The 57,421-nt window shown below is 47.4% G+C and carries 58 protein-coding genes and 2 pseudogenes (2 of these 60 running past the window's edge); 28 read left to right on the top strand and 32 right to left on the bottom strand.

Features of this window, described 5'->3' with window-relative positions:
* On the top strand, positions 1–954 hold the 3' portion of the coding sequence (locus Q365_RS0110890; RefSeq protein WP_028023375.1) for an NRAMP family divalent metal transporter. The gene continues 267 nt to the left of window position 1, outside the view; 954 of the gene's 1,221 nt are visible here — the last part of the coding sequence; the start codon falls outside the window, past its left edge; the stop codon is at positions 952–954.
* A 156-nt stretch (positions 955–1,110) separates the two neighbouring features.
* Here the strand turns inward: Q365_RS0110890 and Q365_RS0110885 are convergent, their stop codons facing one another.
* The 8 genes from Q365_RS0110885 to Q365_RS0110850 all read right to left on the bottom strand — a co-directional run bounded on the left by Q365_RS0110885 (position 1,111) and on the right by Q365_RS0110850 (position 8,361).
* Positions 1,111–2,121, bottom strand: a complete 1,011-nt coding sequence (locus Q365_RS0110885) for an aldo/keto reductase (RefSeq protein ID WP_028023374.1) — start codon at positions 2,119–2,121, stop codon at positions 1,111–1,113.
* A gap of 36 nt (positions 2,122–2,157) precedes the next feature.
* On the bottom strand, positions 2,158–3,102 hold the full coding sequence (locus Q365_RS0110880) for a Gfo/Idh/MocA family oxidoreductase (protein ID WP_028023373.1): 945 nt from the start codon (positions 3,100–3,102) through the stop codon (positions 2,158–2,160).
* 16 nt (positions 3,103–3,118) lie between these two features.
* The gene (locus tag Q365_RS0110875) at positions 3,119–4,030 is read right to left on the bottom strand and encodes a class III extradiol dioxygenase subunit beta (protein ID WP_028023372.1); all 912 of its coding nucleotides are present in this window, start codon (positions 4,028–4,030) and stop codon (positions 3,119–3,121) included.
* A complete protein-coding gene (ligA, locus tag Q365_RS0110870; RefSeq protein ID WP_028023371.1) occupies positions 4,023–4,535 on the bottom strand; it encodes a protocatechuate 4,5-dioxygenase subunit alpha in 513 nt (170 codons plus the stop codon). Before ligA ends, Q365_RS0110875 begins: the two co-directional genes overlap by 8 nt.
* 35 nt (positions 4,536–4,570) lie before the next feature.
* Positions 4,571–5,620 (bottom strand): amidohydrolase family protein, encoded by a 1,050-nt coding sequence (locus tag Q365_RS0110865; RefSeq protein WP_028023370.1) that lies wholly within the window; start codon positions 5,618–5,620, stop codon positions 4,571–4,573.
* Complete coding sequence (locus tag Q365_RS0110860) at positions 5,617–6,327, bottom strand: 4-carboxy-4-hydroxy-2-oxoadipate aldolase/oxaloacetate decarboxylase (RefSeq protein ID WP_028023369.1); 711 nt, start codon at positions 6,325–6,327, stop codon at positions 5,617–5,619. The genes Q365_RS0110865 and Q365_RS0110860 overlap by 4 nt, the downstream gene beginning before the upstream one ends.
* A 10-nt stretch (positions 6,328–6,337) precedes the next feature.
* Entirely contained in the window at positions 6,338–7,210 is an 873-nt protein-coding gene (locus tag Q365_RS0110855) for an amidohydrolase family protein (RefSeq protein ID WP_028023368.1), read from the bottom strand.
* A 74-nt stretch (positions 7,211–7,284) separates the two neighbouring features.
* On the bottom strand, positions 7,285–8,361 hold the full coding sequence (locus Q365_RS0110850; protein ID WP_028023367.1) for a 4-oxalomesaconate tautomerase: 1,077 nt from the start codon (positions 8,359–8,361) through the stop codon (positions 7,285–7,287).
* A 123-nt stretch (positions 8,362–8,484) separates the two neighbouring features.
* Between Q365_RS0110850 and Q365_RS0110845 the strand changes: the two genes are divergently transcribed.
* Positions 8,485–9,375 carry a helix-turn-helix domain-containing protein gene (locus tag Q365_RS0110845; RefSeq protein ID WP_028023366.1) on the top strand — a complete coding sequence of 297 codons (891 nt, stop codon included), beginning with the start codon at positions 8,485–8,487 and terminating at the stop codon, positions 9,373–9,375.
* Between the two features lie 114 nt (positions 9,376–9,489).
* On the opposite strand, the gene Q365_RS0110840 is transcribed toward Q365_RS0110845, so the two are convergent.
* Entirely contained in the window at positions 9,490–9,960 is a 471-nt protein-coding gene (locus Q365_RS0110840) for a phosphatase PAP2 family protein (protein WP_028023365.1), read from the bottom strand.
* A 503-nt stretch (positions 9,961–10,463) separates the two neighbouring features.
* On the opposite strand from Q365_RS0110840, the gene Q365_RS0110835 reads away from it, so the two are divergent.
* From Q365_RS0110835 to Q365_RS0110810, 6 genes are all read left to right on the top strand, one after another.
* The gene (locus Q365_RS0110835; protein ID WP_028023364.1) at positions 10,464–11,477 is read left to right on the top strand and encodes an adenosine deaminase; all 1,014 of its coding nucleotides are present in this window, start codon (positions 10,464–10,466) and stop codon (positions 11,475–11,477) included.
* Positions 11,478–11,573: 96 nt separating this feature from the next.
* Positions 11,574–13,373, top strand: coding sequence for an amidohydrolase (locus Q365_RS0110830; protein WP_028023363.1), 1,800 nt, complete (start codon positions 11,574–11,576; stop codon positions 13,371–13,373).
* A 277-nt stretch (positions 13,374–13,650) separates the two neighbouring features.
* On the top strand, positions 13,651–14,889 hold the full coding sequence (locus tag Q365_RS0110825; protein ID WP_028023362.1) for a glycosyltransferase family 87 protein: 1,239 nt from the start codon (positions 13,651–13,653) through the stop codon (positions 14,887–14,889).
* A gap of 388 nt (positions 14,890–15,277) precedes the next feature.
* Positions 15,278–16,504 (top strand): sodium/glutamate symporter, encoded by a 1,227-nt coding sequence (gltS, locus tag Q365_RS0110820; RefSeq protein WP_028023361.1) that lies wholly within the window; start codon positions 15,278–15,280, stop codon positions 16,502–16,504.
* Positions 16,505–17,156: 652 nt separating this feature from the next.
* Positions 17,157–18,422: an ATP-binding protein gene (locus Q365_RS0110815; protein ID WP_028023360.1), complete on the top strand. Its 1,266-nt coding sequence runs from the start codon at positions 17,157–17,159 to the stop codon at positions 18,420–18,422.
* A complete protein-coding gene (locus Q365_RS0110810; protein WP_028023359.1) occupies positions 18,419–19,258 on the top strand; it encodes a DUF4435 domain-containing protein in 840 nt (279 codons plus the stop codon). Before Q365_RS0110815 ends, Q365_RS0110810 begins: the two co-directional genes overlap by 4 nt.
* 536 nt (positions 19,259–19,794) lie before the next feature.
* On the opposite strand, the gene Q365_RS0110805 is transcribed toward Q365_RS0110810, so the two are convergent.
* Genes Q365_RS0110805 through Q365_RS0110790 form a run of 4 tightly spaced genes read right to left on the bottom strand, consistent with a single transcriptional unit; the run spans position 19,795 to position 22,646 of the window.
* Positions 19,795–20,523: an amino acid ABC transporter ATP-binding protein gene (locus Q365_RS0110805; RefSeq protein WP_028023358.1), complete on the bottom strand. Its 729-nt coding sequence runs from the start codon at positions 20,521–20,523 to the stop codon at positions 19,795–19,797.
* Entirely contained in the window at positions 20,510–21,160 is a 651-nt protein-coding gene (locus tag Q365_RS0110800; protein WP_028023357.1) for an amino acid ABC transporter permease, read from the bottom strand. The genes Q365_RS0110805 and Q365_RS0110800 overlap by 14 nt, the downstream gene beginning before the upstream one ends.
* A 12-nt stretch (positions 21,161–21,172) precedes the next feature.
* Positions 21,173–21,841: an amino acid ABC transporter permease gene (locus Q365_RS0110795; RefSeq protein WP_028023356.1), complete on the bottom strand. Its 669-nt coding sequence runs from the start codon at positions 21,839–21,841 to the stop codon at positions 21,173–21,175.
* 13 nt (positions 21,842–21,854) lie between these two features.
* Positions 21,855–22,646, bottom strand: a complete 792-nt coding sequence (locus tag Q365_RS0110790) for a transporter substrate-binding domain-containing protein (RefSeq protein ID WP_035024797.1) — start codon at positions 22,644–22,646, stop codon at positions 21,855–21,857.
* Positions 22,647–22,950: 304 nt separating this feature from the next.
* Here Q365_RS0110790 and Q365_RS25650 point away from each other — a divergent pair, with 304 nt between their 5' ends.
* Positions 22,951–23,388: an RICIN domain-containing protein gene (locus Q365_RS25650; protein ID WP_211254251.1), complete on the top strand. Its 438-nt coding sequence runs from the start codon at positions 22,951–22,953 to the stop codon at positions 23,386–23,388.
* Positions 23,389–23,645: 257 nt separating this feature from the next.
* Here Q365_RS25650 and Q365_RS0110780 read toward each other — a convergent pair whose 3' ends face one another.
* The 3 genes from Q365_RS0110780 to Q365_RS0110770 all read right to left on the bottom strand — a co-directional run bounded on the left by Q365_RS0110780 (position 23,646) and on the right by Q365_RS0110770 (position 27,200).
* Positions 23,646–24,773 (bottom strand): GGDEF domain-containing protein, encoded by a 1,128-nt coding sequence (locus Q365_RS0110780; RefSeq protein ID WP_028023354.1) that lies wholly within the window; start codon positions 24,771–24,773, stop codon positions 23,646–23,648.
* A 392-nt stretch (positions 24,774–25,165) separates the two neighbouring features.
* Positions 25,166–26,194, bottom strand: coding sequence for a methionine synthase (locus Q365_RS0110775; protein WP_211254254.1), 1,029 nt, complete (start codon positions 26,192–26,194; stop codon positions 25,166–25,168).
* Between the two features lie 28 nt (positions 26,195–26,222).
* Positions 26,223–27,200, bottom strand: coding sequence for a DUF1852 domain-containing protein (locus Q365_RS0110770; protein ID WP_028023352.1), 978 nt, complete (start codon positions 27,198–27,200; stop codon positions 26,223–26,225).
* 355 nt (positions 27,201–27,555) lie between these two features.
* Between Q365_RS0110770 and Q365_RS0110765 the strand changes: the two genes are divergently transcribed.
* On the top strand, positions 27,556–28,368 hold the full coding sequence (locus tag Q365_RS0110765; protein ID WP_028023351.1) for a sulfite exporter TauE/SafE family protein: 813 nt from the start codon (positions 27,556–27,558) through the stop codon (positions 28,366–28,368).
* A gap of 173 nt (positions 28,369–28,541) precedes the next feature.
* Here the strand turns inward: Q365_RS0110765 and Q365_RS0110760 are convergent, their stop codons facing one another.
* Positions 28,542–28,955: a GNAT family N-acetyltransferase gene (locus tag Q365_RS0110760; RefSeq protein ID WP_028023350.1), complete on the bottom strand. Its 414-nt coding sequence runs from the start codon at positions 28,953–28,955 to the stop codon at positions 28,542–28,544.
* A gap of 577 nt (positions 28,956–29,532) precedes the next feature.
* Between Q365_RS0110760 and Q365_RS0110755 the strand changes: the two genes are divergently transcribed.
* Positions 29,533–30,534, top strand: a complete 1,002-nt coding sequence (locus Q365_RS0110755) for a patatin-like phospholipase family protein (RefSeq protein ID WP_028023349.1) — start codon at positions 29,533–29,535, stop codon at positions 30,532–30,534.
* 367 nt (positions 30,535–30,901) lie between these two features.
* Complete coding sequence (locus Q365_RS0110750; RefSeq protein WP_028023348.1) at positions 30,902–32,905, top strand: PhoX family protein; 2,004 nt, start codon at positions 30,902–30,904, stop codon at positions 32,903–32,905.
* Positions 32,906–32,999: 94 nt separating this feature from the next.
* Here Q365_RS0110750 and Q365_RS0110745 read toward each other — a convergent pair whose 3' ends face one another.
* Entirely contained in the window at positions 33,000–33,902 is a 903-nt protein-coding gene (locus tag Q365_RS0110745; protein WP_028023347.1) for a LysR family transcriptional regulator, read from the bottom strand.
* 102 nt (positions 33,903–34,004) lie between these two features.
* On the opposite strand from Q365_RS0110745, the gene Q365_RS25645 reads away from it, so the two are divergent.
* A complete protein-coding gene (locus tag Q365_RS25645; RefSeq protein WP_051563782.1) occupies positions 34,005–34,922 on the top strand; it encodes a DMT family transporter in 918 nt (305 codons plus the stop codon).
* Between the two features lie 239 nt (positions 34,923–35,161).
* Here the strand turns inward: Q365_RS25645 and Q365_RS26675 are convergent, their stop codons facing one another.
* Complete coding sequence (locus tag Q365_RS26675; RefSeq protein ID WP_155859003.1) at positions 35,162–35,323, bottom strand: hypothetical protein; 162 nt, start codon at positions 35,321–35,323, stop codon at positions 35,162–35,164.
* A gap of 478 nt (positions 35,324–35,801) precedes the next feature.
* Between Q365_RS26675 and Q365_RS0110725 the strand changes: the two genes are divergently transcribed.
* From Q365_RS0110725 to Q365_RS0110700, 6 genes are all read left to right on the top strand, one after another.
* Complete coding sequence (locus Q365_RS0110725; RefSeq protein ID WP_028023346.1) at positions 35,802–36,188, top strand: DUF2170 family protein; 387 nt, start codon at positions 35,802–35,804, stop codon at positions 36,186–36,188.
* Between the two features lie 12 nt (positions 36,189–36,200).
* Positions 36,201–36,890 (top strand): PspA/IM30 family protein, encoded by a 690-nt coding sequence (locus Q365_RS0110720; protein ID WP_028023345.1) that lies wholly within the window; start codon positions 36,201–36,203, stop codon positions 36,888–36,890.
* A gap of 158 nt (positions 36,891–37,048) precedes the next feature.
* Entirely contained in the window at positions 37,049–37,684 is a 636-nt protein-coding gene (locus Q365_RS0110715; protein WP_028023344.1) for a YjfK family protein, read from the top strand.
* 36 nt (positions 37,685–37,720) lie between these two features.
* A complete protein-coding gene (locus Q365_RS0110710) occupies positions 37,721–38,137 on the top strand; it encodes a DUF350 domain-containing protein (RefSeq protein WP_028023343.1) in 417 nt (138 codons plus the stop codon).
* 11 nt (positions 38,138–38,148) lie between these two features.
* Positions 38,149–38,748, top strand: coding sequence for a DUF1190 domain-containing protein (locus Q365_RS0110705; protein ID WP_028023342.1), 600 nt, complete (start codon positions 38,149–38,151; stop codon positions 38,746–38,748).
* A gap of 179 nt (positions 38,749–38,927) precedes the next feature.
* Entirely contained in the window at positions 38,928–40,094 is a 1,167-nt protein-coding gene (locus Q365_RS0110700) for a glutathionylspermidine synthase family protein (protein WP_028023341.1), read from the top strand.
* Between the two features lie 148 nt (positions 40,095–40,242).
* Here Q365_RS0110700 and Q365_RS0110695 read toward each other — a convergent pair whose 3' ends face one another.
* Entirely contained in the window at positions 40,243–40,764 is a 522-nt protein-coding gene (locus tag Q365_RS0110695; RefSeq protein ID WP_028023340.1) for a hypothetical protein, read from the bottom strand.
* 245 nt (positions 40,765–41,009) lie between these two features.
* On the opposite strand from Q365_RS0110695, the gene Q365_RS0110690 reads away from it, so the two are divergent.
* Both Q365_RS0110690 and Q365_RS0110685 read left to right on the top strand, forming a co-directional pair.
* Positions 41,010–42,041 (top strand): FUSC family protein, encoded by a 1,032-nt coding sequence (locus tag Q365_RS0110690; RefSeq protein WP_028023339.1) that lies wholly within the window; start codon positions 41,010–41,012, stop codon positions 42,039–42,041.
* Between the two features lie 150 nt (positions 42,042–42,191).
* Positions 42,192–42,758, top strand: coding sequence for a hypothetical protein (locus Q365_RS0110685; protein WP_028023338.1), 567 nt, complete (start codon positions 42,192–42,194; stop codon positions 42,756–42,758).
* 199 nt (positions 42,759–42,957) lie between these two features.
* Here the strand turns inward: Q365_RS0110685 and Q365_RS0110680 are convergent, their stop codons facing one another.
* The 3 genes from Q365_RS0110680 to Q365_RS0110670 form a co-directional block, all read right to left on the bottom strand.
* Positions 42,958–43,344, bottom strand: a complete 387-nt coding sequence (locus Q365_RS0110680; protein ID WP_028023337.1) for a DUF2306 domain-containing protein — start codon at positions 43,342–43,344, stop codon at positions 42,958–42,960.
* A gap of 300 nt (positions 43,345–43,644) precedes the next feature.
* Positions 43,645–44,571, bottom strand: a complete 927-nt coding sequence (locus tag Q365_RS0110675) for a hypothetical protein (RefSeq protein ID WP_028023336.1) — start codon at positions 44,569–44,571, stop codon at positions 43,645–43,647.
* Positions 44,572–44,610: 39 nt separating this feature from the next.
* A complete protein-coding gene (locus Q365_RS0110670) occupies positions 44,611–45,165 on the bottom strand; it encodes a luciferase domain-containing protein (protein ID WP_028023335.1) in 555 nt (184 codons plus the stop codon).
* A 113-nt stretch (positions 45,166–45,278) separates the two neighbouring features.
* Between Q365_RS0110670 and Q365_RS0110665 the strand changes: the two genes are divergently transcribed.
* Positions 45,279–46,184, top strand: a complete 906-nt coding sequence (locus tag Q365_RS0110665) for a LysR family transcriptional regulator (protein WP_028023334.1) — start codon at positions 45,279–45,281, stop codon at positions 46,182–46,184.
* An 88-nt stretch (positions 46,185–46,272) separates the two neighbouring features.
* On the opposite strand, the gene Q365_RS0110660 is transcribed toward Q365_RS0110665, so the two are convergent.
* Positions 46,273–46,908: a LysE family translocator gene (locus tag Q365_RS0110660; RefSeq protein WP_028023333.1), complete on the bottom strand. Its 636-nt coding sequence runs from the start codon at positions 46,906–46,908 to the stop codon at positions 46,273–46,275.
* A 407-nt stretch (positions 46,909–47,315) separates the two neighbouring features.
* The gene (locus Q365_RS0110655; RefSeq protein WP_028023332.1) at positions 47,316–48,524 is read right to left on the bottom strand and encodes a NupC/NupG family nucleoside CNT transporter; all 1,209 of its coding nucleotides are present in this window, start codon (positions 48,522–48,524) and stop codon (positions 47,316–47,318) included.
* Positions 48,525–49,063: 539 nt separating this feature from the next.
* Here Q365_RS0110655 and Q365_RS0110650 point away from each other — a divergent pair.
* The 4 genes from Q365_RS0110650 to Q365_RS0110635 all read left to right on the top strand — a co-directional run bounded on the left by Q365_RS0110650 (position 49,064) and on the right by Q365_RS0110635 (position 52,625).
* Complete coding sequence (locus Q365_RS0110650; RefSeq protein ID WP_028023331.1) at positions 49,064–51,052, top strand: type VI secretion system Vgr family protein; 1,989 nt, start codon at positions 49,064–49,066, stop codon at positions 51,050–51,052.
* Positions 51,052–51,627 carry a DUF6931 family protein gene (locus Q365_RS0110645; protein ID WP_028023330.1) on the top strand — a complete coding sequence of 192 codons (576 nt, stop codon included), beginning with the start codon at positions 51,052–51,054 and terminating at the stop codon, positions 51,625–51,627. Before Q365_RS0110650 ends, Q365_RS0110645 begins: the two co-directional genes overlap by 1 nt.
* Positions 51,624–51,923 carry a PAAR domain-containing protein gene (locus Q365_RS0110640; RefSeq protein ID WP_028023329.1) on the top strand — a complete coding sequence of 100 codons (300 nt, stop codon included), beginning with the start codon at positions 51,624–51,626 and terminating at the stop codon, positions 51,921–51,923. The genes Q365_RS0110645 and Q365_RS0110640 overlap by 4 nt, the downstream gene beginning before the upstream one ends.
* An 81-nt stretch (positions 51,924–52,004) precedes the next feature.
* Positions 52,005–52,625 carry a LysE family translocator gene (locus Q365_RS0110635; RefSeq protein WP_028023328.1) on the top strand — a complete coding sequence of 207 codons (621 nt, stop codon included), beginning with the start codon at positions 52,005–52,007 and terminating at the stop codon, positions 52,623–52,625.
* Between the two features lie 70 nt (positions 52,626–52,695).
* On the opposite strand, the gene Q365_RS0110630 is transcribed toward Q365_RS0110635, so the two are convergent.
* The 6 genes from Q365_RS0110630 to Q365_RS0110605 all read right to left on the bottom strand — a co-directional run bounded on the left by Q365_RS0110630 (position 52,696) and on the right by Q365_RS0110605 (position 56,292).
* Positions 52,696–53,448, bottom strand: a complete 753-nt coding sequence (locus Q365_RS0110630) for an arylamine N-acetyltransferase family protein (RefSeq protein WP_028023327.1) — start codon at positions 53,446–53,448, stop codon at positions 52,696–52,698.
* A gap of 154 nt (positions 53,449–53,602) precedes the next feature.
* The gene (locus Q365_RS0110625) at positions 53,603–54,160 is read right to left on the bottom strand and encodes a VOC family protein (protein WP_211254250.1); all 558 of its coding nucleotides are present in this window, start codon (positions 54,158–54,160) and stop codon (positions 53,603–53,605) included.
* A 124-nt stretch (positions 54,161–54,284) separates the two neighbouring features.
* Entirely contained in the window at positions 54,285–54,779 is a 495-nt protein-coding gene (locus tag Q365_RS0110620; RefSeq protein ID WP_028023325.1) for a DUF1993 family protein, read from the bottom strand.
* 9 nt (positions 54,780–54,788) lie between these two features.
* On the bottom strand, positions 54,789–54,917 hold the full coding sequence (locus tag Q365_RS27335; RefSeq protein ID WP_281173698.1) for a hypothetical protein: 129 nt from the start codon (positions 54,915–54,917) through the stop codon (positions 54,789–54,791).
* Positions 54,918–55,108: 191 nt separating this feature from the next.
* Positions 55,109–55,582 (bottom strand): GNAT family N-acetyltransferase, encoded by a 474-nt coding sequence (locus Q365_RS0110610; protein WP_028023324.1) that lies wholly within the window; start codon positions 55,580–55,582, stop codon positions 55,109–55,111.
* 134 nt (positions 55,583–55,716) lie between these two features.
* Complete coding sequence (locus Q365_RS0110605) at positions 55,717–56,292, bottom strand: nucleotidyltransferase domain-containing protein (RefSeq protein ID WP_028023323.1); 576 nt, start codon at positions 56,290–56,292, stop codon at positions 55,717–55,719.
* A gap of 154 nt (positions 56,293–56,446) precedes the next feature.
* Between Q365_RS0110605 and Q365_RS27165 the strand changes: the two are divergent.
* Positions 56,447–56,635, top strand: a pseudogene (locus tag Q365_RS27165) (IS110 family transposase); the annotation flags it as partial.
* A 36-nt stretch (positions 56,636–56,671) separates the two neighbouring features.
* Positions 56,672–57,000, top strand: a pseudogene (locus Q365_RS26425) (transposase); the annotation flags it as partial.
* A gap of 15 nt (positions 57,001–57,015) precedes the next feature.
* Here Q365_RS26425 and Q365_RS0110595 read toward each other — a convergent pair.
* Positions 57,016–57,421, bottom strand: the final stretch of a protein-coding gene (locus Q365_RS0110595; RefSeq protein ID WP_028023322.1) for an NAD-dependent epimerase/dehydratase family protein. The gene runs 476 nt beyond the window's last position; only the last 406 of its 882 coding nucleotides appear in the window; the start codon falls outside the window, past its right edge; its stop codon occupies positions 57,016–57,018.

Genomic DNA, 57,421 nt, shown 5'->3' with positions numbered 1-57,421 from the left:
GGGGCGGGTTACTTCATCGGTATTTTGCTAGCACTCGGCGCAGTGGCCTTCAACTTCGGTAACGTGAGCGGTTCAGCGCTTGGCATCAACGTGCTTACGGGTGTCGATACCACATGGGGTGCATTGTTTACGGGTGTGATTGGTTGCTTGTTGTTTGTGGTTCACAACGCATCAAAACGCATGGACCAAATGGCGCGCTACCTTGGCCTGTTCATGATTGTACTGATTGCCTACGTTGCCATGACAAGCTTACCGCCGATGGGCGAAACACTGACTGCAGCTGTTTTGCCTGCTGACATTGGCAACCTTCTGCTTCCTACCTTGACCATCGTAGGTGGCGCAGTGGGCGGCTACTACACAGGCGCACAACGCTTGGTGGATATCGGCCTGCAAGGTGAAGATAACGCCGATAGCATCAAAAAAGCGGCATGGGCGGGTATTTCTATCGCCGTGGTGATTCGTATCCTACTGTTCCTTGCAGTGTTCGGTGTGATTGCAACAGGCGCGACGCTTGATGCTTCAAACCCAGCGGCTGACGCATTCCGTCAAGGTGCGGGCGAAGTGGGCTACTTCATCTTTGGTTTGGTGTTGTTTGTGGCATCGATTACCTCGGTTGTCGGCAACTCCTACATGGCGATTTCACTGATTAAGACCTTGTTCCCAGTAGTTGCCCGCAATGAGAAAGCTTGGTGTGTGGGCTTCATTATCATCACCAGCGTCGGTACTGTGATGATGAACATGCCGATTCTACTGCTGATGCTTGCAGGCTTGGTGAACAGCATTATCCTGCCAGTGGTACTTGCCTTTGTGCTAGCAGCGACACGCCGTAAAGACATCGTGGGAGACTACAAACACCCACTGTACCTGACCATCTCAGGTGTGTTGATTGTGGTTGTGATGGGCGCAGCAAGTTTCAGCAACATCGGAAACTTTGTTGGCAAGTTCATCGGTTAATGCCGAGCGTTTATTCCCACGTAATCTGAAGACAGTCATGTGGGGATAATAGTTCGGGATAGCAACAGCATGTTTGAAACCAAAACCGCTGACTAGAACGAAAAAAGCCGTCGGAATCGACGGCTTTGTGTTTTGCTGACAAACGCAGGCTTTGGATTAATCGCGATCGCGCTCGGAATCCATCACTTTCATTTGCGCTTCGTTATAACGCGCGCCCACCACTTTGTCGTCGTGAATCAAGCCAGACAGATATTCAGCCACTTCCAACGGCAAATGCACGTTAGCCGCCGCAATGTTCTCACGCATATATTCGATGTGTTTAGTGCCCGGAATCGGAACCAAGGTTTGCTTACCCGCTCGGTTTGGCAGCGCAATAATCCACGCCAACGCCAATTGCGCTAATGAGCAGTTAAACTCTTGCGCCACTTCTCGCAGCGGCTCAAGCAGCTTGCGGTTATACGCAAACGCATCCGCTTCAAAACGCGGACGTGCATTGCTGGTGCGAATATCACCTTGTGTCAGCTTGTCAGCCTCTTGGGCTTTCCCCGTGAAGAATTGACGACCAAGCGGTGAAAACGGCACAAAGGTCGTGCCTAACGCTTCACACGCAGCGAGCATTTTTAGCTCAGGTAACCGCGTCCATAATGAGTATTCGGACTGCACCGCCGCAATCGAGTGAATATCACTGGCACGGCGTAAACTATCTGCAGACACTTCAGACAATCCAATTTCGCGGATTTTACCTTCGCTCACCAACTGAGAAAGCGCACCCACGCTCTCCTCAATCGGCACCTTAGGGTCAAGGCGGTGAAGATAATAGAGATCGATGACATCCGTATTTAAACGCCGCAAGCTCGCTTCACACTGCGCTTTAATGGTCTCTGGGCGACCATCAATGGTTGGCTTGCCGTCTTTAGAAAACAATGCGCATTTACTGGCCAGAACATACTCTTGTCGACGCGTTTTGAGTGCTTTTGCTATCAATTCTTCGTTCTTGCCGCCGCCATACATGGTGGCGGTATCAAGAAAGTTATACCCGACGTCAAGCGCCTCATTAAGCAGCTGAATGGAGGTTTTCTCATCGCTAGGTCCATACCCATGAGACATGCTCATGCAGCCTAACCCAATCGGCGATACCGATAACGATCCAATCTGACGCTTATCCATCTAATGATATTCCTCTTACCGCTTAATCATTGGCAACTACTCTCTCAATATTTTTTCAATGATATCGAGTACCTTCATTGCCGCGAGTGCTTGTTGTACGCTGGCGTTGGGTTCACGTTTCTCACGAATCGCTGCGATAAACTCACGATCTTGCAGTTCGATGCCGTTCATCGACACATCGACCTTGCTGACATCAATTGGGTTCTCGCGCCCATCCACCAAGTCATCATACCTTGCAATATAAGTACCGTTGTCACAAATATATCGGAAGAAAGTGCCAAGTGGACCATCGTTATTAAACGACAAAGACAGTGTACACAGCGCACCAGAAGCGGTTTTCAAGCCAATGCTCATGTCCATCGCAATACCAAGCTCGGGGTGCTTCGGCCCCTGCATGCCCTGAACTTGAACAATCTCCTCACCAGTTTGATACGCAAAGAGATCCACCGTGTGGCACGCATGGTGCCAAAGCAGGTGATCCGTCCAACTACGTGGCTCACCCAATGCATTTAGGTTTTGTCTGCGGAAGAAGTAAGTTTGCACATCAAGTTGCTGAAGCTTCAATTCACCCGCACGGAATTTTTTATTGAGGTATTGGTGGCTTGGGTTGAAACGGCGTGTATGGCCTGCCATAGCGACCGTGTCCGTTTCTTTCTGCACACGAACAATGCTCTCTGCATCTGCTAGCGAATCCGCCATCGGGATTTCGACCATCACATGCTTACCCGCTTGCATCACTTCGATGGCTTGTCGGGCGTGTATTGGTGTCGGCGACGTAATAATTGCCGCCTCAACACCCGGCACTGCCAGCGCTTCCTGTAAATCCAACGTCCAGTGCGTAATGCCATACTTCTCTGCCGTCGCGCGGGTGCTTTCTTCTACACCACCCGCTATCGACACAACCTCCACGTCGTCTATATTTTTTAGCGCATCCAGATGCTTGTGACCGAAAGCACCTTCTCCCACCATGATGATTTTCATTCGCTACTCCTTGAACCTAAATCTGCCTTGAAACTAAGTCTGCCTTGAACGTCAGCATGCCTTTTGTGACCCTGTCACTCGCATTCTCTAAAACGGTTAACCCATAGTGGGAATTCGACACAGGTGCGTGAGTGAATCGATAGATTTCATCGACCTTCTCATCCATTGCACCGCGCATCACCAGCCACATGATCGCTTCAATGCCTTCTGAACCCGTTTCGCGTAAATATTCAGTGTGAGAAACCGCCTTGGCCGCGTCAGGGTCATTCACCATTTTGTCTAGCCAGTTGCAGTCATATTCAGTGTTGATCAATCCCGCTCGTTCGCCTTGAAGTTGATGCGACAAGCCGCCCGTACCAAAAATAGCGACAGTGGTATCTTCAGGGAAAGATTCCACGGCTTTACGAATCGCTTTACCTAAATTGAAGCAGCGGTTACCCGTCGGTTGAGGGTATTGAACCACGTTCACCGCCAGCGGGATCACTTGGCACGGCCATGCTTCAGGTTGTCCATAAGCCACAGAAAGCGGCACGGTCAGGCCGTGATCCACATCCATCTCACTCACGATGGTCATGTCGAATTCATCAAGCACCAAAGATTCTGCAATGTGCCACGCTAACTCGCTATGACCTTCGCATGATGGCACTTGGCGCGGGCCATACCCTTCGTCAGCAGGGTTAAACTGCGGAGCCACACCAATCGAAAATGTCGCGACAGATTCCAATGAAAACGCCGAGGCATGATCGTTATACACAATCAGGCAAACGTCGGGTTTCACCGTGTTCATCCACTCTCGCACAGGCTGAATGCCGTTAACGAAGCGCTGCCAATAGTTGGCGTGCTTTGCTTCGTACATGCTGCCGTTATCCATTGCAGCACCGATTGACGGAATGTGAGAGGTACCAATACCGCCTACTACTTTACCCATTGGAATCGTCCTTGTTTTCGCTCTGTTCGCTGCTGTCAGCACTGCCTTGGTTCGCTGTGACGCTATCAACGTCCGCAGCATGCGCGCGATTTTCAGGCTTAGAATAGTATTCCGCCCATTCCTGCTTGCTGCGATTGCCTTCAATACCACGCCCACCTGCCAGCATCATGTCGCGAAAATCTTCAAACGTCATATTGTTGCCCGACATCGCAGCGCCCGCGTGTTGCATGGTCATGCCATCAAAAATCGCCAGCTTAAAGGTGTAATAGATATTCCCTCCCAAGCGCAGCATGCCAAGCCAATCTCGCGTTAATACCGCGTCACGCTGGGTGTCCGTCATCGGGTATTTGTCCATGTATTCGGCTTCATTTTGGCGGAACAGATCGCGGTTCTCAGCCTTGTTGAGAGACAGACAAAACATGTTCAAGTGATAGCCTTGACGCGATGCCTGCCCGTCGAATACATAAGTGCCAGGAATGTCGTCGTAATCCCTTTTTTCACGCATTATTTACTCCTTCAATAACGCTTAAATCACGCACATTAAATCAATCCGACTTCTTTCAGTCTGGCATCTAATCGCGAGAACACGCGACGTGTGTTGCCGTTGAAGATCTTCGCTTTGTCTTCATCATTCAGTTTAGAGCCGTCAATGTAGCGCTTTGTATCGTCGAAGAAATTGCCCGTTTGCGGGTCGATACCGCGCACTGCGCCAATCATCTCTGAAGCAAACAAAATGTTGCCTGTCGGCACGACTTCCATTAGCAAATCGATGCCCTCTTGGTGATACACACAGGTATCAAAGAAGATATTGTTTCCCATGATGTCGTTCAGTGGCGGTAAACCCATCATGTCGCATAAGCCACGGAACCGTCCCCAGTGATACGGCACAGCGCCGCCACCATGTGGCACGATGAACTTCAATTCAGGGAAATCTTTGAACAAGGTTTTCGACATCATCAACTGTTGGAACGCCGTGGTGTCAGCCCCGAGGTAGTGCGAGCCCGTGGTATGAAAACAAGGGTGACAACAGCCGCTCACGTGGATCATCGCTGGAACGTCCAATTCACACATTTTCTCGTAGATGGGATAGTAGTATTCGTCATCCAACGGCGGCGCTGTCCAGTAGCCACCGGATGGATCGGGGCTCAAGTTACAACCCACAAACCCAAACTCTTTCACGCAGCGCTCAAGCTCTGCCGCACTCGCGGTCAAATCAGCGTCGGGGGATTGCGGCAGCTGCGCCGCACCAATGAAGTTTTGCGGATACAGCTCAGCAATACGGTGAATCAGTTCATTGCAGTGCTCCGTCCAATATTTGCTCGTGGTTTGGTTACCAATGTGATGCCCCATCCAGCTGGCGCGCGGCGAGAATATGGTCACGTCTGTGTCGCGCTCGTTTTGCAGCTTCAACTGCGCGCCTTCGAGGCTATCGCGGATTTGGTCATCGGAAATATTCACCACGCCTTTGACATGATCGAACAGAGGATCGGTCGCCAGCTCGGCTTTTTGTTGGTCACGGTATTCACCTAGCTCATTCGGTGCGGTCGTGTAATGGCCGTGACAATCAATAATTAGCGTATCCTTGCTCATTCCAAATCCTCCAATGTATCTACATAAAGAAAGCCAGCTTGTTCCAACTTAGGGCGCATGTTGTACATGTCTAACCCTAGGATGCCGGTCTCCAGCATTTGTCGTTTTTCTTCTTCCAACGCCACGCGCGCTTTTGCTGCTGTTAAAACGGTTTCTGCACGGTCTTTGGGAACAACACAAACACCATCGTCATCTGCCACTATCACATCACCGGCATAAATAGGCTGATCGCCACACACCACGGGCACATTCACCGACCCCAGTGTCGCTTTCACAGTGCCTTTAATAGACACCGCTTTCGACCACACAGGGAAATTCATTTGTGTGAGATCTTTGGTGTCACGCACACCCGCATCAATGATCAGCCCTTGCACACCGCGCGCTTGCGCAGAGGTCGCCAGCAAATCACCGAAATAGCCGTCTGTGCATGGTGAGGTTGTCGCAATCACCAACACATCGCCAGGTTGGCAAAGCTCAATCGCCACATGCACCATCCAGTTGTCGCCGGGCTGTGCCAGCACTGTTACGGCACTGCCCGCGATTTGTGCGCCGGCATAAATCGGGCGAAGGTTATGATTGAGATTGCCTGTACGCGCTTGGGCTTCATGCACGGTGGCACTTCCACACTCGGCAAGGCCTTCCAATACGGTTTTGTCTGCACGCTCAATGTGTCGAACGGCAACACCTTGGATTGTTCTCATAGACATACTGCTTTCCTTAATCGTCAAAACCGTAGAGACGTGCTGGGTTATCCACCAGAATCTTCTTCTGCGTCGCTTCATCACGGGCAATCAAAGGCACGAGGTCGAGCAAATCTGCATCATTTGGCATGTGTTTTTTAATGTTTGGATGCGGATAATCCGTCCCCCAAAGGATGCGATCTGGCGCGACCTCCACCAGCCCTTGTGCATACGGCACAGCGTCATAAAACGGCGGCGCAATGGCGATGCGCTCAGAGCCACACACCTTCACCCACCAGTTTTCGCGCTGCATAAAATCCAGCAGGATTTGATACGCCTTTTGACCCACGCCTTCCGACGTCGGCACGCGTCCCATATGGTCAACCACAATGTCCATGTCGAATCGGTTGAAGAAGTCTTCGTAACGGATGATGTCTTCTGCGTTAACGTGGATCACCAAGTGCCAACCGAACGGCTTCACCCGCTTCAATACCCTTTCCATCATGTCGAGGTTGGGTGCGCCGCCAAGATGGGTCACGAAGTTGAAACGAATGCCGCGCACGCCGCCTTCATGAAGATCCTGAAAGTCATTTTCTGTAAAGGTATCGTCTGCCATGCACACGCCGCGATATGCGCCGCTACTGGTGGCGATCGCATCCATCATCGCGCGGTTGTCTCGCCCATGGCAGCTCGCCTGAACGAGCACTGCGCGGGAAATACCCAACTTGTCATGCACACGCTTCAGTGCATCTTTGCCCGCATCAGGTGGCCAATAGGTCGCGGTATCGGCATAAGGGAACTGCGCATGGGGGCCGAATACATGGCAATGGGCATCGCATGCATTCGCGGGCGCCACAAATCGCGGTGTACGCGTGTTGTTATCCGGTGGCATACAACTGGGTTTGGTCATTCCGTGACTCCTGTGCAGTCTATAAATCACTGCGTTTTCACTGTTTGTTTAAGCACTGGCTCTCGTGCTTTCGGTTATTCGGCTTTCTTGGGCAAAAAGAGCTCGCCTTTCGCAAGCAAGCGCGCCGTTCTGACCAACCCAGCGCTCTGCACTGCGCCAGATGGGTCGAACGTCAACGTCATGGAGAATTCCCCTGAGGGGTGTTCAACGGACAAAGTTTTCACCAAGCCGTCAGGGAGTGAGGCTATCCCTTCTGCCACTGAGCCAGATAAGGCACACGCCGTGGCGACAGATACCGCGCCCAGCACGCCAATGGCAGAGTGACAAACGTGAGGAATAAAGGTGCGAGAAGAGACATTGCCGCCATCAACAGGGGGCGCAATCAGGCACATTTTCGGCACGACCTTGTCAGTGACATCGCCAAGGTTCATTGCCACGCCTGCTTTTAACCGTACGGCTTCAATGCGCGCTTTCAATTCAGCGTGGTGATTAAGTTCGTCGGCGCTTTCGTAACCCGTCACGCCAAAATCTTCGGCGCGCATCACCACAACAGGCATACCGTTATCAATGCAGGTCACTTCGTAGGCACCGTCGAGACCTTCAAACGTATCGCGGGTGTTTCCAGTAGGAAGCAGCGCCCCAGTGATCGAGCCTGCAATGTCTTGATAATGACAAATCACCGGAGACGCCGTGCCGGGCACGCCATCAATGGCGGCGTCACCGTCGTATTTCACGTCGCCATTCGGTGTTTCGATTTCCAAATCACAGCGATTGCCACTGTTGGTCATCAACACACGAACGATGGTTGTCGGATGGGTGGCTTGCACAAGGCCTGATTCAATGGCGAATGCACCAACGCCCGCCAGAATGTTTCCGCAATTGGGTGTGGTGTCTACGCGGTTCTCGCCCACCACCACTTGCACAAACAGGTAATCGACATCGCAGTCAGCATCCGACGAGGAAGAAACCACCGCGACTTTGCTCGTTAGCGGGTTCGCACCGCCTAAGCCGTCGATTTGGCGCGCATCACGACCGACTGCATCAAGAATGGCTTGGTTTCTCTGTTCAGCATCGTCTGGCAAATCACTTGCGACAAAATAGATGCCTTTGGAGCTTCCGCCTCTGAGCTGCATATAAGGGATCGAAACCATGTCTTCCTGACCTTCGCATGAGAATTAGGACCAGAATAGTCATGATGTGACTCGCAATAAATTCAACTTTTTTACATTTTGTTGTACATTTTTAACATTACTGACTTTTGAAGCGCGAGTGTGATGTCGAACATCCCCCATTACTTTCTGTATGGCGAAGAACTGCCTGAAAGCTCACCGGATTACATGCATATCGCACGGCTTGAGCAGTCTCTGCCAAAACACAACTGGGAAATTCATCCGCACCGACACGATGATCTCCACCAATTGATGATCCTCGAATCCGGTTCGATGACCGCGCAGATCCGCGACAGCAGCGCAGAATACAAAGGGGGATGCGTGCTTTCCATTCCCGCCAAAGAGGTGCATGGGTTCATCCACCAGCCCGGGGTAACAGGGTTTATTCTGTCGATCTCACAGCCCTTCATTTTGAGCTTATTCAACGAGACCGAACGACAGGCGCTCTCATCCCTACTTCGAGAGCCTTTGGTGATCCCCATTGCCGACGGGCGAAACGTGATTGAATTGAAATCTCTCGGGGAGCGTCTTTTAGCGGAATACCAAGGCCGCTCGATAGGGCAAGCTTCTATGATTGGTGCGTATTTGAAGATTGTGTTCGTGCTACTGAGCCGTCAGATACAACACCGAGAAAAGCCGCAGGCATCCGATGCAAAAACCGCCCTGTTCGAGAAGTTCACTGCATTGGTCGATCTTCACTATCACCAGCATTGGAGCGTGAACGAATACGCCGCCGAACTGGGCATGAGCCAAGGCCAACTGAATCGGATTTGCCAGCGCAGTGCTGACTTACAAGCATTGGAAATCATTCATGGAAGGATTGTGGACGAAGCCAAGCGATTGTTGATTTTCACTCAGCTTTCATCGAAAGAGATTGGCTATCAACTCGGCTTCAAAGACCCGGGCTATTTCTCCCGATTTTTTACCCGCCACGTTGGGCAAGCACCCAAGCAATTTCAACAACAACTGCTCCGAGAACAGGTGCAGCAGCAGTAGCAGTAGCAGTAGCAGTAGCAGTAGCAGTAGCAGTAGCAGTAACTAGACGGGCGAATCATGCGATTGGGATTAAATCGGTGACATAGATTTGCGCAGGAAAAATCGTCAAGACGGTTAAATCAGAGCAACCGCGGCGATTGCAGTGCAAAGACCAACACACAATCCGACGATAACATCACGCCAATGGTGCTTTAAGGCTTTTACACGACCCAAGCCAACCAGCATGGCGAGACCATAAGAAAGCAAACCAATGATCCAACCATAACTCACGGCGAGTATGGTAGAAGCCGCAAACGCATTGGCGGTGTGGTTAGAAGGAAAGCTGTCGTTGCCGCTTTTGTCAGGGCGCTTGGCATCAATCAACATTTTGCCGAGCAATCCAATACCGGAAGCCATCGCTATGATGTACCCCGCGAACTTGAATTCACCCCATTCGCTATGAAAAACAGGGAAAGCCACCGCAGCAGCAACCAAACCGTAGACACCGACATCGCTCACCATCTGCCAATTTAACGAACTAGAGTAGTGAACAAAAAAGCACACCCACAAAGTAATCAGCAGAAGAGCAGGATAGAGAATCGTCATTAGTGCGTCAGTTCATCCTAAGTTGATCAATGACAGAACATTCAGTATCTCAGACTCTCGCCGCGCTTAACCACATGGAATGTAAGTAATTGTTACCTAAAGCAGCAACATACGCAGAAATGCCCAACAAATGAGCATGATAGCGCTTGGTCTGAACAGTCCACATCCTTATCGGTAACGGCAACGGCAACGGCAATGAACGTTACGCTTCCACAGCTTTGTCACCTTGGACACATTGGACACATTGGACACATTGGACAGCTTGGACAGCTTGGACAGCTTGGACAGCTAAGGCAACATCACCGTCTCGCCAAAAATTGACCGAACGGTCAGTAACCACTAAATTTTATAGAGGTGTATACCCACAACGTTTTCTTTTCATCAATCTGCCACAGCCATCGTCACCGCAACGACTACAGTACAAATTGTCATATTGCACTGGCAATGTGACTGCATCACCGCTTTGAAGACGACAAACAACCCAACGTGTAAGGGAGAATCTTATGGAAGACTTTATCCGACACTTACCTAAGGTAGAACTGCACCTTCATATTGAAGGCTCATTGGAGCCAGAACTCATGTTCGAATTGGCAGAGCGCAATGGTATTGCCCTGCCCTACGCCAATGTTGAAGAGGCTCGCGAGGCTTACCATTTCCATAATCTTCAATCTTTTCTCGATATCTATTACCAAGGTGCCAATGTTCTGCTCACCGAGCGGGACTTCTTTGATTTAACCTGGGCGTACTTAATGCGCTGCAAAGCTGACAACGTCATGCACACGGAAATCTTTTTCGACCCTCAAACCCACACTGACCGCGGCATTCCTTTTGATACCGCCATCAACGGTATTTTCCATGCATTGCGCCAAGGCGAGAAAGAACTGGGGATTACCAGCAAACTCATCATGTGCTTTTTGCGGCATCTGTCAGAAGAAGCGGCTTTCGAAACACTCGAACAAGCAAAGCCGCATCTGCATCGTCTTGTCGGCGTGGGGCTAGATTCCTCCGAGCTTGGTCACCCGCCTGAAAAATTCGCCCGTGTTTTTGCAGAAGCGCGCGCATTGGGGCTAAAAACCGTCGCACACGCGGGTGAAGAAGGCCCTGCCAGCAACATTCGTGACGCGATTGAATTGCTTCACGTCAGCCGCGTCGATCACGGTGTGCAATGCACGCAAGACCCTGAGCTGGTGAAACAGTTGGCGCAAACGCGTATGCCGTTAACCGTCTGCCCCCTATCCAACATCAAGTTGCGGGTATTCGATCGCATGGAAGATCACAACATACTCACCCTGTTAGACGACGGGCTATGCGTAACGGTGAATTCTGACGACCCCGCATTTTTTGGCGGCTACATGAATGACAATTTCCTCGCCCTCAATCGCTCCTTGTCACCGAGTAAAGAACAGCTCACACAATTAACACGTAATGCCATTGAAGCCTCTTTTGTGGACGAAGATGCACGTCAATGTTTGCATCAAAAACTGGACGACTTTTGGGCAAATCACGGCTTACACTAAAACAATAATCCCTCACGTTTGATCAACGTGAAATGGCTTGAGAAAGCACAGAGAAAAAGCGGGCTTGCCCCGCTTTCTTTTCATCAAGGAGAGACCATGAAAGCCTCGTTGTTTACGCTTACCGCACTCGCGGCATCGTTTACTGTCTTTGCTGACAGCCCTGCAAAGCCTTTTGCTGAGACCATTTACCACAATGCTGACGTGATTACCGTCAACGATGATCAGCCAGAGGCTAGCGCTGTTGCTGTGTTAAACGGCAAAATTCTCGCCGTAGGCAGCAATGAACAGGTACTCAAGCTAGCCGATGCGCGTACCAAGGTGATCGACTTGAAAGGCATCACCATGATCCCAGGGTTTATTGACGCACATGGCCATGTAATGAACACGGGTCTTCAAGCCGTTTCCGCGAATTTGCTCTCTCCCCCTGATGGGCCAGTGACCGATATAGCAAGCTTGCAGACATCGCTTCGCCAATGGGCGGAAAAACCCATCAATAAAGCCCAAGACTTCATCATTGGCTTTGGCTATGACGACTCCCAGTTAAAAGAACAAATTCACCCAACACGATACGATTTGGATGCGGTTTCCACCGAGGTGCCCATTCTTATCATTCACCAGTCAGGGCATTTAGCTGTACTCAACAGCAAAGCGCTCGATATGCTGGGATTTACCGTCAAAAGTAAGAACCCGCCGGGCGGTATCATTCGCCGCGTCGCTGGCAGTGACGTACCCAATGGCGTACTGGAAGAATCGGCATTCTTTGGCGCGTTGATCCCGCTGTTCACGCAAATCAGCCCAGAAGAAAACGAATTACTGTTTCAAGCCGGCATGGAGCTTTACGCCAAATATGGCTACACCACGGCGCAAGAAGGCCGCACCATGTCTGACAGTGTCACCACCATGTACGACATTGCTCAGAAAGAGAAATTGCTGCTCGACGTGGTCGCCTACACCGACATTCAACTCGGCACAGATATCATGAAACCGCCCTACCTGAGCCAAAGCTACAACAACGGCTTCCGTGTAGGTGGCGTGAAACTGACATTGGATGGCTCACCACAAGGCAAAACCGCGTGGCTGACCAAACCCTATCTGATCCCACCTGAAGGCCAAACCGCAGGTTACGCAGGCTATCCCATCATGTCTGATGAAGAAGCCGAGAAGTACGTGGGCATGGCCATGAAAAACGGCTGGCAGTTGCTAACACATGCCAACGGCGATGCCGCGATTGATCAGTACATTCAAGCAGTCGATCAAGCGACGAAGAAATACGGCGAAGGCGAACGACGCTTTGTTTCCATTCACGCCCAAACCGCGCGAGAAGACCAAGTGCAATCGTTTAAAGATCTGAATGTCATCCCGTCGTTCTTCCCGATGCACACCTTCTATTGGGGTGATTGGCATGCGCAATCAGTATTGGGCGATGAGAGAGCCGAAAACATCTCGCCGACAGGCTGGGCGTTAGACCGCGACATGATCTTCACTTCGCACCACGATGCGCCCGTGGCGTTCCCCAATTCCATGCGCGTGTATTCCGCCACGGTAAACCGCATTACGCGAAGCGGTCGCATTCTGGGTAAAGACCAACGCGTGTCGTCGATGACCGCACTGAAAGCGCAAACCATCTGGGCGGCGTACCAGCATTTTGAAGAAGACACCAAAGGCTCGATTGAAGTCGGTAAAATCGCTGACTTGGTGCTGCTGTCTGACAACCCTTTGGAGATAGACCCAATGGAGCTTGCTGACATCACGGTGCTTTCGACGATTAAAGATGGCGAAGTGATTTACACCCAAGAAGCCGCCATTGCCGACAACAGTTGCTCGACCTCAAGAAAATGTCAGGCACTCGCCACCCACACCTTCATGATCGCGGGGTTGATTCCTCACATACACTGATTGCCAGATCAGGCAGCCAATCAATTCTCGCGATTTCTCGCAACAGGGCATGAATAGAACGGCACAAGAAGGCAAGGCTCGTATGAGTCTTGCTTTTTTGTATCAAGCTCAATGGCACCTGCTCCGCTCAATAGCACCCGCTCCGAACCACACAAACTCTCGAACTCAACAACCCCAATACGCACTTTATTGCATCTTATCTACACTCACAGATAAAGAATAAACAAACCGATATTTCGTGGCGCTGATTCGCCGCCTTTACCGTTTGGGAGCCGCTATGCGTATGTTTTCTGAATCATTTGATAAGTCGCCGTCTCTGCAACGCACGTGGCACTTGCTTCTCAACATGTCCTCCTTTGTTTTTTCCTTGGTGCTGATTTACTGCATCTATCGACTGTTCCAAACCTACGATTGGGGACAGCCATTCACCAAGTTTCTCTGCTTTAGTGGGCTGTTTGCGCTGGTTCTCGTCCTGTTTCGCCACCGAGAACAGACAGATGACGTGGGCAATCCCATCTTGATCCTTGAATCCCTGTTTGCGGCCTTGGTGCTGGTGCTGATCTTTGCGCGCATGGTGCCTGCTTATGGCGATTTCCTGTTTGCCGCACCAACAGTGGATATTGGCTACACCACAGAACACGCCGCCAAACTGCTATTCATTCAGGGCGAAAACCCTTACCTAAGTCAGAGCATTAATATCCGACCGGAGTTGGCACCAGAGCACCGCGGGTTTCACTACGGGCCGGGCATGATCTTAGGGTATGCCGCTGCCGCCTATTTCCCTGGTATTGGCTACAAGTTAACAAGCCTTGTCTTTCTCGCCATCACCGCCATTGCGCTGTGTTCATTGGTGGCGGGCTGTTTAGCATCTAAAAGCCAGAATGAAACCAACAGCTGGCAAGTGCGAAGCGCCGTATTGGCCTCGATGGTGTTGTTATTCTTGCCAGAGCGATTGTGGTACGAAGTGTTGCAAGTCGGCGCGAACGATATCTACCCCGTGGCGCTGCTGCTTCTCGGCTTGGTGTGCGTACAAAAAGAAAAGTGGGTACTTGCGGGTGTGTTGATGGGTTTATCATTCGCCACCAAGTTCTCCCCTGCTGCCTTCCTGTTGGCGATGTTTCTTCGTAAAGATATCCGCCTGAACTTTTTGATTGGCTGCGCGATTGGCGCTTCGCCTTTGCTGGTTTTTCTGGCATGGGATCATCAAAGCCTGATTGAGAACGTCTTCATTCTGCGTTTTGGCCTGAACTTCGATTCCACCAGTCTCTATTCAATCACACCCGAGGTGTTGCATGTGCTGTTCCCCCTCACCCAGCTTTGCGCCCTGATTTACTTTCTGGTGCGCAACGCCACGAGAACCTTGTCTATCGAAGAAACCGTGGTGTGTTTCACCTTGCTGTTGATCATCATTGAAGTCACCTTCAAGGAAATCCACGCCAACCATCTGATTTGGTTCTATCCGCTCATTGCATTAATCGTCGCCTTGTACCGGCACAAGCTATTCCCCACCAAATAGACGACAAAAGTGGCAAGACGTTAACGCGTAAAACCCAAAGCACTGATGGGATTTTGCGCGAGCCTCGTCTTTCCTCGTCAATTGTTAAATTCGCGACAACCATTCCCATCGAATACTTCTTAAGCTTTTCTGAACGCAACCAAACGATTCTGTGCGCTTAGCAATGAGACAGAACCGCGCTGTAAGTGGTTAAATTGCCGCCAAAAGTGAATATATTTTCACTTGGGTACTGTGTTTAATGCGCGCAATGTGAGATAACGTCGCCCTTGCAGCCAATCTGCAAACTCGGTAACGGATGCCGACGTCACTCTTTTAGCTCCATATCTATAAAATCAAAGAACAATTTGCTCTCAAACATTAAGGAGGATGTTGAGGCTTAAGAGGCTTTATGAATCAATTAATTTCTGTTGGTGCGCTTGAATCATTTCTGATCGCCATTTTTGTGCTGTTCCTCGGCCACTTCATCAACGCACGAATTCCTGTACTGAAAAAATTTAACATCCCAGAGCCGATTGTCGGCGGTTTAGTCGTAGCAAGTGCTATTACGGTTTTGCACTTCAGAGGCATAGAACTCGACTTCCATTTACCTTTGCAACACACCTTTATGCTGATGTTTTTCGCCACCGTTGGCCTGGCCGCTAACTACACGCAACTCATCAAAGGCGGCGCAAAGGTCTTTATATTTCTTGGAGTCGCTTCGCTCTACATCGTGATCCAAAACGGGATTGGCGTGTCTCTAGCCACCGCGCTTGGCCTTGACCCATTAATGGGGCTGATAGCCGGTTCGATAACGCTCTCTGGCGGCCACGGCACAGGTGCAGCGTGGGCACAAACCTTCCAAGATGTTTACGGCATGAACAACGTGCTGGAAATCGCGATGGCATCTGCCACCTTCGGTTTGATCATGGGCGGTATTATCGGCAGCCCAGTCGCACAGCGTTTGATTGATAAAAACAAACTGCAGTCGCAATACGGCGCAACAAACAAAACCCATGACCAATTCCCAGAACTCGTAACCTATAGCGAGAACGAAGAAGACAACGTCACCGCCAAAAAAGTCATCGAAACTCTGTTCATTTTGCTGATCTGTGTAACGGGCGCGAAGTACCTAGAGCAATGGGTAAGCAGCTTCGACATCAAATGGTTGATGATCCCAGATTTCGTTTATGCGCTGTTCATTGGCGTGGTGATCACCAACTTCGTTGAAGTGAGCAAAGCACAGAAACTGGACGTGGAAACCGTGGATATTCTCGGCACTGTGTCTCTCGCACTGTTCCTCGCCATGGCATTGATGAGCCTAAAACTTTGGAACATTCTGGATTTGGCGGTGCCCTTCCTCATCATCCTGATCGTGCAATCTATGATGTTGGCAGTGTTCACCTACTTCGTAACGTATCGCGTAATGGGACGTAACTACGATGCCGCCGTTATCGCCAGTGGTCACTGTGGCTTTGGCTTGGGCGCAACCCCAACCGCGGTGATGAACATGGGTTCAGTAGTCAACCGCTTCGGCCCATCACCACAAGCCTTTATGGTGGTGCCAATTGTCGGCGCGTTCTTCATTGATATCGTTAATCTCATCATCTTGCAGGCCACGTTGACCATTATTGGTTAGTGAACCTTGTTGCCGCTCTCCTGATTGGGAGAGCGGTGATGCTCTCTCCTTTCCCATCCCCTTTTTTCGAAACGCCCTCTCCACATTCTCTTGTCGGCAATGCCCGAAATCACACTTTCAACACAACGCCACACCATCGAAAACCGCTCGCTAACTGATTGAAAAGACAGATTTATGAGTCACATCTAAATGCTGCATTCTCAATATGCCTTTATATTCATACCGTGATAGATTTGCTGACCAATTTGTCAACCACATGGCCTGTCGGATGCTGAGAACCGGAGGGCGGTAGCGTATGGAGTCATTGGGTTGGGGTGTTTATAGCCTCGCGTTAGCTAGGAGCAGCCTTTATTCGATAAGAGTCGGCCTCACTGATGATATTTTTCTCATACGAACCGAGCTTGTTACTGTTGATAAGCACAACATCGAAGAAATCAGTACATAGTGATGAAAGATGACATTTTGGAGCTTCTTCACAAACTGAAACCTTAAACGATAAGAAATAGACGTTAAATCAGACAGTAACAAACGAGCAGGATATGTTGCCCTGTTATTAATGGACAAAATGTCGTGTTTAATTCCGACATTTTGTCATCTAATACACTGTTAAGCTGCAAAGCATGTATCAATCTATCTTTAAACTGAGGGAATTGTGTTTAAAATAAAATATATAAAAATATCTGGATTCTGGGGAGAACACACCTTAGAAAGTGAATTTAATAATTCAGTGAATGTAATTATCGGTAGGAATGGAACTGGTAAAACAACTTTCATGAGCATTCTTCATGCAGTGCTAACTGTAGATATTGAGTGGTTGTATGATTTCGAGTTTAAAGAGGTTGAAATAAAGTTAAGTGAAGGAAAAAAAACCAAGACGATAAAAGTAAAAAAGATTATTTCTAACGATTTCAGGTTTCCACATGTTGAATATGTTATATCAAACAATAAATATAGTTTACGAGTGGTTGGTTCTGATGAAAATGTTCCGTCACATTTTAAAAGAAGAATATTAGAAGAGTCTGAAGAAATAAGAAATAAAATGGATGAGCTAGTAAATATTACAACTCTATCTGTTTACAGGATTAAAAAGGATTACGAGCAAAGCCGAGGAGAGAGGCAAGAATCTAAAAACATTTCCCCGGTTGATCTTATTCTTCAAGATTTAGTGCAGAGACTAACCACTTACCAACTTGAATTATCCGATAGGGCCAGAGTTGTATCCTCAACTCTTCAAAGAAAAGTATTAACATCACTTTTATATACTGGAGATAGTGATCATAAATCAGGATTTACATTAGATTTTGATAAGAAAGATGAAAAAAGAAAACTAATTACAGCATATAAACAGCTAGGTGTTTTGGATAGTAAAGTTAAAAATGACATAAATAAACATGTTGAAAAAGTTGATGAAAGTATTGGCAAGATGAAACATGTAATCGAGAATGCATATGATAACGAGGCGCTCGACTTTAATTTTATTAGCCCCCTAGAAAGAATTAAGCAGACTAATAAAGTTGTGAATATGTCATTGGAGGCTGAAAAAGAAGAAAAAGAAATTTTCAAACAACGAGATGACTTTTTAAAAATTTTAAAGGCATTTATTACGGACAAAGACTTTGAGTTCCAAAATGGTAATTTGACCGTTAAGAAAAATGGTGGCGTACCCGTTTCAAAACTTTCCTCTGGTGAAAAACAGTTAATAATTTTGTTTGCAGAAGCTCTATTGCAGCGGCAAGAGCCATATATATTTATTGCGGATGAACCTGAGCTTTCTCTTCATGTCGCTTGGCAAAGAGAAATTCTTCCTGCAATAAAGAAATTAAATCCTAATGCGCAACTTATTGTTGCTACGCACTCTCCTGAAGTTGCAGGTAAATACTCAGACAGACTTATTGATATGGAGGATCTCCATAAATGAGTGCAGTTGAATATTCAAGAGAAGCAGTAAATGTATTAAATAGATTTCATAGGTGCGAGCAATTAATCTATGTTGAAGGTGATGACGATATTTTATTTTGGGAGGTGCTATTTAACTATTTTGAGCTTTCTAATTTTAAAGTAATTTCAAAAGATGGCTCTAGTGAACTTGATAAATATACTGATCGTTTAATTTCTGAGGATTTAAATATTATCATAGCGAGAGATTCAGATTATAAGTCTCTAACGGGAAAGCTAGCTAATCATGAAAGGTTAATTACAACGTATGGTTACTCTATAGAAAACACCCTTTTTATATCAGAAGCGGTAATCGAAATTACCAAATTATGGATAAAGGATAATGAATTAGAGCTTTCTGAATTTAGTGGTTGGATTGATGATTTGACTGAAAAATTAAGAGAGTTAATTTATCTAGATGTAACCAATGATTGTTATGAACTCTATTTGGATGTGATAGGTGATAACTGCTCGCGTTATATGGCAACTCAATCATGCGCTAATGTTGACGTAAACAAAGTTAATAATCACCACTCTAGGCTACAGGCTAATTTTTGCGAAAATCAAATTGCTCACATAGTCGAATTGATTGATGAGTCAGGTAAGTCATTGTGGGAAATAATCAGAGGTCACTTCTTACAGTCTGCTATTTTAAAATTTATTAGTCATCATATTAATAGAAAAGGACTAAGCTCTAAATTGTCACATGACGCGCTGTATACTAATGCTATTCAAGAGCTAAAAATCACGTTTAATGAAGAGCATCGACATTTCGAGCATTATTGTGATTCTATATCTCCATTAGTAAATGCAGCTTAACAAGTTGCTTAAACGGACAAAAAACAGCTGGCTTTATCTCGTTCCTCGCTAATTTTAGCCAGCTATTTTATTGCCGCTTAGCAAAGCGTTATATGCTCAGAGGAAAAATGTGAATACTAGCTCTACTATCACTATTGATTGCGTTCTCTTCACATGCATCTAGTGATTATAAATGCGTTATTACTAATGCTGTAAACGTAGATAGTTCTGGAGAACTATTTGAAGTTGGTGATAAATCGGTTGTCGGAAAAATAGACCACAATGGGGACAGGCACTTTTCCGAACAAAGAGAACAGACTCTTCAGCCCCCCCAAACCTGATAACCGCCACACAATTCGTCCAATGCTATCGGGACACACACCTTTAAAATGGTAGAAGATCTATTCATCTACTTTTCTACCGTTTTGGGGGCTTAACGGAGACAGTCACTTTTCCGAACAAAGAGACTGACTCTTCAGCACCGCCAAACCTGAAAACCGCTACACAATCCGTCCAATAAGAGCCATGAATGTGCGTCATTCATGGCTCTGGCGTAGTTAGAGCACGGCAGAAAGAAAGCCCTGTAGTTCTGGCGTGTTGGGGTTTGCAAAAACCGCCTCGCTGCTGCCGGTTTCCCAGACTTTGCCTTCATTCATGAAGACCACTCGATCGCCTACATCGCGGGCAAAGTTCATTTCATGGGTTACTAGAATCAGCGTCATTCCTTCGGCTTTTAGTTGTTCTAGCACTTTAAGCACTTCGCCAACCAGTTCGGGATCTAGCGCTGAGGTGATTTCATCACACAAAAGGACTTTGGGGTTCATCGCCAGAGAACGCGCAATCGCGACGCGTTGCTGCTGCCCACCAGACAAACTGGCGGGGTAAGCATCAAACTTATCCGCCAGCCCCACTTTTTCCAGCAATTCCCGCGCATTTTTTTCTGACTCTTCGGCGCTTTGTTTCAATACCAGTTTCGGTGCCATCATGACGTTTTCACCCACGGTTTTATGGGGGAATAAATTAAAGCTCTGAAACACCATGCCGACACTTCGACTGAGCAGACGCAGTTTGTAGTCATCATTTTCAACCGCCTGACAGTCTACAATAACGCCCCCTTCTTGATACTCTTCGAGGCCATTGATACAGCGCAGTAAGGTGCTTTTACCTGACCCACTGCGGCCGATAATCGACACCACTTCCCCTTTATTTACCTTTAGATCCACGCCCTTTAATACATGGTTCTCGCCATAGTACTTATGGACTTTTTCGACACTAACGAGTGACATGATTCTTGTTCTCCAGATGACGGGCTAACGCAGAGAGTGGGAAGCAGATTGCAAAGTAAAGTAAGGCCACCAGCGCGAAGACTTTAAACGGCTGAAACGTCGCGTTGTTCAACATGGTGCCGGCTTTGGTTAACTCAACAAACCCGATGATGGAGGCCAATGCTGTCCCCTTTACAATCTGAACGGAAAAGCCAACCGTTGGGGCGATGGAAAGGCGCGCGGCTTGCGGTGCAATCACATAAAACATGCTTTGCATGTGCGTCATCCCCAGTGTCCGGCAGGCTTCCCACTGCCCTTTGGGCAATGACTCAATGCATCCCCGCCATATTTCATGGAAAAAGGCGCTGCTAAAGAGCGTGAGAGAGAAAATCGCGGCGGTCCAGGGTGACACTTCTATGCCAACCAGAGACAACCCGAAGAAGGCGAGGAACAGCTGCATCAGCAGCGGCGTGCCCTGAAAAATTTCAACATACAGTTTGATGATGCCTGTCAAAACAGGACGGCGGGTGCTGCGAAGAAAAGTGAGAATGAGCCCTATCACGCCCCCTCCCACAAAAGCAATGAGGGATAGAACCAGCGTCCACCTCGCGGCCAGAAGCAAGTTCCTCAGAATATCCCAATCAGTAAATTGCATCATAAGGTAAGGCTCCTAGGGCGAGGGATTCTTAAAGACCATGCGTTCTACCACTGAGAACGCCTGACGCATTAAGATCGCCAAAACCAAATAGATCGCGGCGGTTAAAATATAGGATTCAAAACTCAGAAAACTTCGAGACTGAACGAAGTTCGCGGCAAAGGTCAGATCCTCTACCGATATCTGAGAAACCACCGCAGAGCCGAGCATGACGATAATGCTTTGACTGACTATCGCCGGATAAACCCGCTGATACGCTTGCGGAATCACCACGCGGGTGAACACCTGAAAGCGGGTCAAGCCCAAGGTTTTCCCCGCCTCCCATTGCCCTATCGGCGTGGCTTCAATTCCTGAGCGAATGATTTCTGCTGAATACGCGCCCAGATTAATCACCATGGCGATTACGCCAGCCTCCCACGCAGACAATTTCACCCCCAACGCAGGCAATCCGAAGAACACAAAAAACAATTGCACGATAAAGGGTGTGTTGCGGATCATTTCGATGTAGCAGGTGCAGAGTAACTTTAACCATTTACCTTCGCTTGTTTTCACGGCGGCACAAACAGTGCCAAGCAATAAACCCGCTAAGGTGCTGATCACGGTCAGTTTGATGGTTGTCCAAATACCTGCCACAAAATGCGGCAGGTATGGCGCCAACCCTAGAAAATCGAGTTGATAGCTCATAGATCACCTGCAGTTACGCACCAAGTTCCGCAGGGAAAGGTGCTCTCAGCCACTTCTGAGAGAAACCTTCCAAAGCCCCTTCTTTTTTCGCTTGGGTGATAAGTCGGTTCACTTCCATCATGAGTTCTGGCTGCTCTTTCGCGACACCGATATAACACGGTGAATTCTTGAGCAGGAATTTGGTTTCTGGCGCTTTGTCTGGATAGCGTGTGGCAATCTCCGTCACGATCAAGTTACCCGTCGCAATCAAGCTGACTTGCCCTGAAAGGTAAGAGGACAATGTGGCGTTGTTGTCTTCAAAACGCTTGATCGTTGTGTCAGACGGCACGAGTTTGCTTAACTCTAAATCTTCCACAGAGCCACGGGTGACGCCCACGGTTTTACCACTTAAACCTGCTGCGTCTTTCACGCCTTCATCCGCAGAGCCGAACACGCCCAAATAAAACGGGGCATAGGGCTGACTGAAATCGATGACTTTCGCACGCTCCGGGTTTTTACCCATGCTCGAAATCACCAGATCGACTTTGCCTGTCTGCAGGTAAGGAATGCGGTTTGCACTGGTCACGGGAACGAGCTTTAGCTCGACATCAAGCTGATCAGCAAGGTATGCGGCCATATCGATGTCGTAGCCTTGTGGCTGAAGATCGACACCCACTGAGCCAAACGGTGGAAAGTCCTGAGGCACCGCGACTTTCAATACGCCCTTCTTTTTTACATCCTCAAGCTGATTTGCCTGAACGGCCGATGCGCCCACGATTAGGCTTACCAGCGCAATCACTCTGGCCACTGTTGAGAAAAATTTCATCGTGAATCTCCCTATTTGAATGAAACAATCGAAAAAAACTAAAAGTGGTACAGCAACGATTGCGCCAACTTTCCGTGTTTTATTTTCATGCTTTAAATCAGAGTGTTGTGGTGGCGCATTGCGTCAGGTCGAGAAAATAGACAGCGACGCGTTCGCCATACTGGTGCATTCACCACTGAGTTGGTGCACACTTTTCTGCAACAGGAGTATTACCGCTCTCTACAACTCGGTTGGTCAGCCGCAAAAATAAACAGTATGTTATTAGCAAGAATGGAAAGTGGCTCGTGACTGATAGGGATAGACGATGAAGAATATTTTGGCTCTAAGTGAAGTTTTATTATCAGTGACATCACCTGTTGCCCTGTCTGGTGATAACGTCAGCCTTGCAGAAGTTATGCTCACAGCGCCCTTGGACGAGTCCCGAGGATACTGCTTAGATATTGCAGGGGGGAAAGGCGCAAATGCTCCGTTAGACAAAGGGTTGCAGGCGCATACTTGTTATAACTACACCGGCGCGATACTTGAAGACCAAGGGTTTGATACGGCGTTGTTATCACAAGGTGCTTTTCGAATTGATTACTTTGATGTGTGTATGTCGGCATCCGCAATAAAGGCAGGCGCATCACTGGATCTAAAAGCCTGTGAGCCTACTGAAACGCAAACCTTTTCATTGAAAGCGAATGGTCAACTCTCGCCGAATAGCGACCCTAGCTTGTGCGTGACGGTTGATAGCGAAAATTAAAGAGAAGGACGAGGCGGTTCACCCGTGCATGTCATGAGGCCCGTCTCTCTTCAGGCATGTGATGACAGTAAAACTGATTATCAACACTGGGCCATTAAGCCGCAGTAAGAAGTGGAATAACCACTGACCTGTCCTGATATGAGTGACACTTTCTAAGCATAAAACGCCTGATGGACGTCATCGGGCGTTTTGTATTAACGCAGTGTGTGGCCGTCTTTGATTATTGCCACTGCGAGGACACCCTTAGTAACCCCTCGTTACTCCGACAGATTGATTTCCTCCGCCGCTCGCTCATTTGCAAACTCAATCCGACACTGTCTAATCATGTTTTCCAGCGACTGTGCCGAAAGGTTAGGGTTCCATTTGAGTATGCGGCATCTCACGTCAACGGGTTGTGCCAAATGCGTTTGAATGATTTGATTGCAACTCATCAATACCAATCTTTCTAGGCGTTTTACTACCTGAGTTGCGCCTTCAAGATCCGTTCCCGGCAAGATAACGCCAAACTCATCAGAGCTTAAATGGCCAACAAAGTCCCTAGGGCGGAATAGGCCAAGGCGCATACAGCGGGTAATTCGACGTAAAATCTTCACCGTCGCAGCGTGCCCGTAAGTCATTCTATATAAGCGCAATGAATCTACGCTAAGTACGATAATGCTCAAAGGAGACTCATCACGATTCGCAGCAGCCACTTCTTTCACTAGCGACAGGGAAAAACACTTCTCGTTCTGTAAGCCCGTTGTGGCATCGATCAGAGCTACGGTTCCCAACTCTTCGTTCAAGGTATAATTCTTATAGATATGCTTTATAGCCGCTCGATACCAGTGAGTAAGGGTTTGCTGAAGCGTAAAACTCAGGATGAGTCCGGTGATAAGAAGCAATATGTCGATTTTGAAAATATCGGCAAAGTACTCTTGCGGCATAAACAATACACTTCCCAAAAGCCCACCAACGAGACCAAGGCCAAGGCTGAGGTAGAGTGCAGGTGGGTAGCTAAAAAATGCGGAAATTGTAGAGACAGAGAAGATAACACCGAAGATGAAGTAGGAAAGGCTACCGCCCGAAAACTGCAATAAAATGGCGATAATGAGCCACGCAAAGGTACTGAGTACTGCGGTTATCATTGCTGCGTTTTTCCATGTCACGATGTCGGCTTGCGTTGCTACCCATACACCGTAACCAAGGAAAAATAGGGTCGAAAGGGCGACAATAATGATGATGAATACATCGTCTGCACTGTGAACCCACACGTATTCACCGCTAACAATCAGCGCAAGTGCAATGAGCGATAGAAGAAGCCTCTTCCATCCCTGTTCCTGCTGATTACGGTTTTGTCGGTCAATATAGCTATCGCTGCTAAAGCGCTCTTCTTTACTTGGGATCATCTAAAAATGCGGCACAAAAAAATATGGTTTACAAAGTAAGGCGACCTAAACTGCATGCACTTAAATGATTTATGCGATAAATGTGAAGCGTCCCTGATACCTTTTGTTTCGTGGTACTAACAACTAACGGGATATCACTAACGGAACATAATGCTGCAGTAGAAGATCACTTGATCGATATTTCTGCCATTGCGTTCAATTCCACCTCTTCCCCATATTCCCCATAGATTTAAGCAGGAAAGAAGAAAAGCCCGCTGAAATCACGGTGAATCGGTGTATTGCAGATAAGCGAAAACCACCATCGAGGTGGTTATTCGTAAATTTGAGGTAGTTTTGGCGATGCTAGCCAGCAAGGAGTCGAAATCCAAGCCCAGCCATCAATCTCTTCCGTTCTAAATCGAGAGTTCTTTGCGGATGATTTCTGCGCCTGCATTAAGTGCATTTAGCTTGGCATTTGCGACGTCGTGAGATAAAGGTGCCATGCCGCAGTTGGTGCAAGGGTAAAGGTTTTCTGCATCTACAAACTTCAGGGCTTTTCGTAAGGTTTCCGCGACTTCTTCAGGCGTCTCGATGGTGTTGGTTGCGACATCAATCGCCCCGACCATCACTTTCTTGCCGCGAATAAGCTCAAGTAGCTCAATCGGCACACGGGAGTTGTGGCACTCGAGAGAGATAATATCGATGTTGGACTTTTGCAGCTTAGGGAAGATTTCTTCATATTGTCGCCACTCTGATCCCAACGTCTTTTTCCAATCTGTATTGGCTTTGATGCCATAGCCATAACAAATATGGACGGCGGTTTCGCATTTAAGGCCTTCAATGGCGCGTTCTAGGGTGGCGATCCCCCAATCATTGACGTCATCAAAGAAGACATTAAATGCGGGCTCATCAAATTGGATAATGTCTACGCCAGCCGCCTCTAACTCTTTCGCTTCTTGGTTAAGAATTTTGGCAAATTCCCACGCGAGTTTTTCTCGGCTTTTATAGTGGGCATCATAAAGCGTATCGATCATGGTCATAGGACCAGGTAGCGCCCACTTTATCGGTTGCTTGGTTTGTTGGCGCAAGAACTTAGCATCTTCAACAAAAATGGGCTTCTGGCGGCTCACTGCGCCGACGACAGTGGGTACGCTTGCATCATAACGATCACGAATCTTAACGGTTTCGCGTTTTTCAAAATCAACGCCGTTAAGGTGCTCAATGAATGTCGTGACGAAGTGTTGGCGTGTTTGTTCGCCATCGCTGACAATATCTACCCCTGCGTGCTGCTGCTCTTGCAGTGATAAACGTAACGCATCATGTTTGCCCTGTGCTAATTCCTCATCTTGCAATTTCCAAGGAGACCAAAGTGTCTCGGGCTGCGCCAGCCATAAGGGTTTAGGCAAGCTGCCTGCAGTCGAAGTCGGTAATAATTTTTTCATCATAAATTCTGCTGTCTAATGGGGTTTATCACAAAGCGTATTGCGCTGACCAGTTCTCAAGAATCGATTGGTAAGGCTTAATGAAGTGCTCTTCTGCAAACTTGCCTTGTTCAATGGCTAACTGACCGCGCTCTTCACGGTCGTAAACGATTTGCGTGAGCGAATGGTCTGAGTTTTTCAAGTTGGGTTGGTAGCACTTCCCTGCAACAGCATTGGCATTGTAGATCTCAGGTCGGTAGATTTTCTGGAATGTCCCCATCGTGCTGATGGTGCTGATAAGCTCAAGATTGGTGTAATCATTGAGTAAATCACCCACAAAATAAAATGCCAAAGGCGCGACGCTGTTAGGCGGCATGAAATAGCGCACTTGCAGCCCCATCTTTTTAAAATATTGCTCTGTTAATGACGAGTCATTCGGCTGATATTCAAAGCCCAAAACAGGATGCTGATTCTCAGTGCGATGATAGGTTTTATTATCAGACACACTGAGGCAAATAACAGGCGGCTTGCTAAAATGCTGTTGATACTCATTGGAACTCAAAAAGTATTTAAAGAGTTTCCCATGTAATTCGCCAAAGTTATCAGGAATGCTGAATCCTGGTTTATTTTTGTTATGATCTAATAGCAACACGCTGAAATCGTAGTCGCGAACATAAGAGGAGAAATTATTTCCAACAATACCTTCAATGCGTTCGTTGGTTTTATGATCGATAATGTTTGTCTTCAATATTTCTATTGAAGGAAAGGCTTGTTCGCGACTCTCAATGCCCATGTCAACCGAGACAATTTCAAGCTCTAAAGAGTAACGGTCGCCTGTTGGGTTGTCCCAGTGAGCCAAGGCATTAAAGCTATTGTCAATCATCTTCAATGCGTTACGCAGGTTCTCTTGGCGGCTGTCCCCTCTTGCTAAGTTGGCAAAATTGGTGGTGATTCGGGTGCTATCCGAAGGATGATAGTTCTCATCAAGACAAATGCTCTTAATCGTAAATGTAAATTCTTTATTCATCGTAATCTGACACCCTTTTTTAACCAACAGCCTGAACTTGCTTGTTTCCGAGAGCCCTGCTCTATTCGCCGTTAGCGCTCGAAATGAAAAGATATTTGCTTAGAACCCACCATAAATACGCTTATAACCCACCATTAAAAGCGGTTATTCTTCTCTAGACTCAAAGCAGAATCTAATTTATACGTGGTTGAAAATCAGATTAACAATGGTTTTACCTCACTATCATCATGAGAAATATTCATGATCTATTTTATTTGAAAGTCTCACCAACGGTCGTTATATTCACAACCCAAAATACGGATGCACGGTATTTATTTAATTTTCAAATTTCTCCCGATATTAAAAAGTGAACTGAATGAGTGAATTGCTATTGTTGTTTTTATACTGCGCGCTACTAGGCAGTGGTGTTGGTTTTTTGGCCGGACTATTAGGTATTGGCGGAGGGCTTGTTATTGTCCCTATTCTCACCAGCATTTTGCTCTATTTTGCGATTCTACCCTCTGAGCAAGTGGTGATCGTTGCGATCGCCACATCATTGGCGTCGATATTATTCACCTCCACATCTTCCGCCATCGCGCACCACAAAAATGGCAATGTGCCATGGGATTTAGCCCCGTGGATAATGACGGGCGTCGCCCTCGGTGCGCTGATCAGCGGATTTATGGCGGCTCTGTTGCCAGAGGATGTCGTTAGATTGGTGTTTGCCGTGAGCGTTGTACTTATTGCATTGAAAATGCTTTATAGCAGCCGTAAAAATGATGCTGCGACAGATCGTCAATTGCCCAATAAGGGCGTGTTAACCCTACTCACGACCATCACCGGCGGTTTGTCTGCCATGATCGGTATCGGTGGCGGTGCTCTCTTGGTTCCTCTATTGACGTTTTTCTCACTTGATATGAAAAAAGCCATTGGATGTGCCTCTGCATGCGGCATTGTGATCGCGTTATTTGGCTCTGTTGGTTACATCAGTTCTGGAAGTGCGCATTTTGCTTTAGCGGATGGCTTTTTGGGGTTCGTCTATCTTCCGGCTTTATTCGGCATTGTTTGTACTTCGTGCTTTACCGCACCTTTGGGGGCAAAAGCGACGCATCACCTACCTGTTCCTACGATCAAAAAAGTCTTCGCCGTATTACTGTTGGCCATGGCAGCCAATATGGTGATGAGCTAACGCAAACTCTAAGAGTTTTGCCCACAAAAAACCGCGCTTAACGGTGCGGTTCTTTTCATCTCGTCGAACCGACAATATGTTGTGAAACAGGTGCCTTGTAGATAACGTGCAGGTCGGAGTTAACGTCTACCTCGAAGCTAACAGGGCTAATGGGACATATAGCCATAACCCTATTAGCCAATCTGCTTTCCTCGCGGTAATTCCCACGCTCTGTCGTTCTTCTCAAAGCCGACTTTTGGATAATATTCACTCGCGGCGGGCGCAGAAATCAGGAACAGTTTGCAGTGATGCCCTAGCTGATCATTCGTTAGCTGCATCAGCGTTTTGCCAATGCCCAGTCCTTGATACGCATCCTTGACCGCCAAATCAGAAAGGTAGCAAGCATAGTGAAAATCAGTAATGGAGCGCGACACCCCCACCAGCACATCACCATCCCATGCTGTTACCGTCAAATCCGCGTTCTTCACCATGCCTTCCATGGTGGCCATATCATCAAGCGGACGACGAACACCAAGGCTTGAGTGCGCAAGCACATCGATGAATTCAGCAACTGTAATTGCACGGTTAACTTCATAGGTGATTGTCATGCTTGTTCCTCTCTCGCTTCCTGTATAAGTCTGCCTGTTTGTGTTTGCTTTGCGGGTTTTAGCATGGCTGCTTTGCCCAGATTTTCTCTATCTACAAAACGATTAGATACTTATCACGCGTTTCCGTCTCCTGAGTCAATCCATTGTTAAATCCAGATCACACAAAGAGATTTCTGGAGGTTTGAAAAAACAAAGTCAGTACACGTTTTTAGTTAAAATGAAAACTAACATAGAAATTCATCCGATATTGATTTGAGTTTTCTATAGGAGCAATACAACTTTTTCTAAGCCCTGTACTAGTGTCAACAGCCGAAACATTCACCTCTTTAATTACAAATAGATACACTACGTCATGGAGACGTCTTCACCTGTAACCAACAGTCGCATCAAAGAACAACATAAGTACAAAGAAACAAAACTTAGAATTAACAACACCTCATCCACCTTTCAATAACACCTCCACATAAAATACACATTCAAATTAAAACCATTCAGTATCACAACTGAAACGCCCACTAGCATTAAACTTTAATAGATTTAATACTTCAATTCGCATTTCAATATCACTGGTGGTTTCATGAGCGTTAAAATATTATCGATCGACGGTGGCGGAATAAGAGGGATTATAGCGGGCCAAATATTGGTAGCGCTAGAAGAAAAACTTAGAATTAAATCAGGTGATAACACCAAAAAAATAGGAGATTTCTTCGACTTAGTTGCTGGGACTAGCACGGGAGCTATATTAGGCTGTGCTTACATATGTCCTAATGAAACTGGCGGGACAAAATATAATGCAAGTGAGGCAGTGGATATATACTTAAACGAAGGTGACGAAATTTTTGACATAGATGTATTGCAAAAAATAAAATCTTTCGGTGGCTTACGCGATGAGAAGTATTCTGCTGATGCACTAGAGACTGCATTGTTTGACTATTTTGGCGATACGAAGTTAAGCGCACTAACGAAGCCATGCTGTTTTGTCTCTTACGATATAAGGTCTAGAAATCCCGTAATATTCAATAGTAAAAATCGAAGTGGCGACACTATAACTTCTAATGATTTCTATGTTCGAGATATTTTAAGAGGAACCTCTGCGGCTCCAACATACTTTGAACCAGCACGAATCTATTCTTTAGCACCCAATAGACGCAAGCACATTCTTATCGATGGAGGCCTAGTAGCGAATGACCCTGCCCTCTGTGCATACAATGAAGCACTAAAATGTACAAACGCCAAAGGTATAAAAGATATGGTAATTGTGTCTATCGGGACGGGTAAAGAGTTAAAAAGCTACACTTATAACCAAAGTAAGGACTGGGGACCATTGGGATGGGCAAAACCAGCGCTAGATATCACCCTCGAAGCAGGCCCTCAAATGACCGCTTATCATATGGAGATGATCGCTTCGACTGTCAAAAATTCTAAGTATTTTCGAATTTCTCCCGAGCTACACAATGCTAAGCCTGACCTCGATGATGCTTCATCCGAGAATTTAAGAGCTCTTTCTGAAGCAGGGAAAATCAATGCTAAGCAGTTTAATAGTGAATTGGACGAAATCGCTGACGCATTGCTGGCCTGACTTCACAGGTCTTGCCTCAAAACGATCTGAAAATCATAAGGCTAAATTTTTATTTATTTCAATTAGGACAACTAGTTGCCTTATTTTTTAGCTCAGGTCGCAGTTAAAGAACTTATCGCCAAACCCCGTATTTATTCATAGAGACGGGGTTTCACTGAAATATTAAACTCCTGTTTTTTAGTTAATTATTACCTCACAATAATGAAACGGTTTTTAGTGGTTTAAATGACTTCAATTGGCTGACTTGAACCCTAAACCGTATGTCGTTCATTTTTCCTCAACATAAAATTAATTTTCGTTAATCAAAAGTGTCAATTTTTGCTCCCAGACTGGTTATGTCACCAACATAACTAAAAGGTATTGAGCAATGAGTAAGGAAACATTCGACCCTACACTGCGCAATCAAAGCGGCAACAAGCCGTTCGACGAGGTTCTGGAAGCAAACCTGTCTCGACGCAGTGTTCTGAAAGGCGGCGTGGGTGTTGGCGCACTGACGGCGATGAGCTCATTCGGTCTTTCTGGCTGTTTTTACCCTAACGTTTCGAAAGCCAAACTGAATTTTGAATCGATCCCGGGTTCGCTGACCGATTCTGTCGCGGTGCCTCCGGGCTATAACGCACAAGTGCTCGTGCCTTGGGGAATGCCGCTTAACCCACAAGGTAGCGCTTGGCTGGATGACGGCACCAACACCGGCGAAGATCAAATGAATGCAATCGGCATGCACCATGACGGCATGCATTTCTTCTCACTCAATAATAGTGACGAAGAAGGCCTGCTGTGTATTAACCATGAATATGTCGACCTCAACGCTCTTCACCCTAACGGGCCAAGTGTGGACAACGGCCTTCGCACTATCGTGGATGAAGTCCGTAAGGAAATTAACGCCCACGGTGTGAGTGTTGTGCGCATCCGCCTTGAAGACAATGTGTGGGTAATGGTCGACAACGATCCATTGAACCGCCGCTATACTGGCGCGACCGAAATGGACGTATCAGGCCCACTGGCCTACTCACCCTTGTTGGTCACCAAGTACGCGCCAAACGGCAACATTGCCCGCGGCACGCTGAACAACTGTGGTAATGGCTACACACCTTGGGGTACTTACCTCACTTGTGAGGAAAACTGGCCGGGTTACTTCGTGAATACTGGCACTCAGACGGCAGATCAAGATCGTATCGGTGTGTCGGATGACAACACTCGCTACTTGTGGGAAACGCTGGCTGGCAACGCGCAAGAAATGGACGATGAGTTCACCCGCTTTAACGTGACGCCAAGCGGCGCATCCGCCAGTGAAGATTACCGCAACGAAGCCAATGGTCACGGCTATATTGTGGAAATTGACCCGTACACTGCGGACTCCCGCGCCCGCAAACGCACGGCGCTAGGCCGTTTCCGCCATGAAGGTTGTGTGTTCGGCAATGTGAAACATGGCAAACCAGTGGTGTTCTATTCCGGCCATGATGCGCGCTTCGAGTACATCTACAAATTTGAATCTGCGGCGCGTTGGAACAAGCGCGATGCGAAGCGTGCAGATCGACTGTCTGTGGGTGATAAATACATGGACGAAGGTACCCTTTATGTCGCACGCTTTGACGATGATGGCACGGGTACGTGGCTGCCATTGACCCTATCTAGCGTGACCACTGACGGTGGCACTCTGGCGGATCATTTTGATTCGCTTGAGGCAATCATCCTCAATACCGCAGGCGCAGCCGACAAGCTAGGTGCAACGCCAATGGATCGCCCAGAATGGTGTGCGATTGACCCATTCTCTGGCTCTGCGTACATGACGCTGACCAACAACACCCGTCGCACAGAAGGCAACTCATCCAACCCACGCGTGAATAACAAGTTCGGCCACATTATCCGTTGGGATGAAGGTCGTCGTTCTACTGCATTCACGTGGGACATCTTTGTGTTTGGCGCACCTGCAGATGGCGACGCAGACACAAACCGTTCTGGCCTGACCGAGTTCAACCAGTTCGCCAGCCCAGATGGTTTGGCGTTTGATCCACGCGGTATCATGTGGGTTCAGACAGATAACGGTGCAGATGAAGTGGAAGAGTACACCAATGACCAAATGCTGGCGGTCGTTCCCTCTCCATTGATGGATGACAGATACAACCAAGTGCCGATCACCGAAGAAAACCAAGGCGAACTGCGCCGTTTCTTTGTCGGTCCAAACGGATGTGAAGTCACAGGTTTTGCCGTCAGCCCTGATTACCGCTCTGTGTTCGTGAACATCCAGCACCCGAGCAACTGGCCTTACTCTGACGATGCCACCGAAGACACCCCGAGCGATGTGGATTTACGCCCACGCGCTGCGACTGTGGTTATCCGTCGCAACGATGGCGGCCCAATCGGCACCTGATTGAGCAAGCACCAGTCGACACCAAAAGGGACGCATCTGCGTCCCTTTGTTGTTTGTGATGCTTCAAAATAGCGTTGCTCTGTCAGCTTCTGGGTTAGGACTCATTCAGCGAAAACCATTGCTGCAAGGCGTCAGCGGCGGTTTTGATGACGTCGTTTTTGCGGTCAGTTTTTCGGCTAATGATAAACCAAGTGAGAGGCAGCCCTTGCTTAGTGACAGAAACCGGTGCCACCAGCGATTGTTTGATAGAGCGTTTGAGCGCCCAACGGGAAAGAATACTCACGCCCAAATCAACAGCGATCATTTCTACGATGGCATCGGTCATTTCCACCACTTGCATGTGCGGCAGGCGAATGCCGGAAGGACGAATAAAGCGCTCGTATTCAAAGCCGGGAAGCGCATCCAGACTGTATGTAAGGTAATCGACATCCACCAGATCCTGCGCCTCTATCCACGGTTTCGCTGTGAGTGGGTGATTTGGGTGAGTGACGAGCACCAGTTCATCTCCCATGAGGGGCTTGCAGTCCAGCGCCGGATTCTCTGAGCGCGCGGGAGAAATGATGATATCGGTTTTTCCCGTTATCAAGGTGGCTTCGGCTTCACGGGTAGCGGCAGCGACAAAATCTATCTGGATCTTTTCCCTGCTGAACGCAAGCGATTTCAAAAAACCCGGCACCCAGTGGTAGGCGGAATATTCAGCAATCCCAATTCGGATCAGGTGACTGGCATTGGCAGCAGTGCGTTCAAACTCGTCTTCGGCACGCGATAGCTCGGGCAAAATCGATGAGGCAGTTTGGATCAATGCTTGTCCGGCTGGCGTAGGTTTGAGTCGTCTTCCGTCTCGCTCGAATATCGCGCTTCCCAAACGACGCTCGGCTTCAGCAAGGCGATGGCTCATTGCGGGTTGGGTCACGCCAATGGCGTCTGCAGCAGCGCCCAAACTGCCATATTTTCCAATCGCATCAAGCAACTGCCAGTGACGGATATCCAATCTCATACATGTATCCCTTTTATGTATGTCTAGAGTTATTCATTAATTATTCTACACAAACATAGCTATATTCTCCGTAGTTCTTTAAAAGTGGCAGGGAGACGTTTCATGGGCATTTGGATGATACTGGCAGCGGCATTGGGTTTTAGCTCGAACCCTTTACTCGCACAATTGTTGTTAAGTCAGGGACTTTCGCCCGATTCCATCACTCTGTACCGCTTTGCTATCCCGACACTCGTGATGCTGCTTTTGCTGAGAAAGCGCCCGATATTGGATGGTGAGTTTCTACGTTTTATCGCGGTGGGTGGCCTCTCGGCACTGGGTATGTTGGCCTTTATGTCGAGTTTAACCAAGCTTGAACCGAACGCCGTGATCCTGACCTATTACACCTACCCTATGTTCGCCATTCTGATTGGCTGGCTTTGCTTCAATAAAACAATGAGTCGTAACCGGATGATTGCCGCGATGCTGATAGCTATCGCGATCGGCATTATGCAGGAATCTCAAGATTTTGGTGCTTCTTGGCTAGATGTGATGGTTTGCCTTGCGGCTCCGGTGTCGTTCGCCGTGGTGATCAATATGTTCTCACTACCAGAGAACAACCACGATGCCCCCGCCCGAATGTTTGCGGCATTGCTGGGTCACATGGTGATTCTTGTTCCTCTCACGCTGCTCAGCAGTGATACGCTTTCGATACCAACATCCTTTGACCAACTCTGGCTGATTCTGGCACTGGGTGTGTTTTCCGCAGCCCTGCCCCAATACCTGTTTTCCCGCGGGGCGCAATTAGCAGACATGGAACAAACCACCATGATCAGCAGTTGTGAGGTGGTGTTTGCGTTAGGATTAGCGTCGGTCTTTTTAGGTGATGCGATGAATCAAAGTGATGTTATGGCCACTGCCCTAATTTTGTTAGCAGGTTTAATACGCTATGAGGGTATACCCCAAACAAGAGAGGACAATAGCCACTCAAGGGGACTAGGGAAAACAACTCCAAATCAGAGTGCAGAGGAACCTTCAGCGTAAGGTTGGAGTATTTTCTCCAATTTTTCTTCGCGATACAGACACTCGTTCTTTCTTGGAAAGTCATTAGCAAATAGTGCTGAAAAACAGTTAGCCCTCCAGTGAAATAACCCCGTTAGCCAATCTGCTTTCCTTGCGGTAATTCCCACGCTCGAACATTCTTATCAAAATCCACTTTAGGGTAATATTCGCTCGCGGCGGGCGCAGAAATCAGGAACTGTTTGCAGTGATGCCCGGGCTGTTCATTCGCTACCTGCATCAGCGTTTGCCAATGCCCAACCTTTGATACGCTTCCTTGACTGCCAAATCAGAAAGGTAAAAGCATAATGAACATCGGTAATGGAGCGAGCCCCCACCAGCGCGTCGACATTCCATGCTGTTTGATTCTCGTGCTTAAGTGACACGTCGTTTTAAACCTTTAAAGCACTGTCTGACGCCTCTGGGTACGGAGCGAGTCTTCTCACATTGATGCTAAAAAATACCATTCAGCTCCCATCATGAAAGCACTTACCCTAGTAACACCCGCACGACCTGACAGACATCTCTCAAATTCAATCATTGAATTCGTCACATTTGATGACTTTCAATATCATTCAATATGTTACGCGTTTACATTTTGAGAAAACGAGAATGCAATCCCCATGGTGACTTTTGTTACAAGCGCGCTATGGTTTAGTATGAATAATTAACATGTGCCGAACCCGCGCAGCACCTAAGTGCTCGTTGATTGCAATTAGCACGTACTGACTAAAGAGATAGCGAACAGCTTGCTTTGGATAGAACAGGATGACAACTAAAGACAAGGCTTACTGACACCAAGTGGGTTCTTGCATCTTTATCAATTTTTGACGCATCGCGTCGAGCCAAATTTGAGGGAACACTATGACCTGGCAATTGAACGATCTGCACACACTGCTGGCTGAACATGATGGTTGGAGTGTCACTGAAGCAGAGGGATCCTTATGTTTAACCAATGAGGATGGCATCGAAGCATTTCTGGCTGTTGCCGGCGAGCAAATTCTTGTTGAAGCACTGCTATTCCAACAAGACGCAGTTAAAGACGTTTCAGGTTTAAATGACACCATACTGCGTACCCACAAAATGTTCCCGCTTAGTACTATCGGCATCAACGATATCGCTGGAGACAGCTATTACGCTGCATTTGGCTCGCTTTCATCACAATCAAAGGCAGAAACTGTCGTGATTGAAGTCGCCACACTATTTCGTAATGTCGAAGCATTTCTCGAACTGTACCAAGATTACTTATAAGGAAGCACCACGATGAGCGTATGGAAGAAACTATTTACGGCGATTAAAGGTGGCGCGAACGAAGCAGCGGAAGCTGTGGCAGACAATCAAGCATTGCGTATTTTGGATCAAGAAATCCGCGATGCAAAAGAAGAGCTTCGACGCTCAGACAAAGCGCTAGTCGGCATCATTGCCAAGCGAAAGCTCTCCGCTCAAAAGGTCGCTGGCTTTGAAAGCGGCATTGCTGAATATGAAGGCCACGCCCGTGCCGCCATGGAGAAGGGTCAGCAAGATCTTGCGCTTGAATGTGCAACTCGCGTTGCTTCACTGCGTAACGAGCAAGATGCTGAAAACACTTACCTACAACAGTTCACCCAATCAGAAAAAACGCTGAAAACCAACATTGCGCAGGCCAAAGACAAATTGCGTCAACTTGAGCAACAAGTTGATGTCGTTAAAGCCAACGAATCAGTGCAACGTGCGCAAGCCGCGGTATCAAACACTAACGTAGGTGCTAACGCCAAAATGCACACGGCCGTTGAATCTTTAGAGCGAATCAAAAATCGTCAACAAGAACGACAAGCACAATTCGAAGCGGCCTCTGAGCTAGAGCAAGAACAATCAGGTAGTAGCCTTGATAAGAAATTGTCCGAAGCCGGTATCACAGGAAGCCAAAGTGCATCTGCTGAAGATGAACTCGCGCGTATTTTAGGCAAGAAATAATCTTCACATGCGATGGTGACTGTCGAAACCGTTCAGTCACCAAGTTTTTCACAACTTATTGTTGAATATAATAAATTCGGTTCGCAAAGTAATATCAAACAATCACTGAATGCGTAAGCTGTTTGCGCATTGATGAATTCTGACCCTCGGTGCTTCATATGTTTAGTTGGTTAAAGAAAAACAAAGTCACCCCCGCTCCAGAAGCCAGCGCACCTGAAGTGCTTGGGCTGCGATTAGGTGGTGCCATTGAGCTCGACGATCTTAAGTTTCGTCTAATGGAACCCGTTTTGGCCATTGAACAAGCGTCTCGCACCCAAATCATCAAAGCCGTCGGCGAAGTTGAACTGGACACTCAAACACGACTGGTCAGATTCTATACCGACGACGACGGGTACTTTCAAGTGTTGCAGTCCGGCACCAATGATGCAGACGTGACTGAAGTAAAACTGTTTTATTTCTATGAATCTAAACCCGTTGATACAGAATCGGCGTGGAACGATTGGATAGACAACAAAATCGTCCAACCGCAGTGGGATCTCGATGGCATGACTTACGAGAAAGTCTGGGACAACACAAAGCCTGTGGCGATGACAGAAAAAACCTGGGCTGAAGATGGCAGCACTTCAACAACCGACCAATTCATCATGGTTTATGAGCGAGAAGCAGGCGACGATATCTTTGAATCCTTACTCGTCTCGGGTGAAGAAATTATTTCCAGTGGCCGTGCGGAGCATGCCATTGTCCTGAGCACCGGTATTCCGCTCACCCCTACCGACTTTAGCGTGGCGGGTTAATACCCCGCCATTCACCCTATTAAGAAAGGAACTCTTATGTCTCAATTCGCACTTTCATTGGCAAGCCTAGGCTCATTCGCGCTCTATCTCGGCTTGTCGATTCTTTTTCTGATGATCTTCAAATTCGTCTATATCCGCATTACACCTTATGACGAATGGCAGTTGCTAAAGGAAGAAAACAATATCGCCGCCGCTCTCACTCTGTCTGGTGCTTTTATTGGGTACAGCTTAGCCATTGCAAGTGCTGCGAGTAATTCCGTTAACCTTTTGGATTTTGCCATTTGGGGAATTGTCGCACTCGTCGCCCAAATCCTTGCATTTATGATTGTTCGATATGGCTTCATGCCGAAGCTGGTTGAGCGCATCCAAAAGAATGAGATCCCTGCGGGTATTGTTATGGGTTCAATGTCCATTTCCATTGGTCTGCTTAACGCAGCGTGTATGACCTACTAGGAGATGTTGTCATGAAAAGAAGCCAACAGGTCATAAAAACGCGTATGCGTAAAAGCTGGCGACCCGCGGTTCCCAGTGCCACCGTCGCCGCCATTGTGTTGGTGTCCGGCTGCAGCGACAATGAACAAGCAATGAACATCTATTCCAGTGTCCCTGATTGTATCGATGACAACCCAGGATACAGCAGCGAATGCCGTGCGGCCTATCAAGATGCCGTCGATGACGCAGCCAGCACTGCTCCGAAATACAAAACCATTGATGACTGCGCCAATGAGTTTGGCTATGAAAACTGTGTGAGTGCGCCACAAAACAACTGGTTCATGCCAGCCATGGCCGGATTCATGTTTGCTCGAGCCATCAATAACCGACCTTATTATCACCAACCCATGTTCAGCTCTTCCTACCCTGGAAGCCGATATTATGGCGACTGGATTTCTTCTGATGGTTACTCTTACGGTAAGAAGAGTCGATATTCAAAGGTTTATGTGCCTAAGGATCACCTCAAGAAAAAGCCTGCTGTGACCAAGACTATCTCTCGTGGCGGCTTTGGTTCAAAAGTGGCGGCAAAATCCAGCTGGAGCCGTTCTAGCAGTAAAGGTTGGGGTGGCTAACGTACTGCAGATACCCGTGTGTACCCGTGACAAAGCAAGTTTGATGGTCACGGGTATTTTGTTGATCAGCACGTAATCTGTGACTACATGGCCCCCATCCCACACTTTTTCTCGTGATTTTCTCTTTCTCGTTCACAAGCGTGTGTAATGGCCTTCGCAATAACTAATGGATCCCGTTGATGTTTAGAGTTAGCAGTACCCCTCGCCTAAATTGGAAAAAGCTTGCCGATGAATATGGGTTTGGTTTTCACACCATGTATGGCGAACCGTATTGGGATGAATCTGCATACTATCAATTCACCTTGAAACAAATCGAGCAAGACATTGAAACACCAACGGAAGAACTTCACCAAATGTGCTTGGACGTTGTCGATCGTGTTGTCAAAGACGAGTACTGGTTAAATCGTTTTCAGATCCCACAAACACGCTGGCAAGGCATCTTAGACTCTTGGACTTCACGAGAACCCTCACTCTATTCCAGACTCGATCTCGCCTATAACGGCAGTGGTCACGCCAAGCTGTACGAAAATAATGCTGACACCCCAACCTCTGTATTCGAAACGGGTTTTTGGCAATGGGTTTGGCTAGAAGAAATGGTTAACAGCGGCAAAATCCGCCGAGACGCCGATCAGTTCAACTTGCTCCAAGACCTTTTGATTAGCCGCTTCCGAAAGTTGGGGCGCAGATTCCCAGGGAAAACGCTGCATTTTTCGTGCTGTCATGACACAGAAGAAGATCGAGGTACCGTGCAATATATGGAAGATTGCGCGAAAGAAGCGGGGCTTTCGTCAGCCTTTGTTTATATCGAAGATATTGGTGTCGATGCCAACGGCCAGTTTACGGATAGCCAAGACAGGATCATTGACTGGATGTTCAAACTCTACCCTTGGGAGTTTATGTTCGACGAGGAGTATGAAAAACATTTGGACACCGCCAAAGTAAATTGGATGGAGCCTATGTGGAAGAGCGTCATTTCTAACAAAGCGCTTCTTCCCCTGCTTTGGAAGTTATTCCCTAATCATCCAAACTTGCTTGCCTCTTACTTTGCCGACGACCCCGCGCGAAAAAGCCTAAGCAACTTTGTGGTCAAGCCCCTTTTCTCCCGAGAAGGCGCAAACATATCGATCTTTAAAGATGGCAAAGAAACCATGACAGTTGATGGCCCATACGGTGAGGAAGGGATGATTGTTCAGGCGTATCATGCGCTACCTAAATTTGGTGACAATTATACGCTGATTGGCAGTTGGCTGGTTGACGACAGAGCGGCTGGAATATCGATACGAGAAGATGCATCGCTGATCACTCAAGATTTATCACGCTACTTGCCACATATTATTATTGAGTAGTGAACGAAAAAATGAGTGAAAAAAAACCTTCTAATCTTGGAACCCTAGAACCCCTTATTGACCGAGGGACTCGTGAGTGTCCCTTTGTTCTTCGTGGTCTGTGGTTTGTGGTTTGTGGTTTGTGGTTTGTGGTCTGTCACGCGACTGATTACTTCTCAACTTTCTTAACCGAATCTGCCTTAGATGACGTTGAACCAAGCGTTCGCCACGCTTCATACTCTTCTCCGTCAATCCACGTTACGCCGATGTGCTCTTCCCAGTGCTGTAAATCGGCGCTGCGATAACGCTCCACCGCGCAACCACCCGCACCAAATGCCATTTGGCAGACGCTAAGAATAATGAATTTGACGTCGTGTTGTAGCGGCTCTCCTTCTCCCTCCCAGTTTTTACACGTTGCCAGAGGGCGTGAAGGCGCACGAAAAACAACAGTATCAACCACTACGCCGTCGGTGATGTTCACTTGAACAATCGAACATTTCCCTGCATAGAATTCGTCACTGTCGATAACAATATTTGGCTCCATTGCCTCCCACCAAGGTTGGGGTTCCTGCACCTCATGCCGCGTCTTGTCTTCAGGATTTTCACAACCAGAAAGCAAGCTGACAAACGCTGCCACAGTCAGAACATGTATGACGAATAGAAACCTGAATGAGAAGGATCTTTTATTCATCGATTGCCTTTGTTCATCAAATACCTCAATCTTAGCGCGATTACGTGTGAGCCCTTTTTTGGCTCAATTAACAGGATTCAATAAGCAGGCTTGTTGAACTGATTTCTCTATCTTCTCAAAGCCTAGTTTCATTGCGGGCTTTTTGTTTGTCGCACATTTCGTCATACAGCCGGAAACACAATCATTATGCTTAGTACATCGAATGGGGCGTTCGGCTGAACCTGAAGGTTGCTTGGGGCATTTGAATGACGAAATACGCCAGTTTCGCGCACAAACACGATCGGCTCCTCTACATGGTTCGCGTCACTTTGGTGATGGGATTGATCTTAGGTGTCGTCAGAGTTTTCAACGTGCCTTACGGGTATTGGGCGCTGATCACCGCAGTCACCATACTTGGCGCGATTCCCTTTGTGGGCGGTGTGCTGTCAAAAGCCAAGCAGCGAATTGCTGGCACCATGATGGGTGGCGCGTTGGGCTTGGCCTTGTTTCTCATTCCGCCTGAATATCACTGGACGCACCATGTCGCCTTCTTTGCCCTGCTCATTGCTGCCATGTATTTCACGCAAGAACATTACGCTTATGCCGCACTCATGGCTGCAGTGACTATCGTGATTGTCGCCGGTGGCGGGCCTGCAGATTTTGAAGCCGCGGGCTGGCGAATGTTAAATGTGTTGTGGGCTGGCGTTGTCGCGGTTGTGGTCAGTGTGTTTGTTTTCCCCGCCAAGGCCACTGACGAGTTTCTGTTCTTGCTTGAATCGTTTATGCGCGAACTCAACGTTTACTACACGCAACATATTGAATCGGCAAAACAAGGCGTTTTTAAGCCTGCGCATGCTGATAGGTTGAACACCTTGGTCGACAAGCAACAAAGCATTTTGCCTCATGCACTGAAAGAATCTGGTGTTCACACGCCTGCCCTCAATACCATATTGCTGATTGAAAAACGGCTTTATGCCGAGCTTGAGGCGCTGATCAGCGCCCAGTGGGATGCGCAACAAGGGAAAGACGAGATCAGTGAACTAGATGGGCTTATCAACACACAATATTCGCTCGCGATGCAGTTTGATGCACTTGCACAGCAAATCTCCAACAAGGAGGTAACAGCGGTTGATCAGGAAGACATTGGCATCCTCAATCTGACCTCCGACAAGATTGCTCATCCCAAAGGCGACAGTCGTGATATTAGCTATTTTGGCTATCTGTGGTTGAACCGAGAAATGGCGAGGCAATTTGCTCAATTGACCGTCGTGACCAAGAAGGTGTTCGCCTATCAATAAGTGCATGAATGAAGGATTGCTGGGTTCGATGTGGTTTACCCGACTGCCCCCAATAAAGGTAGACTTATTGTTCTGAACACGTATGATCTCGGATAACGTTACACTAAAACACCATAAGTGGTTGTTTAAAAATAAGATTTAGAATCCATTATGATCAGAGACACAACACTCGCGCCTTACAGTAAATGGACAAAACCTTTTGTTTCAGAAGTCGCTGAGATCATTAACCTACTGAAAGACAACGGCTATGACGCGAATCAGCTAATGAGCGTGACTGGCCTACAGCCAAAGAACGTGAACAGTTGGACGGCGCGTTATAAAAACGAACCTGACAACGTGTCGTCTATTCCTTATCCGTGCTGGTGTTTTTTGTGTGCCCTTGCAGGTAAGCCGAATATTCAAAGCGACGGTGAAGCGATTCAGGTCAACGTGCGAAGAGTGCTGTCTTACTTCAAGCCAACCGCGTTTAGACCAAGCGATGTTTTCGTATGCCCAACCAGCGAGCAATTTAGCAACCTGATTGATAACGAGAACTACGAAACGCTGACGACTGAGAAGCTGTCTGACGTTTTCCATTGGAATGCTAAGAACTTTGCACACGGTATTTCGCAAGGCTCGTTACCATTCCTAAACTGGAGCCTGATCGTTATGACGCTCGGCATTGATATCCAGAAAATGATTCTGAAGAACCTCGAAGGCCCAGTCTCAATCGACTAGTCTCGAAGCTGACTTTCAAAAGCTAGGTTTTTAAAAGCTAGGTTGTTAAAACCTAAGCTCTGAAAGCTAAGCCTTGAAAGCTAAGCCTTGAAAACATGTGCCTTGAAACTGAGGTTTTAAAGCGAAGAATCATAAGAAAGCCTGCATATTGCAGGCTTTTTGTGTTTTCAGCGCTGTTAGATTTTAGGCGCGATTATTCTTAAACAAAAAACCACGTATGCAAAAGTCTCCCCGGCATGAACGCAAACGCGCCAGCAACCACTAGAGCCATAACGTAGAGAATCACCATGGCGTTACGGTGTTTCTTTACATCACCTTTTCTGATGGCAATGTATGCTTCAGGTACTGTATACAAAGTGACAAGGCTGAGAATGTGAATATAGCCGAAGTGATAGAGTACTTGCGGGCCAACTTGCGCAGGAATAAACAATGCTGAGATAGCGGTGATCATCATCAACAGCATGTAGATCTTGCCCAGTAGCTTATGAGTGGGGCTTCCCTTTCTTCTCGCCAACAAATACGTGCCAAGACAAAAAGACGCAATCGCCGTCGCCAAGTGAAAGTAAATTAGCGCTAAGTTTTCCATCCCTCTACCGTACCTTTCTTTATCCGTTTATTCGCTTAATTGAGATATACCCATGCATTTTGACAACCATATCAAAGCTTCCGAAGCCATCGATTAACATGGCCCTATTCTTCGACAGATACCCGAATCAGCGTCAAAACATGGAGATAAAAAGCGCCAGTTCAACGGGGAGTCACATTTGATTGTTAACCCTGCTAAGTACATCGAATGGATTGAGGTGCGGGAATGTTCCGGGGACATAGAAAGTAAAAAAGCCGCTGAGCAGTGGAGTTCAGCGGCCGTATAAAAAGTGAAGCAGTATCAGTTCAAGATTCCTAGGGCTTCAGCCACCATATCGATATTACCTAGGCCGCCTGAAGGGATATAACCGCTGCCAGAAAAGCCTGTAAACGCACTGCTATCAGAGCCAATGAGTGTATTGATCGTAGTGCCTTCGTTCGTGACAACAAATACATCTGGCCCGGCGGTATCGGTAAAGGTTTGGTCAATCACTTCATTGCTCAACGCGGTGACGCGATTGATGCTATCAACAGACCACCAGTTGGCGATAAAATCCGCCCCACCGACATGACACTCTGCCGTTGCTTCTACAACATCGCCAGTAATGCCTAAAGCATATTCGCTATCGCCAGGTACATTGACCTTCAAGTTTGCGGTGCTGCATGTATTAGGATCATTGTCTGTCAGTTCATTAACGATGCCCTTATCCAAAACGATGTTTTGCAATCCTGCGCGTTTCATGGCGCCGAAGTAAGCCGGTGACGATGTTTGGTAGCTCAGTGTGTAGTTGTTGAAATCGGCACCGTTCACACTGTCATTTGAATACGTAGTGGCAGGAAGGTTGGCGACGTTGATAGGGGTACCCACCTGTACAATCGCGACGTTTTCATCAGTGCTAACTCTATCTTTTGCGTCTGTCACTTGAATGGCTTCGCAAGCGAGTGAGCGCACAATCAACATGCCAACATCATCCGAACCATCGAAGACAAAACCCATGTCTGTCAGGCTATTCACTGTGACGCCTTCTGGCACCTGAGCGTTTAAGTCAGCTTTTGATACAACAATACCACCAGCAATTTCTCGGCAGTTCGAGAAGTCGACGTCGGAATTGCTTAGTCTTATTTGGTTATTGTGACAGGCCGTAACGCCTAAACACAATGCGCCAATAAGGGCAATGCGAGTGTTGATTGGTACTCTGTTCTTTTTCGTTGTCATGCTCGTTTTCATGGGATGACTCCGGTTTAATATATAGCGTATGAGAAACGCCTACTTGAACGTAGACAGTTGCTGCCCAGTGACGAAATCAAAAGAAGCCAGTACCAGTTGGTAGACGGTTTCGACTTCTCTATCTGTGGTTGGTGTATAGATCATCACAAACCCTTCCCACCCTTTTCTTTTGTTCGCCCACGGGTGAGCAATCGCCCAACCACCATTGACCGCCTTGACGGCTAACGAAGGAGACAACGAGGCATGCAAACTGCCATCGGGGTGCATGTGTGCAAATTCGCGTCCGCCAACAATGGCTTGTGGGTTACTCAATGTGACGTGTTCTTCAATCCAAAACGCCGTTGCCCCTGGCATTGAAATCACGGTATCTCTGATATCAACATCAGGAATACGAGATGCTCGTGTCATCAGCTCTCGTATTAAAGCAGGGTTAGATTCCCCACCTAATTGAACATGCGGCACACCGCTTGTGGTGGCAGGCACTGGCGTGGTTCTTATCGGCAAAGGAGCAAATTCACTCGCGTGTGTTGCCTGTGTAGCAATGCTTGCGAAAAGTAATGCAGCGATAAGCAGCGGTGTGCGCGTTAATGTCATGGTGTCTTCCTTCACATTGAGTCTCGCCAACTCGGCTCAGGACAAAACTACAGCAATCCCATTGGTTCTGTTATCCTGAATTATGAGAAGACATAATTCCGCAGAGCAGAACAATGATTGATTACCTAAAGCATATGGCGATATTTGCCCGCGTGGTAGACGAAGGTTCTTTCCGCGCTGCGGCAAAAGATCTGAACTTGGCGCCTTCTCGAGTCAGCCAAGCCGTATCTGATCTGGAAGACCATTTGGGCATCACCTTGCTCTATCGCACCACACGTAAACTCGCGCTAACTAATGAAGGACGAATGTTTTATCCGCGTGTGGTCGAAATGCTACGCAACGCCGAAATGGGTTTGGATGAGTTAAATGCCTTGTCTGTCGAGCCTGTTGGCACCTTAAGTCTCTCCTTACCTGCTTATATGGCTTCTTCCCGCCTCTCTACGATCCTTGTAGAATTCATGCGCGAATATCCGCGAGTTTCTTTGTCCATTTCATATACCGATCATCCGGTGGGGCTGCTAGACAGTGGCTTTGACCTGAATATTCGTATGGGCTGGTTAGACGACAGTTCCATGGTGGCGCGCAAACTGGGGGAATATCGACGGGTATTGGTGGCAGGCGCTGACTATGTGGCTTCACGTCCGAGCCCTATTACGCTAGACGATGTTCAGTCGTGGGATTGGATCAGTTACAAACAGCGAAATGAGAACATTGAATTCACCGCGAATGACGAAAAACGTGTCATTCCCTTTAATAACTATCGCCTACAAGTCGACAGTATTAATGCCCTGCTTCATTTTGTGCAGCAGAATATCGGTGTCAGTGTCTTGCCGTGGCACCTTGCAGAAGAAGGCGTGAAGTCAGGCAAACTTATCCATCTACTGCCAGAATGGTCACTAAATCCTTTAGGCTGTTACGCCGTGTGGCCGGACAAATCACGCAGAGCAAACCTGACGCTTTTGCTCGCACGCTTTTTGGCCGAGAAGGAACAATATTATTCTGTCACAGAGCCGCGTTAGTGCATGATAGCGTGTTGAAGAAGACAGCACCTGATGTTTACGAGTCTGTTCACAAGGGACATCGCGTACCTGAATCTTACTCGTCCAGCTAACTCTGATTTTTCACCGCCAACAGACTCGCCCCCATTCCAATGAACAAGCCACCACTGATTCGAGTGAACCAACGAATGCCGTCAGGGTGAGTCATCATGCCTTTGGCTTTATTTGCGATGTAGCCATAAGTAGTTAAAGACAGGAATGAGAAAGCCATAAAGATTAACGTCATGACGACAAATTGCGGGGCGATAGACTGCGTGGTATCAAGAAACTGAGGAAACAATGCCGCAAAGAAAAGGATGGGCTTAGGGTTGGTCGCCGCAACAAAAAGCCCTTCTTTGAAAAATGAGGCATTTCCACGACGTGCTAAGTCAGGTTTTTCGAGATTTGGTTGAGCAAGCGGTGCACTGCTTCGCAGTTGCTTGATACCCAAGAACACCAAATAACAAGCACCAACCACTTTTAGCGCAGTAAATAATGTACTTGATGTCAGCACGATGGCACTTAAACCACTAATAGACAGCGTCGATAACAGCAACAATCCAAGAATATTGCCCAATGCAGAAGCCATAACGGCGTGGGTGCCATTCATGGCTCCGTTGTACATGGCCAGAAATATCGCTGGGCCGGGGCTAATGATGTAGAAAAATGACACAATGCTGTACATCACCAAAATATCGACACTCATTGTTTTCTCCTTAAATCACTGAGTTCTTGTTGCTGTTACTCCAGCATACCAGCAACACACGGACACAAAAATGGGCTGCAAATAATGCAGCCCATTTCGTTTAACGCTTATTGTACTGCCTCGCAATCCCTCTTATTTCGTGGTTTGCGTCATGACATAGCCATTCTATTGCGTGTATTCATGACGAACTTGTTGTTACCCGTTCATTGCATACCCGCATTATCTACCCACATTGAGGACGTCGATGTTCACGCTGACGCCTCGAAAACGCCATTCCTTAGCCACAAAAAAAGCCACCGAACCCATTAAAGGTAAGGTGGCTTTCTATTAACAATATTAGAGAGGGAGAAACCGCTTCAGCCGACTCCCACTGTCAATTTGTAGCATTTGTTTGTGGCGTTTGTCGCTTACAGCGAAATAAATAAGCCAGCCAATGCCGCACTCATCAGGTTCGCCAAAGTTGCAGCGCCAACCGCACGAAGACCCAGCGTTGCCACATCATGACGACGCTCCGGTGCCATTGCTCCGATAGATCCCAGCTGAATGGCAATCGAACCGATATTGGCAAAGCCACATAGTGCAAAGGTCACAATCACTTGGCTGTGATCAGAAAGCATCGATTTCACGCTTTCAAAATCTAGGAACGCCACAAATTCGTTCATGATGGTCTTCTGACCAATCAAAGAACCAACAGTCAGCACTTCACTCATCGGAATGCCAATAACCAGTGCCAACGGCGCGAACAAAACACCGAAGATGCGTTGCAGCGTGATCCCTTGGTAACCAAACCACTCGCCCACGATTTCAAAACCCGCGTTGAACATGGCGATCACACTGATAAAAGCCACAAGCATCGCGCCCACTGCAACCGCCACTTTCACGCCATTCATCGCGCCAGACGCAAGTGCATCAATCGCGTTAGCGTCCTCGCTTTTTTCTAGCTCGAAGTTGGATTGGTCCATCGTTTGTTCGCGCTCAGGCACCAACATTTTCGCCATCAACAAGCCACCCGGTGCCGCCATAAAGCTGGCCGCAATCAAGTATTTCAGCTCAACACCCATCGCGGCGTAGCCACCCAACACCGAGCCCGCGACAGACGCCATACCGCCAACCAATACCGCGAACAGCTCTGAACGTGTCATCGATGATAGGAATGGGCGAACCACCAAAGAGGCTTCACTCATGGAGAGGAAGATGTTGCCTGTCGCAGCCACAGACTCGATTTTACTGGTGCCCAGCAGGCGATGAATTGCGCCGCCCAGCACTTTGATCAGCCATTGCATCACGCCAAGGTAGTAAAGCAATGACACCAACGCCGAAATGAAGATGATGAGAGGAAGCACGCGGATAGCGAAGATGAAATCGCCACTTGCAAGATTACCGAACACAAAGCCAATGCCTTGGTCAGCGAAAGAAAGGATAGATGAAACGCCGTTACTCAGTGCAACAAGTGCGGATTGCCCAAAAGGAATATAAAGAACGAGGGCAGCAAAACCTGCTTGAAGACCAAATGCACCCAAAACGGTGCGCCAATTGATATCGCGACGGCTTTCTGACAATAAGTACGCGCACGCGAGTAGAGCCAATATACCGGCCAAACTGAAGATGATTTGCATTATGTTACCTTGCTTTAGTATCTGGATTTAGGCGGGCGCTCTAATCCACACGCGTGCGAAGACAACACTATTGGCAGGACATGCAAAGTGGTGTGCTTTACCATCACGGTGAATGAATAAGGCCCGTAAATGCTCACAGTTACGCTGGGCCCAGTTCCGTGGGGCAAGTATCCATTTTGCAGCCGATTGAAAGCTGGCTGAATCTACTTTTCGTTCATGAAAAGTAGCCTCTGTTACCGGTGGCGGAGTATATCCGTATCATATTTCCCCTGACAACCAGTTATTTTGGCCATGAGGTGGTCAAATCCCCCTATTTTCTTCATGGATTCTTTTAAAAACAAGCCACTAAGCGAAACGCGTTTATTTTTTCTCAGAGTGTTTTCAAAATAATTTGACCCGCCCCGCAAACAATCCCCCGATTAAATGCGCATTGCATCAACTGGCATAAGATTAATCATTAACATAAAAACAACGGCACGTGTTCCTGACAGGAACCAAGAGTACGCCTAGCGATTGCTGAATTTTAGGGAAGAAAATCTATGCCAACCGCTTATCAGACCGACGTTCGCCCCATCACCGCGACCATTGACGGGAAAGGCCCACATATCGTGACGAGCCTTTCAATGAGCGCAGAGATTTCAAACCACTGCACACTGAACGCCTCCTTGGTTTGCGAAGATCTCATCGCCGATAAATCACTGGGAAAAGTGATTAAGTTTGACATTAAGAGTCCGCAAGAAGACACGTCATTACTCGGGCTGATCACCACCATTTCGCTGCAAGGCTACAGCGAAGAAAAAGAGCTTTATTATTACTCTTTAGAAGCGAAAGACCCCCTTTCACTGCTGGCTTATCGTCGAAATCGCAAAATCTTCCAAAGCATGACGAGCAAGCAAATCATCGAAGATGTACTCAACGACGCAGGCATAAAAAGTAACGCCAAAATATCCGTCTCAGGTTCAGGCACAACCCACGAATATTGCACCCAAGCCGATGAGACAGATCTAGGATTTGTTCAACGGTTAATGAGCTTTGAAGGCTGGCATTACCATTTTGACCATTCAAGCAGCAAACCCATGATCACCGTGGGCGACAGCAACCAAGCATTCAAGGCGATTACTGACAACACGTTCACTTACCAAACGCCCAACCCTGATCCCTCACGAGAAGTCACCAGCTGGTTGACTGAAACGCGCGTCAACACATCCACTATCTCTTTGGGCGATCACAGCGAAGCCTTGGCAGAAGCCATTACCAGTGGGGATAAGAAAACCGCCAGCTCCGCGTTTGTGTCTGGGCTCAGCCAATATCACTACGGACAAGGCTTCTCAGATAAAGCCGCCATACGTGATAGCGCCAAGCGTCAAATGGAGATTCACGACAGCGGCAAGATCATTAGCTTTGCACAGTCCAAAGTCGCGACCTTGGGTGCTGGCAGTAAATTCAAACTCACCCAGCACCCAATCAGCTCCTGCAATCAAGAATACGTGGTCATCTCCATTCAAACTGAATACGCAGGTGCTGAAAGTGGCAGACCGTTCGAGTGTACAAACCACTTTCAGTGCATTCCTTCTGCGACACCCTACCGCGCAGCCTTTATCGACAAACCACGCATACACAGTATTCACACGGCCACAGTCACCGGCCCTAGCAGCGAAGAAATCTACAAAGACAAATCAGGACAAGTGAAAGTTCAGTTCCACTGGGATACAGAAGGCAAGAACGATGAAAACACCTCTTGCTGGCTGCCCGTGGTTCAGGGCGCGGCGAGCAATGGCTTTGGTATGCAATTTATTCCGCGCATTGGCGATGAAGTGCTGATCAGTTATATCGAGGGAGATCCTGACCGACCTGTGGTATCAGGATCCATTTATAACACCAAGAATGTCCCGCCTTATTCTGCCGCCACGCAAAGCGGCATTAAAACCCGCTCGACACCGAAAGGTAGCAGCAAAAACGGGAACGAATTACGCTTCGAAGACAAGAAAGACAAGGAACAAGTTTTCCTGCATGCGGAGCGTGATTTGATGGTCGAAGTGCTGAATGACAGCACACGCACTGTGACAGGAAAAGAAGCGCTCACCGTCGAGAAAACCATCGACATCAGCAGCAAAGAAGCCTTCACCGCGAAAACCGACGACAAATATACCGCCAGCAGTAAAGCTGACATGGCCTTGTCCTCAGACAAGAACGTTAAAGTCGATGCAGGCAGTAACGCCGAAGTCTCTGCCACTTCAAAAGTGTCGGTAGACGGACAGACGATCGAGATCAGCGGCAAGACCAAGATTTCTTTGTCTGTGGGTGCGTGCAAGCTCGAAATCAGTGCCAGTGGCATCAAGCTCGATGCGCCACAAATCAGTATAAACGGCAGCGGAAAAGCCGAACTCAAAGGGGCAATGGTGACAGTCGAAGGCTCAGGAAAAGCCGATATCAAAGGTGCAATGGTCAGCATTAACGGTAGTGCCATGGCAGAAGTAAAAGGCGGCGCCATGGTGCAAATTCAAGGCGCGATTGCGAAGGTGAACTGATGAGTTTTGTAAAGATCCCCCACCCGTTCGCAGAGAACATTCTGTGCCAATACGAGCCACAAGACGGTATCAAACCGTTGATTGAAGCGGGCATGACCCCAGAACAATTACTGAATCGCGCCCTGCAAGAAGGCTTGAATGCCGATGCCGTGATCTTCCTTGCCCATGGCCTACCTGTTCGCGAAGCCGTGTGGTGGGCGTGTTGCTGCGCCGGAACGCGACAAGATTGGGATGACGTACAACTGGATGCGATTCGTGCCGCCAAAGCATGGGTACACACACCAGACGAAACCAGTCGTCGCTATGCTGAATCGACCGCCAATGCCGCCACGCTGCAAAACGGCGCTGGTTGGGTTGCACAAGCGGTATTTTGGAGCGGTGGCAGCATGACAGGTCCATCGGACCCTGTTGTTCCACCGCCCGAGTATTTGTACGCACAAGCCGTCGCAGGCTCTATCAACCTTACAGCTATCTTGCCAGACGGCGCGGAAGCAGAGGCGCGATACAAACTGTTTATCGAAATGGGCTTAGACATTGCCAACGGCGGCAATGGAAACATAGGAAACGCAGCATGACATTACCTGCAGCCCGTGCTGGCGACATGCACGTTTGCCCGATGCAAACCCCAGCCGTACCGCCAATCCCGCATGTTGGGGGGCCAATATTGCCTATGCCTTGTACCGTGCTTATTGCCAACATGCCTGCCGCAACGGTCGGCCAAATGTGTACCTGTGTCGGCCCACCTGACACCATCACCAAAGGCAGTGCAACAGTGTTATTTGGCAACCTCCCCGCAGCACGAATGGGTGACATGACGGCGCATGGCGGCACGATCGTGGTGGGTATGCCCACCGTCTTGATCGGCGGTTAAATAATACGCATAATCGGACCCTGCTACGTAATAACGCAATCACACATTCAACCACGCACTTCATAATACCAAGGAAGAACCATGTCGTTATTTTCCGGCTTCGCGCTGTTTCTCGCCCTACTGCTATCGGTGATCATTCCAGGGCCAAGCGTGATGGCAGTGGTTTCGCGATCACTCTCCTTTGGCATGAAACAGGGCTTAATGGTGGTTCTCGGTGTGGTAGTGGCGGATTACATCTTCATTTGTCTGGCACTTTCTGGATTGTCAGCGGTTGCGACCGCCATGGGTGAGTTTTCCGTTTTTCTCAAATACGCAGGGGCGGCTTACTTGATTTGGCTGGCTTACAAAAGCTGGACATCACCAACGTCAGACAGTGACATGTCCGCACAAGATGCATCGAAAGCCAAAGGGTCTTCCAGCTTTGCCATGGGCTTGGTGATCACCTTATCTAATCCAAAAGCCATCTTGTTTTACATGGGCTTCTTTCCCGCGTTCATTGATGTTCAAGCGCTTTCAGGATCAGGCATTCTAGCCGTATTGATTCTCTCAACGATTGCCGTTTGCGGCGTATTGAGTGGCTATGCCATCTTGGGCGACAAAGCCACTCGCATCTTCAATGGCAAAAAAGCCAAAGCACGCATCAATAAAGTATCAGGTAGTATTTTGGCAGCTTGCGGCGTGGTATTGGCGATGAAAGTGTAAGACACAAACGCCGCCTAAAGACTTATAGGTTTATAGGTTTAGAGGTTTAGAGGTTTAGAGGTTTAGAGGTTTAGAGCGCACCAAGACCAAATTCTGACAGCAATACGCTGTCCAGTTCAACTGCCGAAATCACACGCTTCTCTTTGGTATGGTCTGGAAACGTCTTCGTGAAAGACAACCCTGACAGGGTCGCACGGTATTCTTGGTTTAATCGAGTGACAACCATATCTTTAGTAAACGATGAGTCTGGCGATGTTTGGGTAAATTCACATGACTTTTTAAAGTCTGGTGCGTGCTTAACGTCTGTATTGAACGCGTAGCGATATTTCCATTCGTCATCTTCAAACAAACACAACACTAAATAGTCGTCATTGTATTGCTGAATGCGATACCTCACACCCTCGCCAATGCTTTCGTCACTGCGCTTTATGTTGATGGGAAATCCATAGTGTTTCCCATTACCCACGTCGACCAAGTAGTCATTACCGTCCAAATTGACCAACAGTGCCATGTGGTCGAACTTATTTCTCAGCGTTTCAGCGGGGAACATTTCCGCGGCAATGTATTGAACCTTGAACCCTATCTCTGAAAGCGCCCAAAAGAACAAAGCATTGTTCTCGTAGCACACCCCCCCTCTGCGCTTCTCCACGATTTTGTGGAAAACCGCTTGGTACTCATAATCGAGTGGGATGTTTTTCATGATGTACGTGTTCTCAAACGGAACACTACGCACAAACTTCTCTTGAAGCTCAGACAGGCACGCCAAGGATACTTCGGCTTTCCCCTCGAACTGAATGCGGTTTAAAAAGTCTTTAATGTTCATATTTGCTGCCCTAGAGGAAAACGACATGATAAACCCAAACAATGCAGGAGCGCTATTGGACAGAAGCAGTTTAGGCGTTGCGCACTCAACCGACGATTTCGGATAAGCAGAGGTTGGGAAAAGAGAAGCTCAAATGTGTCTACTGCGTTGATGGCTATTCACCCAAACTATTTTTATGAACTGTTTTCCAATCACCAACTGGAGAAAAGCCTGGCTTATTTCTAATCTCACTTTCTGTAAATTTAATTAGCTCTTCATCAGACAACTCTAAATTCACAGGAAACTTACAAGGCTGATTAACATGCCACGGTGTATCTGCGAAAATTTCAAACCTATTGTTTTCAGGGTCACGAAAATATATAGACCAAGTAGTGCCGTGAGAAACTGTTTGCAAACTCATTCCAGAAACTGACTTTAATGATGAATTGAAAGCCTTCAATTCATCAATATTTTGCACTCTAAAGGAGATATGATCTATCGGACTTTCAAGAGCCCTGCGCGATTCCACAGGACTTAAAACAATCTGATGATGCTCTTCTGGGTTCCGGCTTAAAAAGACCATACCATTTAGCCCTTTACCTCTATCCGTCACTACAAAGCCTAATTTACTCGTATAGAACTCTTCCATCTTAGATAGGTTTTGAACGTATAATTCAATATGACTTAATTGCATGTTTGGGAAGATAGCTTTATTCGTGGTTTCCATTTTCATCTTTGATATCCTAAAACCCGCTTAAGTGTTGAAAAGAACAATACAACGTTAGCGCATACCGACATAATCAATAAAACCAACGCATGATAGAAATGCCACGCGTTGCGAACCCGTATTAAAGCGTTTATATGGGATCGAACTTAAATCCAACGGGGTAGCTATGCAAGCCATCAAAGTCACCTTTGCTTAAAGGGGTACCATTTTTTCTAGCGATTGCATACACCATACTGGCATGGAACATATAATTAGGAATTATATACTCAAAGACAAAACGACTTTGAGGGAGATTTACCTCAGAGAAACCTGCTGAGTCTGACATGATTTTACTATCATCAAGCTCGGTTATATCTGGCAACGACTCCAAGTGAGTTTTTACCCTTTCAAGTAACCTGCAAACCGAACCTTTGCCGGTTTCATTAAGCTCATAAGAAACCAAATCAACTGAGGCTATTGGGGAGTAACCTCTCAATAAAAAATTTGCTGCCACTTGTGCGTTCAACTCAAGTGAAAACATGCCTTCTGACAGCGCGTCTGCAAATAGGTTATCTGGAGTTTTATCAATGATGACACCTAGTTGATGTAGATAACGAAGGAATAAGTCCTTGATTAAAATATTCATTTTGCTCTCCTATATCCCTAACGTAGCAATACCAGGTTCTTGCCAAACCGCCACAGACTGCTTTAATCCTTTGCCTTCAATACACTTTGAAAAGCGGCCGCAGTGGTGAAGCATCACGTTGATTACCTTGATACTCATTAAGCCTTCTATCCAGCTTAACCCTCGGGCTAAGCTGGAAGGTGGCAAACCAACACGGTGCTGACTCAATGAGATTTTATAACCAACAGCATAACTATTACTGCGGCATCGGTCTGCCTGCGAGCATTCTTTACGTTCGTGTTATGCTCTGAGACGGCGTTGTGTGGCATGAAGACGATGATAAAAATCAATCATTGACGCAATCGTCGTTTGCTATACCGCTCCAGACGAACTTCTGTTGCATTAACATTTGAGCTGTCAACCAACTCAAAAATCTCTGACTCAACACGCTCCGCAACCTCGAAACCTAGAGCCTCAAAGATCTTCACATTACCAGTTTGCTCAACGCACCAAACTGATAGCAAGTCTGCATTTGAGAACATAAGCCCTGCTTCTAAAATCAAGTTTCGTGCTACGCCTCTTTTACGGTACTCAGAAATCACAGCAAGTGCACGTAAATCAAGCGTGTTGCCAGACAACTTGGCCTTTATAAGCCCCACTAACTGATGATCCAAATAGTATCCCAAACAAGTCCAGTCATCTGTTGAACTAGCTTGGTTTCTTTGAGCTTCGGAAGTCGGGCGATAGATTTTTCGTAGCTCGGAGAAGCTTATTTTTGATAGAGATAAGAGCGACGGTTCTGTGCCACTTACTTGCTTTATCATTTATTTCTCCTTTGCGGTATAACAGCGCCTTAAAAGGCTAAAAACACAAGCCTAATATGTTTTAGCCACCATAAACGCGAAAATTTCAAAAACCAAAAAATGATCCAGTGTTTTTAGTCCCACTCAAGGCTTTGTTATACAAATGCTTCCATTGCAGCAGACAGTTTCTTGATATGATTTTTAGCTAATTCTGTATCGTTTCTGCTAAGCCACTTTATGCAATCAAACAATTCCCAGATCAGACCGTCATCTCCTCGATAGTAAGCAGGGAAATCCTCATGCCTGGGTGGTGGTGCATCGGTAAGCCTGCCCTCAACAATGTCCAATTTATCAAACAGTATTTTAAATGGATGAGAAATACCAAAGTCCTCTGAGACATCTAAACAGTGGATCTCCGCACTAGACATATCATTGAATATGTACTTCTTAAAATACCCATTTTTATTGGAGTCATGAAAATCGGCGAAGCTGTAAAAGATATCCTTACCCGACTCGAAACGAGAAAAGCTAGGAGAAGCAGCTTTGTGGTAATTATTCTCCGTAAAAACAAGGATGTCAGCATCGGAAACTCGGTCCCCAGTTCCCGATGCCAGTGAGCCTAGTAGTACAGCTGCGACCACATCTCGCTCCGGATGAAATGCTGAATACACTGACTCAACAAGTTTCTCTTGAAGAGGCAAATGCTCAAGATTTAATTCAACCAAACTAATACATTCTCCTTTTTTGTATAACGAATGACATGGCTCTCCCCTCATGTGGATTTGCCACACTTAAGTGCCATTTTCAAAACCGGAGGTTCCATGTTTTCTTTAATCTTTTGCGGTGTTGTAGTGGTTCAATGACCTCGCCAAACACCGCTTCTCTTTGCATGCGGTTGATAATCGTGGAAAGGTCTTTCTTTACAAATCGGTTTTTCGCGCCAACTTACTGACTAAATTAGCAAATATTTCACCCATGAGTATAGGTCTTGAGGCTTGAAGTGGTGCGCATTATTGGGCGAGGGAGCTCATTAAACTCAATCATGATGCGCGTATTATGGCGGCGAAATATGTGAGTGTGAAAGCAGAGTGTTCGTAGTATCTGAAAACCAATAATGTCCTCGATTTGGGTTATATCTCCAATAACCAGGCGGCTTCTCCCATCGGTGTTATTCCTATGACGAAAGAACGGTGTCGCTATAAAGGTAAACGTGCCATCCAAGGAGGACGCGCCCAAGTAAGAACTGTCCTTTACATGGCAATGATGTTAGCGACGCAATGTAACCCAATTTTCAAGGCAACTTACAAGCGCTTGTTGGATCTGGAAAGCCCAAAAAAGTCGCCATCATTGTATGCGTGAGAAAAATGGTTGTTATCTTAAACTCTATGCGCAGAGACAGTGTTGTGTGGAATGAAGACGACGCTAAAATCAATCATTGACGCCATAATCGTTTGTTAGCTGCGTTTCAAAACTGGTAATACTTCAGCGGTTTCAGTATCTAGCATTTCTAAAACACTTTCAAAACCATGTATAGGAGACCAACCTAATTTCTCACGTGCGGACGACGAATCATATACGCGATCTAAGCTTTGAGGTAATTGCCAACTTCTTTGTTGAAATGCTAGCGCGATTTCTGAACACTTACGTTTGATAACAGCTCCAGCTTCAGTATATAGAGCTTCGCAATCAGAAAAATGAAAAGGTGTTGCACCTGAGATGATAAAACGATTAAAACCACTTAAGCGTTTTTCCACAGCACATAAATGAGCATTTGCTACATCGCGAGCATCAATACCACGAGTCAGGCGAAATACAGCCATTAAATCCGCAGGCTCAGGAAAGCATCTCGACATTTGCAGC

The organism is Enterovibrio calviensis DSM 14347 (assembly GCF_000621165.1).
GTDB classification, from domain to species: domain Bacteria; phylum Pseudomonadota; class Gammaproteobacteria; order Enterobacterales; family Vibrionaceae; genus Enterovibrio; species Enterovibrio calviensis.
Note: the sequence above shows the minus strand (reverse complement) of the source record. Positions and strands in the feature narration are given on the sequence as shown.

Bases quoted from the DNA above. Each gene is read 5' to 3' on its own strand.
- Q365_RS0110885 (WP_028023374.1), bottom strand. From the start codon at position 2,121: ATGGATAAGCGTCAGATTGGATCGTTATCGGTATCGCCGATTGGGTTA.
- Q365_RS0110880 (WP_028023373.1), bottom strand. From the start codon at position 3,102: ATGAAAATCATCATGGTGGGAGAAGGTGCTTTCGGTCACAAGCATCTG.
- Q365_RS0110875 (WP_028023372.1), bottom strand. From the start codon at position 4,030: ATGGGTAAAGTAGTAGGCGGTATTGGTACCTCTCACATTCCGTCAATC.
- ligA (WP_028023371.1), bottom strand. From the start codon at position 4,535: ATGCGTGAAAAAAGGGATTACGACGACATTCCTGGCACTTATGTATTC.
- Q365_RS0110865 (WP_028023370.1), bottom strand. From the start codon at position 5,620: ATGAGCAAGGATACGCTAATTATTGATTGTCACGGCCATTACACGACC.
- Q365_RS0110860 (WP_028023369.1), bottom strand. From the start codon at position 6,327: ATGTCTATGAGAACAATCCAAGGTGTTGCCGTTCGACACATTGAGCGT.
- Q365_RS0110855 (WP_028023368.1), bottom strand. From the start codon at position 7,210: ATGACCAAACCCAGTTGTATGCCACCGGATAACAACACGCGTACACCG.
- Q365_RS0110850 (WP_028023367.1), bottom strand. From the start codon at position 8,361: ATGGTTTCGATCCCTTATATGCAGCTCAGAGGCGGAAGCTCCAAAGGC.
- Q365_RS0110845 (WP_028023366.1), top strand. From the start codon at position 8,485: ATGTCGAACATCCCCCATTACTTTCTGTATGGCGAAGAACTGCCTGAA.
- Q365_RS0110840 (WP_028023365.1), bottom strand. From the start codon at position 9,960: ATGACGATTCTCTATCCTGCTCTTCTGCTGATTACTTTGTGGGTGTGC.
- Q365_RS0110835 (WP_028023364.1), top strand. From the start codon at position 10,464: ATGGAAGACTTTATCCGACACTTACCTAAGGTAGAACTGCACCTTCAT.
- Q365_RS0110830 (WP_028023363.1), top strand. From the start codon at position 11,574: ATGAAAGCCTCGTTGTTTACGCTTACCGCACTCGCGGCATCGTTTACT.
- Q365_RS0110825 (WP_028023362.1), top strand. From the start codon at position 13,651: ATGCGTATGTTTTCTGAATCATTTGATAAGTCGCCGTCTCTGCAACGC.
- gltS (WP_028023361.1), top strand. From the start codon at position 15,278: ATGAATCAATTAATTTCTGTTGGTGCGCTTGAATCATTTCTGATCGCC.
- Q365_RS0110810 (WP_028023359.1), top strand. From the start codon at position 18,419: ATGAGTGCAGTTGAATATTCAAGAGAAGCAGTAAATGTATTAAATAGA.
- Q365_RS0110805 (WP_028023358.1), bottom strand. From the start codon at position 20,523: ATGTCACTCGTTAGTGTCGAAAAAGTCCATAAGTACTATGGCGAGAAC.
- Q365_RS0110800 (WP_028023357.1), bottom strand. From the start codon at position 21,160: ATGATGCAATTTACTGATTGGGATATTCTGAGGAACTTGCTTCTGGCC.
- Q365_RS0110795 (WP_028023356.1), bottom strand. From the start codon at position 21,841: ATGAGCTATCAACTCGATTTTCTAGGGTTGGCGCCATACCTGCCGCAT.
- Q365_RS0110790 (WP_035024797.1), bottom strand. From the start codon at position 22,646: ATGAAATTTTTCTCAACAGTGGCCAGAGTGATTGCGCTGGTAAGCCTA.
- Q365_RS25650 (WP_211254251.1), top strand. From the start codon at position 22,951: ATGAAGAATATTTTGGCTCTAAGTGAAGTTTTATTATCAGTGACATCA.
- Q365_RS0110780 (WP_028023354.1), bottom strand. From the start codon at position 24,773: ATGATCCCAAGTAAAGAAGAGCGCTTTAGCAGCGATAGCTATATTGAC.
- Q365_RS0110775 (WP_211254254.1), bottom strand. From the start codon at position 26,194: ATGAAAAAATTATTACCGACTTCGACTGCAGGCAGCTTGCCTAAACCC.
- Q365_RS0110770 (WP_028023352.1), bottom strand. From the start codon at position 27,200: ATGAATAAAGAATTTACATTTACGATTAAGAGCATTTGTCTTGATGAG.
- Q365_RS0110765 (WP_028023351.1), top strand. From the start codon at position 27,556: ATGAGTGAATTGCTATTGTTGTTTTTATACTGCGCGCTACTAGGCAGT.
- Q365_RS0110760 (WP_028023350.1), bottom strand. From the start codon at position 28,955: ATGACAATCACCTATGAAGTTAACCGTGCAATTACAGTTGCTGAATTC.
- Q365_RS0110755 (WP_028023349.1), top strand. From the start codon at position 29,533: ATGAGCGTTAAAATATTATCGATCGACGGTGGCGGAATAAGAGGGATT.
- Q365_RS0110750 (WP_028023348.1), top strand. From the start codon at position 30,902: ATGAGTAAGGAAACATTCGACCCTACACTGCGCAATCAAAGCGGCAAC.
- Q365_RS0110745 (WP_028023347.1), bottom strand. From the start codon at position 33,902: ATGAGATTGGATATCCGTCACTGGCAGTTGCTTGATGCGATTGGAAAA.
- Q365_RS25645 (WP_051563782.1), top strand. From the start codon at position 34,005: ATGGGCATTTGGATGATACTGGCAGCGGCATTGGGTTTTAGCTCGAAC.
- Q365_RS0110725 (WP_028023346.1), top strand. From the start codon at position 35,802: ATGACCTGGCAATTGAACGATCTGCACACACTGCTGGCTGAACATGAT.
- Q365_RS0110720 (WP_028023345.1), top strand. From the start codon at position 36,201: ATGAGCGTATGGAAGAAACTATTTACGGCGATTAAAGGTGGCGCGAAC.
- Q365_RS0110715 (WP_028023344.1), top strand. From the start codon at position 37,049: ATGTTTAGTTGGTTAAAGAAAAACAAAGTCACCCCCGCTCCAGAAGCC.
- Q365_RS0110710 (WP_028023343.1), top strand. From the start codon at position 37,721: ATGTCTCAATTCGCACTTTCATTGGCAAGCCTAGGCTCATTCGCGCTC.
- Q365_RS0110705 (WP_028023342.1), top strand. From the start codon at position 38,149: ATGAAAAGAAGCCAACAGGTCATAAAAACGCGTATGCGTAAAAGCTGG.
- Q365_RS0110700 (WP_028023341.1), top strand. From the start codon at position 38,928: ATGTTTAGAGTTAGCAGTACCCCTCGCCTAAATTGGAAAAAGCTTGCC.
- Q365_RS0110695 (WP_028023340.1), bottom strand. From the start codon at position 40,764: ATGAATAAAAGATCCTTCTCATTCAGGTTTCTATTCGTCATACATGTT.
- Q365_RS0110690 (WP_028023339.1), top strand. From the start codon at position 41,010: ATGACGAAATACGCCAGTTTCGCGCACAAACACGATCGGCTCCTCTAC.
- Q365_RS0110685 (WP_028023338.1), top strand. From the start codon at position 42,192: ATGATCAGAGACACAACACTCGCGCCTTACAGTAAATGGACAAAACCT.
- Q365_RS0110680 (WP_028023337.1), bottom strand. From the start codon at position 43,344: ATGGAAAACTTAGCGCTAATTTACTTTCACTTGGCGACGGCGATTGCG.
- Q365_RS0110675 (WP_028023336.1), bottom strand. From the start codon at position 44,571: ATGAAAACGAGCATGACAACGAAAAAGAACAGAGTACCAATCAACACT.
- Q365_RS0110670 (WP_028023335.1), bottom strand. From the start codon at position 45,165: ATGACATTAACGCGCACACCGCTGCTTATCGCTGCATTACTTTTCGCA.
- Q365_RS0110665 (WP_028023334.1), top strand. From the start codon at position 45,279: ATGATTGATTACCTAAAGCATATGGCGATATTTGCCCGCGTGGTAGAC.
- Q365_RS0110660 (WP_028023333.1), bottom strand. From the start codon at position 46,908: ATGAGTGTCGATATTTTGGTGATGTACAGCATTGTGTCATTTTTCTAC.
- Q365_RS0110655 (WP_028023332.1), bottom strand. From the start codon at position 48,524: ATGCAAATCATCTTCAGTTTGGCCGGTATATTGGCTCTACTCGCGTGC.
- Q365_RS0110650 (WP_028023331.1), top strand. From the start codon at position 49,064: ATGCCAACCGCTTATCAGACCGACGTTCGCCCCATCACCGCGACCATT.
- Q365_RS0110645 (WP_028023330.1), top strand. From the start codon at position 51,052: ATGAGTTTTGTAAAGATCCCCCACCCGTTCGCAGAGAACATTCTGTGC.
- Q365_RS0110640 (WP_028023329.1), top strand. From the start codon at position 51,624: ATGACATTACCTGCAGCCCGTGCTGGCGACATGCACGTTTGCCCGATG.
- Q365_RS0110635 (WP_028023328.1), top strand. From the start codon at position 52,005: ATGTCGTTATTTTCCGGCTTCGCGCTGTTTCTCGCCCTACTGCTATCG.
- Q365_RS0110630 (WP_028023327.1), bottom strand. From the start codon at position 53,448: ATGAACATTAAAGACTTTTTAAACCGCATTCAGTTCGAGGGGAAAGCC.
- Q365_RS0110625 (WP_211254250.1), bottom strand. From the start codon at position 54,160: ATGAAAATGGAAACCACGAATAAAGCTATCTTCCCAAACATGCAATTA.
- Q365_RS0110620 (WP_028023325.1), bottom strand. From the start codon at position 54,779: ATGAATATTTTAATCAAGGACTTATTCCTTCGTTATCTACATCAACTA.
- Q365_RS27335 (WP_281173698.1), bottom strand. From the start codon at position 54,917: ATGAGTATCAAGGTAATCAACGTGATGCTTCACCACTGCGGCCGCTTT.
- Q365_RS0110610 (WP_028023324.1), bottom strand. From the start codon at position 55,582: ATGATAAAGCAAGTAAGTGGCACAGAACCGTCGCTCTTATCTCTATCA.